This is a genomic window from Myroides pelagicus (assembly GCF_009711055.1).
In the GTDB taxonomy this organism is placed as follows: domain Bacteria; phylum Bacteroidota; class Bacteroidia; order Flavobacteriales; family Flavobacteriaceae; genus Flavobacterium; species Flavobacterium pelagicum.
Window position 1 is genome coordinate 173,015 of the sequence record NZ_WMJY01000001.1, and the last position, 57,671, is coordinate 230,685.

The 57,671-nt window shown below is 36.2% G+C and carries 45 protein-coding genes (1 of these 45 cut by a window edge); 15 read left to right on the forward strand and 30 right to left on the reverse strand.

Annotated features, from left to right (window positions below):
* Positions 1-26: 26 nt before the first annotated feature.
* From GJV77_RS00790 to GJV77_RS00840, 11 genes are all read right to left on the reverse strand, one after another.
* On the reverse strand, positions 27-1,739 hold the full coding sequence (locus GJV77_RS00790) for a sensor histidine kinase (protein ID WP_155034454.1): 1,713 nt from the start codon (positions 1,737-1,739) through the stop codon (positions 27-29).
* On the reverse strand, positions 1,736-2,866 hold the full coding sequence (locus GJV77_RS00795) for a sensor protein KdpD (RefSeq protein WP_155034455.1): 1,131 nt from the start codon (positions 2,864-2,866) through the stop codon (positions 1,736-1,738). The genes GJV77_RS00790 and GJV77_RS00795 overlap by 4 nt, the downstream gene beginning before the upstream one ends.
* Positions 2,867-3,958, reverse strand: a complete 1,092-nt coding sequence (locus GJV77_RS00800) for a porin (protein ID WP_155034456.1) — start codon at positions 3,956-3,958, stop codon at positions 2,867-2,869.
* Position 3,959: 1 nt separating this feature from the next.
* Entirely contained in the window at positions 3,960-4,523 is a 564-nt protein-coding gene (locus GJV77_RS00805) for a potassium-transporting ATPase subunit C (protein ID WP_155034457.1), read from the reverse strand.
* Positions 4,524-4,530: 7 nt separating this feature from the next.
* On the reverse strand, positions 4,531-6,546 hold the full coding sequence (kdpB, locus tag GJV77_RS00810) for a potassium-transporting ATPase subunit KdpB (protein ID WP_155034458.1): 2,016 nt from the start codon (positions 6,544-6,546) through the stop codon (positions 4,531-4,533).
* A 3-nt stretch (positions 6,547-6,549) separates the two neighbouring features.
* Positions 6,550-8,244 (reverse strand): potassium-transporting ATPase subunit KdpA, encoded by a 1,695-nt coding sequence (gene kdpA, locus GJV77_RS00815; protein WP_155034459.1) that lies wholly within the window; start codon positions 8,242-8,244, stop codon positions 6,550-6,552.
* 102 nt (positions 8,245-8,346) lie between these two features.
* Positions 8,347-8,424 (reverse strand): K(+)-transporting ATPase subunit F, encoded by a 78-nt coding sequence (kdpF, locus tag GJV77_RS15050; RefSeq protein WP_155034512.1) that lies wholly within the window; start codon positions 8,422-8,424, stop codon positions 8,347-8,349.
* A 471-nt stretch (positions 8,425-8,895) separates the two neighbouring features.
* Positions 8,896-9,486 carry a SatD family protein gene (locus GJV77_RS00825; RefSeq protein WP_155034460.1) on the reverse strand — a complete coding sequence of 197 codons (591 nt, stop codon included), beginning with the start codon at positions 9,484-9,486 and terminating at the stop codon, positions 8,896-8,898.
* A gap of 135 nt (positions 9,487-9,621) precedes the next feature.
* Positions 9,622-10,332 carry a DUF3307 domain-containing protein gene (locus GJV77_RS00830; RefSeq protein ID WP_155034461.1) on the reverse strand — a complete coding sequence of 237 codons (711 nt, stop codon included), beginning with the start codon at positions 10,330-10,332 and terminating at the stop codon, positions 9,622-9,624.
* The gene (locus GJV77_RS00835; protein ID WP_155034462.1) at positions 10,320-10,925 is read right to left on the reverse strand and encodes a SatD family protein; all 606 of its coding nucleotides are present in this window, start codon (positions 10,923-10,925) and stop codon (positions 10,320-10,322) included. The genes GJV77_RS00830 and GJV77_RS00835 overlap by 13 nt, the downstream gene beginning before the upstream one ends.
* Before the next feature lie 122 nt (positions 10,926-11,047).
* Positions 11,048-12,397, reverse strand: coding sequence for a sigma-54-dependent transcriptional regulator (locus GJV77_RS00840; RefSeq protein ID WP_155034463.1), 1,350 nt, complete (start codon positions 12,395-12,397; stop codon positions 11,048-11,050).
* Between the two features lie 243 nt (positions 12,398-12,640).
* On the opposite strand from GJV77_RS00840, the gene GJV77_RS00845 reads away from it, so the two are divergent.
* Complete coding sequence (locus GJV77_RS00845; RefSeq protein ID WP_155034464.1) at positions 12,641-13,552, forward strand: glycosyltransferase family 2 protein; 912 nt, start codon at positions 12,641-12,643, stop codon at positions 13,550-13,552.
* Between the two features lie 143 nt (positions 13,553-13,695).
* Here GJV77_RS00845 and GJV77_RS00850 read toward each other — a convergent pair whose 3' ends face one another.
* Both GJV77_RS00850 and GJV77_RS00855 read right to left on the reverse strand, forming a co-directional pair.
* Positions 13,696-14,211 (reverse strand): hypothetical protein, encoded by a 516-nt coding sequence (locus GJV77_RS00850; RefSeq protein ID WP_155034465.1) that lies wholly within the window; start codon positions 14,209-14,211, stop codon positions 13,696-13,698.
* Positions 14,212-14,327: 116 nt separating this feature from the next.
* The gene (locus GJV77_RS00855; protein WP_155034466.1) at positions 14,328-14,864 is read right to left on the reverse strand and encodes a hypothetical protein; all 537 of its coding nucleotides are present in this window, start codon (positions 14,862-14,864) and stop codon (positions 14,328-14,330) included.
* 209 nt (positions 14,865-15,073) lie between these two features.
* On the opposite strand from GJV77_RS00855, the gene GJV77_RS00860 reads away from it, so the two are divergent.
* Positions 15,074-15,694, forward strand: a complete 621-nt coding sequence (locus GJV77_RS00860) for a class I SAM-dependent methyltransferase (RefSeq protein WP_155034467.1) — start codon at positions 15,074-15,076, stop codon at positions 15,692-15,694.
* Positions 15,695-15,969: 275 nt separating this feature from the next.
* Here GJV77_RS00860 and GJV77_RS00865 read toward each other — a convergent pair whose 3' ends face one another.
* Both GJV77_RS00865 and GJV77_RS00870 read right to left on the reverse strand, forming a co-directional pair.
* A complete protein-coding gene (locus GJV77_RS00865; RefSeq protein ID WP_155034468.1) occupies positions 15,970-16,368 on the reverse strand; it encodes a DoxX family protein in 399 nt (132 codons plus the stop codon).
* Positions 16,369-16,395: 27 nt separating this feature from the next.
* The gene (locus GJV77_RS00870) at positions 16,396-17,103 is read right to left on the reverse strand and encodes an SDR family oxidoreductase (RefSeq protein WP_155034469.1); all 708 of its coding nucleotides are present in this window, start codon (positions 17,101-17,103) and stop codon (positions 16,396-16,398) included.
* Between the two features lie 191 nt (positions 17,104-17,294).
* On the opposite strand from GJV77_RS00870, the gene GJV77_RS00875 reads away from it, so the two are divergent.
* Complete coding sequence (locus GJV77_RS00875) at positions 17,295-19,484, forward strand: S9 family peptidase (RefSeq protein WP_155034470.1); 2,190 nt, start codon at positions 17,295-17,297, stop codon at positions 19,482-19,484.
* Between the two features lie 79 nt (positions 19,485-19,563).
* Here GJV77_RS00875 and GJV77_RS00880 read toward each other — a convergent pair whose 3' ends face one another.
* The 6 genes from GJV77_RS00880 to GJV77_RS00905 all read right to left on the reverse strand — a co-directional run bounded on the left by GJV77_RS00880 (position 19,564) and on the right by GJV77_RS00905 (position 30,256).
* The gene (locus GJV77_RS00880) at positions 19,564-21,141 is read right to left on the reverse strand and encodes a calcineurin-like phosphoesterase C-terminal domain-containing protein (protein ID WP_155034471.1); all 1,578 of its coding nucleotides are present in this window, start codon (positions 21,139-21,141) and stop codon (positions 19,564-19,566) included.
* A 186-nt stretch (positions 21,142-21,327) separates the two neighbouring features.
* Positions 21,328-23,328: an endonuclease/exonuclease/phosphatase family protein gene (locus GJV77_RS00885; protein ID WP_155034472.1), complete on the reverse strand. Its 2,001-nt coding sequence runs from the start codon at positions 23,326-23,328 to the stop codon at positions 21,328-21,330.
* A 6-nt stretch (positions 23,329-23,334) separates the two neighbouring features.
* Positions 23,335-25,071 carry a RagB/SusD family nutrient uptake outer membrane protein gene (locus GJV77_RS00890; RefSeq protein WP_155034473.1) on the reverse strand — a complete coding sequence of 579 codons (1,737 nt, stop codon included), beginning with the start codon at positions 25,069-25,071 and terminating at the stop codon, positions 23,335-23,337.
* Positions 25,072-25,082: 11 nt separating this feature from the next.
* Positions 25,083-28,568: a TonB-dependent receptor gene (locus GJV77_RS00895; RefSeq protein ID WP_155034474.1), complete on the reverse strand. Its 3,486-nt coding sequence runs from the start codon at positions 28,566-28,568 to the stop codon at positions 25,083-25,085.
* A gap of 132 nt (positions 28,569-28,700) precedes the next feature.
* On the reverse strand, positions 28,701-29,630 hold the full coding sequence (locus GJV77_RS00900) for a FecR family protein (protein WP_155034475.1): 930 nt from the start codon (positions 29,628-29,630) through the stop codon (positions 28,701-28,703).
* A gap of 89 nt (positions 29,631-29,719) precedes the next feature.
* Entirely contained in the window at positions 29,720-30,256 is a 537-nt protein-coding gene (locus GJV77_RS00905) for an RNA polymerase sigma factor (RefSeq protein WP_155034476.1), read from the reverse strand.
* Between the two features lie 331 nt (positions 30,257-30,587).
* Here GJV77_RS00905 and GJV77_RS00910 point away from each other — a divergent pair, with 331 nt between their 5' ends.
* Positions 30,588-31,910, forward strand: coding sequence for a metal-dependent hydrolase family protein (locus GJV77_RS00910; protein ID WP_155034477.1), 1,323 nt, complete (start codon positions 30,588-30,590; stop codon positions 31,908-31,910).
* A 129-nt stretch (positions 31,911-32,039) separates the two neighbouring features.
* Here the strand turns inward: GJV77_RS00910 and GJV77_RS00915 are convergent, their stop codons facing one another.
* Both GJV77_RS00915 and GJV77_RS00920 read right to left on the reverse strand, forming a co-directional pair.
* Entirely contained in the window at positions 32,040-32,711 is a 672-nt protein-coding gene (locus GJV77_RS00915) for a carboxylesterase family protein (protein WP_155034478.1), read from the reverse strand.
* 217 nt (positions 32,712-32,928) lie between these two features.
* Positions 32,929-34,851 carry an LTA synthase family protein gene (locus GJV77_RS00920; RefSeq protein ID WP_155034479.1) on the reverse strand — a complete coding sequence of 641 codons (1,923 nt, stop codon included), beginning with the start codon at positions 34,849-34,851 and terminating at the stop codon, positions 32,929-32,931.
* Positions 34,852-34,973: 122 nt separating this feature from the next.
* Here GJV77_RS00920 and GJV77_RS00925 point away from each other — a divergent pair, with 122 nt between their 5' ends.
* The 7 genes from GJV77_RS00925 (at position 34,974) to GJV77_RS00955 (ending at position 45,679) form a co-directional block, all read left to right on the forward strand.
* Positions 34,974-36,749, forward strand: a complete 1,776-nt coding sequence (locus tag GJV77_RS00925; protein ID WP_155034480.1) for an AMP-dependent synthetase/ligase — start codon at positions 34,974-34,976, stop codon at positions 36,747-36,749.
* 90 nt (positions 36,750-36,839) lie between these two features.
* On the forward strand, positions 36,840-37,277 hold the full coding sequence (locus GJV77_RS00930; protein WP_155034481.1) for a MarR family winged helix-turn-helix transcriptional regulator: 438 nt from the start codon (positions 36,840-36,842) through the stop codon (positions 37,275-37,277).
* A gap of 38 nt (positions 37,278-37,315) precedes the next feature.
* Complete coding sequence (locus GJV77_RS00935; RefSeq protein ID WP_155034482.1) at positions 37,316-39,721, forward strand: 3-hydroxyacyl-CoA dehydrogenase/enoyl-CoA hydratase family protein; 2,406 nt, start codon at positions 37,316-37,318, stop codon at positions 39,719-39,721.
* Positions 39,722-39,752: 31 nt separating this feature from the next.
* The gene (locus tag GJV77_RS00940; protein WP_155034483.1) at positions 39,753-40,934 is read left to right on the forward strand and encodes an acetyl-CoA C-acyltransferase; all 1,182 of its coding nucleotides are present in this window, start codon (positions 39,753-39,755) and stop codon (positions 40,932-40,934) included.
* A 33-nt stretch (positions 40,935-40,967) separates the two neighbouring features.
* Positions 40,968-42,761, forward strand: a complete 1,794-nt coding sequence (locus GJV77_RS00945) for an acyl-CoA dehydrogenase family protein (RefSeq protein WP_155034484.1) — start codon at positions 40,968-40,970, stop codon at positions 42,759-42,761.
* 690 nt (positions 42,762-43,451) lie between these two features.
* On the forward strand, positions 43,452-44,531 hold the full coding sequence (locus GJV77_RS00950; protein WP_155034485.1) for a porin: 1,080 nt from the start codon (positions 43,452-43,454) through the stop codon (positions 44,529-44,531).
* 275 nt (positions 44,532-44,806) lie between these two features.
* Positions 44,807-45,679: a helix-turn-helix domain-containing protein gene (locus GJV77_RS00955; RefSeq protein ID WP_155034486.1), complete on the forward strand. Its 873-nt coding sequence runs from the start codon at positions 44,807-44,809 to the stop codon at positions 45,677-45,679.
* 45 nt (positions 45,680-45,724) lie between these two features.
* On the opposite strand, the gene GJV77_RS00960 is transcribed toward GJV77_RS00955, so the two are convergent.
* The 4 genes from GJV77_RS00960 to GJV77_RS00975 form a co-directional block, all read right to left on the reverse strand.
* Positions 45,725-46,753 (reverse strand): o-succinylbenzoate synthase, encoded by a 1,029-nt coding sequence (locus GJV77_RS00960; RefSeq protein WP_155034487.1) that lies wholly within the window; start codon positions 46,751-46,753, stop codon positions 45,725-45,727.
* 11 nt (positions 46,754-46,764) lie between these two features.
* The gene (locus GJV77_RS00965; RefSeq protein WP_155034488.1) at positions 46,765-47,451 is read right to left on the reverse strand and encodes a metal-dependent hydrolase; all 687 of its coding nucleotides are present in this window, start codon (positions 47,449-47,451) and stop codon (positions 46,765-46,767) included.
* A gap of 13 nt (positions 47,452-47,464) precedes the next feature.
* Entirely contained in the window at positions 47,465-48,376 is a 912-nt protein-coding gene (locus GJV77_RS00970; RefSeq protein ID WP_155034489.1) for a 1,4-dihydroxy-2-naphthoate polyprenyltransferase, read from the reverse strand.
* A gap of 1,166 nt (positions 48,377-49,542) precedes the next feature.
* Positions 49,543-50,382 (reverse strand): 1,4-dihydroxy-2-naphthoyl-CoA synthase, encoded by an 840-nt coding sequence (locus tag GJV77_RS00975; protein WP_155034490.1) that lies wholly within the window; start codon positions 50,380-50,382, stop codon positions 49,543-49,545.
* 70 nt (positions 50,383-50,452) lie between these two features.
* Here GJV77_RS00975 and GJV77_RS00980 point away from each other — a divergent pair, with 70 nt between their 5' ends.
* The 4 genes from GJV77_RS00980 (at position 50,453) to GJV77_RS00995 (ending at position 54,713) form a co-directional block, all read left to right on the forward strand.
* Positions 50,453-51,565, forward strand: a complete 1,113-nt coding sequence (locus tag GJV77_RS00980) for a C1 family peptidase (protein ID WP_155034491.1) — start codon at positions 50,453-50,455, stop codon at positions 51,563-51,565.
* 67 nt (positions 51,566-51,632) lie between these two features.
* On the forward strand, positions 51,633-52,823 hold the full coding sequence (locus tag GJV77_RS00985) for a serine hydrolase domain-containing protein (RefSeq protein ID WP_155034492.1): 1,191 nt from the start codon (positions 51,633-51,635) through the stop codon (positions 52,821-52,823).
* Positions 52,824-52,825: 2 nt separating this feature from the next.
* Complete coding sequence (locus GJV77_RS00990; protein ID WP_155034493.1) at positions 52,826-53,872, forward strand: NAD(P)H-dependent flavin oxidoreductase; 1,047 nt, start codon at positions 52,826-52,828, stop codon at positions 53,870-53,872.
* The gene (locus tag GJV77_RS00995; RefSeq protein WP_155034494.1) at positions 53,862-54,713 is read left to right on the forward strand and encodes a GNAT family N-acetyltransferase; all 852 of its coding nucleotides are present in this window, start codon (positions 53,862-53,864) and stop codon (positions 54,711-54,713) included. Before GJV77_RS00990 ends, GJV77_RS00995 begins: the two co-directional genes overlap by 11 nt.
* Positions 54,714-55,155: 442 nt before the next feature.
* Here GJV77_RS00995 and GJV77_RS01000 read toward each other — a convergent pair whose 3' ends face one another.
* The 3 genes from GJV77_RS01000 to GJV77_RS01010 all read right to left on the reverse strand — a co-directional run.
* Positions 55,156-55,704, reverse strand: a complete 549-nt coding sequence (locus GJV77_RS01000; protein WP_155034495.1) for a GNAT family N-acetyltransferase — start codon at positions 55,702-55,704, stop codon at positions 55,156-55,158.
* A 173-nt stretch (positions 55,705-55,877) separates the two neighbouring features.
* A complete protein-coding gene (ygiD, locus tag GJV77_RS01005) occupies positions 55,878-56,711 on the reverse strand; it encodes a 4,5-DOPA-extradiol-dioxygenase (protein ID WP_155034496.1) in 834 nt (277 codons plus the stop codon).
* 301 nt (positions 56,712-57,012) lie between these two features.
* On the reverse strand, positions 57,013-57,671 hold the 3' portion of the coding sequence (locus GJV77_RS01010; RefSeq protein WP_155034497.1) for a potassium channel family protein. 25 nt of this gene lie beyond the right edge of the window; the window shows 659 of its 684 coding nt (coding positions 26-684); the start codon falls outside the window, past its right edge — the gene reads right to left on this strand; the stop codon is at positions 57,013-57,015.

Below are 57,671 nucleotides of genomic sequence, written 5' to 3' on the forward strand. Positions count from 1 at the left end.
CCTTTTACAAAGTAGGGACTAATGTGCTATTGATGATTAAATGTAAGTACAAACTCGCTACCTACACCATACTCACTATACACGTTAATACTCCCTCTTTGCGCTTCCATTATTTCCTTACTGATTGATAGGCCTAGCCCTGTCCCTTCTTTATGAGTACCTGGTACTCTAAAGTATCGGTCAAATACTCTACCTAAATACTCAGGTGGTATCCCTATTCCCTCGTCTTTAACTTTGATAATGGTTTGATCTTTATTTTGTACCACATTAACTTCAACTACAGAAGCATCGTGAGAGTAGTTAATCGCATTCGCAATTAAATTAGTCAATACCCAGGTAGTCTTTTCTGCATCAATTCGTACAGGTGTAATTAATGAAGGTAAATCAATGTGCAGTTGAATGTTCTTTTGCTCAGCTTGGGTATGGTTGGCTTCTAAAGCATATTGCACAATACTAGCCAATTCACTAGGTTGCATATTCATAGCTATCTTCCCGCTTTCTACTTGAGTAAGGTTCAGCAACTCTGACGTGATTTTCAACAATCGTTTTGCATCGTCTTGAATGCTGTCAATAAGCGTTGTCTGCTCCTGATTAAGCGTACCGATACGTTCATTTTTAAGTAGTTGAAGACTCATCTTCATCGAGGATATTGGTGTTTTGAACTCATGAGATACTGTAGCAATAAAGCGAGTCTTTGCCGCGTCTAATTCCTTAAAGGCAGTAATATTTTTTAATATAATAACGTGTCCCACCAATTCCTTAGCTATTTCACCAGTTGGTGTGATTGATATGTGCAAAAACTGTCTATCAAAGTAGCTCTCTTTTTCCTCGTGAATGACTTTTAGAGGCTCCTTTCCTGTTTGATCCATATCCATCTCTTGTAAGAGCATACGCATCAAATCGTTGTGTAGTGCTATATCCTTACTACTTTTGCCTACCATCTCAGACTCAGACAATCCAAGCACCTTACACGCTTGTTCATTGACAAAGATAACCTGCATGTTTTCGTCAATACCAATCACTACATCACTCATATTATTGATTAGAGCTTCGATTCGCTTCTTCTGTCGCATTAACTTGGCTAAATGACTATTGTTATACTCTTCCAACTTTTGAGCCATTGTATTAAAAGACAAAGCTAAATCACCAAACTCATCATTCTTATCTAAAAATACGCGTTCCTTATAGTTGCTACTTGCGATTTGCCGAATACTCTCTGTCAATTTTTGAATAGGATCCGCAATATTCGAAGGCAAGTTTATCAATAGTCCTAAACCAATCACAAAGCAGGCCGTACCCGCTATAGCAATCCAGATTGTAGCCTGTATCGCAGTATTATTTGCCAACTCACTCTTGAGTTCAATGGCTTTCATATTCATATCCATGACCTCGATCAGCCATTCTCTGATCTGCAATAGGTCTTTGGATTGTTGTCCGTCTTCTTTATACTTGGTGAAATACTTGCGCAGGGTCTGGTTGAGTTGTTCTTCGCCTACTTCAGTAGCATTAGCTTCTTGATTTCTCAATTGTTCTTCAAATTGAATCAGATGACTATCCCCTGGTTTATCCAACGCGCGTAACATACTCTTGGCATACAAGAGCGAATTGTAATTATCGTGTAAAATGTTGCGCGTATCCACCTTTAAAAAATGGATATAGATCAGCCCTACTGCACCCAAAAAGATAATAAGGGAAAAAAGTAGTCCTAAACCTAGGTTTAATTTAGTTTTAATTCTCATTTGGAAAAAATTATAATATCAATAGGCAAAGAAGACAATTTCTTTAGTAACTGCTTAAACAAATTAGTAGCTAAAATAATCTGATAAAGCCTTAACCTTGGTTTACCTAAACAAATTGTTGTTATTTGACGTTGTTCAATTTGGTTGATAATTGCTTTGGAAATATTTACATGTTCTACTTTAACGATTTCAGCACCTAACTCGGTAGCTAATTTAAAATTATTAATTAAATAGCGTTGCTTATCTAAGGCTATTTTATTAGGATGTTCTTTAGGAGTCTCTACGTAGAGGACATACCATTTAGAGTTCAAATAACTAGCTAGTCGGGCAGTTTTTCGAATGACATTTTTAGCATTTTTATCATTTGAGCTAATGCAAGCCATGAACCGACTTGGCTTAGCAGATATTGACAAACTTACCTCAGCAGCTACTTTATTCTCCACATGAGAGGCAACTTCTTTTAAAGCGAGCTCGCGAAGTTGCAAGATATTCGAGGTGGTAAAGAAGTTTTTGAGCGCTATAGGTACCTTCTCCAAAGGGTATATTTTCCCTTCTTTTAGTCGTTCGATCAAGTCATTAGCGGTCAAGTCGATATTAACGACCTCATCTGCCTGTTGAAGGACTTTATCCGGTACGCGCTCGCTTACCCCAATAGAAGTAATCTCTTTAATAGCATCGTTAAGACTTTCAATATGCTGGATATTCAAGGCAGATATCACACTGATACCTGCCTCTAATATCTCCATTACATCTTGCCATCGCTTAGCATTCTTGCTACCAGCAATATTGGAGTGAGCTAATTCGTCAATAATGACTACTTCAGGTCGATCGCTAAGAATGGCTTCTAAGTCCAGTTCTTCTACCATCTTTCCTTTGTAGAAGACCTCCTTTCTCGGTATGATTGGCACCCCTTCTAGTAATGCATGTGTTTCTGGACGCTGATGGGTCTCGATATACCCCAGTTTGACATCTACATGATTGCGCATTAAATCTCTAGCTTCTAATAGCATGCGATAAGTCTTCCCTACCCCAGCGCTCATACCAATATACACCTTAAACTTTCCACGCTTTGAACGGCGGATAAGCTTTAGGAAGTCTTCTGCACTTTGACGACTTTCTCTTTCCATTTACAACTTAATTGATAAACTACTACCTATGAATGTTTGTCCAGTAACTGCTGTTTGATTTCTAGTAAATACAGCATCTTTACTGCTGAGTGTTCTGGCTTCTATACGCCACATCACTTGGTCTGTAATTCGATAATCAATATTTACTGAGTACCCTAAGGTTTGAAACCCATGCGGTGTATCTGTGGCGATAATCACTCCATCTTCATCGTGATAGTACTCTACTCTGCCGGTCACACTCCACTTATTGTCAAACTTGTACTGTCCCATCACAAGTGGTGCATACCAATGACTATAAGACGTTGATGCTTTTGCTTTTTGTTGCAAACCTGTATCGATTCCCGCTAATAGCATCACTCTATCATTAACTTGGTAGGAAGCATACAAATTGTGAAAATAGCGCATTTTTCTCTCCTGATCAGGTGTATCACTACCAATAAAGGAACTGCTATTCACTGTCCATTGGCTAGTAGGTGTATAGGTCACTTGATGACCTATTGCTAGAGTAGAATTACCCGTAGGACGCTCAATGCGCTGCCAACCATTCATCACATTCAAGGCTATCATCCATTGTTGATTTGGCGTATGATAGGAAAGCTTTGCAGCAGAAGAAAAATAAGGAGAGTTCTCTGCCATCATACTGCGAGACATCGTCATTACATCTGCGCCAATATTACTCTCAAAACCGATATGAGAAGGCATAATACCTACATCTAACCACAGCTCTTTATCCGACAATAGCTTTACCCCTACTGATGCTTCATAGATGTTTTTGAGCCCATCAGGTTCATTGACTAGATTAGATTTGACATAACTTCCAGCCATAAATGCAAGATTAGCACGTACACGCTGCTGTTGGTAGTTTAGTTTTACCATGGCAAAGTTTAGATTAACCTCGTTGTGTCGATTAAACGAATATAAAAAGTCATTCAGTTGCCCCGTATTAGTCTGATTAAAGTCGTACATATAGTAAAGTTCCCCATAGGCATGAACATTAATACTGTCGGTCCATTTACTTTGTTTGTCTTGAGCTACAGCAGCAGTCATCGCTGATAAAAAGGCTAAACTAGCCCATAGAATTGTTTGTTTCATTTTACTTTTTTAATGCGTCTAAAGCAATATTTAATTCAATTACTTTTATTTTCTCAGGACCAAAAAGTCCCCATAAAGGCTGTTGGGTTTGCTGCTCAACCAGTTGCTCTAATTGAGCTAAAGGAATACCTGTATGCTCTGCTATACGCGCAATCTGCACGCGTGCAGCATCGACAGATATATGGGGATCCAACCCACTACCACTTGCTGTGATAATATCTACCGGGATATCGTGCTTGTCCACTGTAGGATTTTTCACAAGGAAATCAGCAATACGCTGTTCTACCTCGTCAAGATATTCAGCATTAGTGGTGGCTTTATTACTTCCTCCAGATCCAGCAGCATTGTAATCTACCGCAGATGGACGCGACCAGAAGTAATCATCTTGTGTAAAAGACTGCCCAACATTGACATAGTTCTTTCCATTAGCAGCCTCTACAATAAACCCCTCTCCTTGATTAGGAGAGAATTTGGCTATCCCCCACATCATTAGGGGATAAGCCACACAGAGTAAAACAACCAAACCTGTGGTTAATATAATAGATGGTATTAGATTTGTTTTCATTTGTTAGTTACATAAATAGTGAGACAAAAAGGTCAATTAATTTTATTCCTATAAAGGGTACGACAATACCTCCAAGACCATAGATAAATAAATTTCTACGCAAAAGAGCACTTGCTCCTATCGGCTTATAAGCGACCCCTTTAAGGGCAAGAGGTATAAGAAATGGAATCACAATAGCATTAAAAATAACAGCTGATAGAATAGCACTCTCAGGACTGTGTAAGTTCATGATATTTAAACCTTGCAAGGCAGGAATGGTTGTAATGAATAAAGCAGGAATTATAGCAAAATACTTTGCCACGTCATTAGCAATACTAAAGGTAGTGAGTGTACCACGAGTCATCAAGAGCTGTTTGCCTATTTCTACTACTTCAATTAATTTGGTAGGATCATTGTCCAGATCTACCATATTGCCCGCTTCCTTAGCTGCCTGTGTACCACTATTCATCGCTACACCTACATCAGCCTGTGCTAAAGCAGGCGCATCATTCGTACCATCACCCATCATCGCTACCAATCTACCTTCAGCTTGTTCTGCCTTGATATAGTTCATTTTATCTTCAGGCTTAGCCTCAGCAATAAAATCATCTACCCCCGCCTTGGTGGCGATATACTTGGCTGTCATCGGATTATCACCCGTAACCATTACAGTCTTTATACCCATTTTTCTCAATCGAGCAAAGCGCTCTTGAATACCTGGTTTAATTACATCTTGAAGTTCAATCACTCCTAAGACTTCTTCATTCTGAGAGACAACTAGAGGAGTTCCTCCATTTTCAGCTACTGCCTTTACACACTCCGCTACTTCATCGGGAAAAGAATGTCCAGCTTGAATACATAAATTCTTAATAGCATCTACCGCTCCCTTTCGAATACGTATATCATCATAATCAATACCCGAACTTCTAGTCTGTGCAGTAAAAGATATAAAGCGAGGATTGTCAACCCTATAATCTGCAGGATCAACCTCAGCCAACTCAATGATTGATTTACCTTCTGGAGTATCATCACTTAGAGAGCTCAACACTGCTGCTCTAACAAGCTGTTCTTTGGCTATGCCATGAGCCGCATGAAAATTAGTTGCTTTTCGATTACCTATAGTGATAGTTCCTGTCTTATCTAATAATAATACATCAATATCTCCAGCTGTCTCGACAGCTTTACCACTCTTGGTAATCACATTAGCTCTTAATGCTCTATCCATACCAGCAATCCCAATAGCTGATAATAAACCACCAATAGTCGTAGGAATTAAACACACGTATAAAGAAATCAGAGCTCCAATAGTAATAGCAACATTAGCAAAATCAGCAAATGGTTTAAGGGTAATAATAACCAGAGTAAATACAAGTGTAAACCCCGCTAGAAGAATAGTCAATGCTATTTCATTGGGTGACTTTTGTCGATTAGCACCTTCTACCAAAGCAATCATTTTATCTAAGAAACTCTCCCCAGGTTGTGCAGTTACACGTACCTTGATTTGATCAGAGAGTACTTTCGTTCCACCTGTCACAGAGCTTTTATCACCACCCGCTTCTCGAATCACTGGCGCACTTTCTCCTGTTATAGCGCTTTCATCAATGGTAGCTAAACCTTCTATAATCTCACCATCAGCAGCAATAATATCACCCGCTTTACAAATGAATACCATATCTTTCTCTAAAGCTGAAGAAGATATTTGTCTTCCATTCTCTAAGATTGCCGGAGTCTCTTCTCTAGTTTTTCGCAAGCTATCCGCCTGAGCTTTCCCTCTAGCCTCTGCAATCGCTTCGGCAAAATTAGCAAACAATAATGTAACGAAAAGCAGTAAGAATATAGCGAAATTATAGCCAAAGCTACCTTGACTTTGCTCCCCTAATAGGATCCATATACATACTCCTAACATTATCGCTGTTCCTATCTCAACGGTAAACATCACAGGGTTTCGAAACAGTGTTCTTGGATTTAACTTAACAAAAGCTTGTTTTAAAGCTTTTATAACTACTTCTCTTTGAAAAAGAGTCTTGTTCGTATGAGTTGCCATATTTTATAAACTTATTGTTGTGAAATAATCTGCAATTGGACCAAGTGTCAATACAGGGAAGAAAGCTAATGCTGCTACGATAAGAATTACCGTTAACACAATTGTACCAAAAGTCGTTGTATCTGTTGCTAAAGTTCCAGCACTTTCAGGTACATAGCGCTTATGAGCTAAGAAACCAGCTAAAGCGACCGGTCCTATAATAGGCAAATAACGCCCAAGTAGTAAGACTACACTTGTAGAGAAGTTCCACCAAGGCGTATTGTCTCCTAATCCTTCAAACCCACTACCATTATTGGCTGCCGATGAAGTGTACTCATATAGTATCTCACTAAACCCATGAAAAGATGGATTGTTTAACGTATCTCTTGTCAAATCAGGGAAAGCAGCTCCTAAAGCAGTACCTCCAAGAATTAATAATGGATGAATAAGCGCTACAATCATAGCTATTTTCATCTCCTTTGCCTCTATCTTTTTACCTAATAACTCAGGTGTTCTACCAACCATTAATCCACTGATAAATACAGCTAGTACAATAAACACAAAGAAATTAAGTACTCCTACACCTGCTCCACCATAGAAGGAATTAATCATCATGGCTAAGAGTTCATTCATACCTGACAGCGGTATAGAACTATCGTGCATAGAATTTACTGATCCTGTAGAGATAACTGTAGTAACTATACTCCAGAAGCCAGAAGCTGCAGCACCAAGACGCACTTCTTTTCCTTCCATAGCCCCTAGGGAATTGTCCACCCCCATAGCAGCTATATTTGGATTTCCATTAGTTTCCATCATTACATTAGGTACTGCTAAGCATAGGAAGCCAACTGTCATGGTTAAGAAAATCATCCAAGAAAACTTTCTTCTGTTAATATAAAATCCTAAAGCAAAGACCATAGCTAGTGGGATAATCAACTGAGCGATCATCTCAGTCATATTAGTAAGGTACGTAGGATTCTCTAATGGATGAGCTGAATTAGTACCAAAAAAACCACCTCCATTAGTCCCCAAGTGCTTAATAGCAATAAAAGCTGCTGCTGGACCACGAGATACCTCTACTTGTTCTGCTTCCATAGAAGTAATGGTATCTTTACCTTCAAAGGTCATTGGCGTCCCTTGGAAGATAAGTATAGTAGCTACAATAGCACTTAACGGTAATAAAATACGTGTAATCGACTTGACAAAGTACACATAGAAGTTACCCAAGAGCGTGGTAGTCTTATTTTTAAATGCCTCAAAGACTGCCACTGCTGCGGCCATACCAGTAGCTGCACTGACAAACTGAAGAAACATTAACCATATTTGAGTTAAATACGTTAAGCCTGTTTCTCCTGAATAATGTTGTAAGTTACAGTTGACCAAGAAAGAGATAGCAGTATTAAGTGCTAAATCGGGTGACATATTAGGGTTCTTATCTGGATTAAATGGTAGCGAGCCCTGTGTCATTAGAAGAATAAAGCCTATAACCAGCCATACGGCATTAATAGTCAGTAGTGCTGCTAAGTGTTGCTTCCAATTCATTCCTTGTTCAGGCTGAATCTTACTGCTCTTGTAAAACAGCTTTTCTAATGGGGTGAAGACACCGTCTAATAAAGTCGGTTTACCTGCGTAAACCTTTGCTATATATTTTCCCAAAGGAATTGAAATACCTATTGCCAGTAAAAAGGTGACAACGATTCCGAAGATTTCTGTATTCATTTTATTTATTTAATTAATAGTAGCATCTGATTGATGAGGTAAACAATACTATAAATCATGATAAAGATTATAGTTATCATACCTACTTGTTTACAGATTTGTTTAAAAGTTTTCTGGTTTAAGTAAGACATAACACAGGTAGGCAAATACAGCCAGGGCGATAATTAGTAATAAAATCATAATAAGTCTATTTTTTATAAGTTGTCAAAGAAGCTGATGGCTTTGTAGAACAAGCCAAAGCATACAACACCTAAAAGGATACATGCTAGAATGGTCATAGGTTGTCTTGTTTGAATTAGTTTATATTGTTTTTATTTGCCCAAAAGGCGAAGTGATACTTTGGATAGTCTGGATAACTATGCCTGCTTTGTAAGTGATTTTGTGTTTTCATTTTGTATTATTTTGACTTCCTATATACCAAGGCCATACCATTTTGACCCCTACCTACTCAATCTCCCTATAATCAAATAGATAGACTACAACTACCAATATGCCAAAAAACAAAACCCTATCATTTTGATAGGGTGACATGAGTAGTACCCTATCAAAATGATAGGGTAATTAAAAAAAGACCTAACAAAGACTAGTTGTAGTCTTTGTTAGGTCTTTGGATTCATTTAAGTATAAGTTTGGCTATATGTACAAATACCGCTATACTTTCTCTTTATATACAACCAGTACTTCTGTGATTTGTTCATATGCTCCTCGCTTTAAAGCTTTATTGACGGTAGTATTATCCTTATTGAGTAATTCTGCGATCTGTTTCTGCATTTTATCTTTGTTGAGCAATCTGTAAAAAATAGTCTCTGCTGTGGCAGGTTTCCATTGACTAGCAATAAAATTAACTAAGTTCAACATAGGGTTAAAGTAAAGGTCAAAGTCTTTAGAAGGGGTTTTGATACACAAGGTTTTATTTCTCATTGTTTCAAAAGCCTCTCTTGAATGAGTAAAAGCTTGTCCATTAGATTCTGTAACTAAATCAGAAGTGAAACCAGGTTTACCTAAGCCAATACTCATTCGAACATCTAATCTCTCTATATGCTTAATCAGTGACTTAATTAAAATGACGAGTTCTAATGCTTCTTTTGAAGTGATTTCAACTAAAAAGTAATTCTCCTTGTAGATTGCCCATTTACTAGCATCTGCTAATCTCGATTCAAATAGCATCTGTAGTTTCAATTGCCAGTGTTGAGGTTCTACATTTGTTGAGTTAATTATTTCTCCAGTAATTACAGCAATCATATACAGTGATTTTTATGCGATCTAAGATATGAAAAAGGGATTAATTAAAAAGTGATACGCTTCGGTTGATCCTGAATAATATACATTAGAAGCATCGCTTGTTATAGAGTAATCTGATACTGTTTGCCAGATATTTTAAAGTGAAACAACCCAATTAAACAATAGAGCTATCACAATACCTAACCCGAAACTGATGAGTGTTCCAATTAAAATATACTCAGTTAGCTTGACTTCTTTATTTGCTTTCAGGTCACCAAATCTAAAGATTGACTTAGCTGCTAATAAAAAACCTATACCTTCCCATCGTTGCATCACCACGAATAGAAATATAAACAAACGCTCTAAAATACCAATATACTTCCCTGCATTATCCAAGCCGTTATTGGGTACAGTAAAATTAAGTTGTTCAATAATTTTCTTGATGACAATAGGAGAGACGTAAACTAACATAATTAATGCACTATAGATAGCAATTGCATTCTTACCTGTCACAATACCCCAATCAATCGTATAAGGAAAGTAATAATACACAAAAACTGCAATTGACAAACCGTGTAAGACTTGATCAATTAACAACACTTTAATAGCATTTACCTTCTTTGCTAAATATATTTTAGTGAAAATATCAATCGCTAAATGAGCTAGTCCTAATATCCAAACTCCTACTAGGTATTTGCTCTCAAATCCAGTCACCAACAATAAGAGGAATAAATGAATAGCAGTATGTGTGAATAGAGATACAGACTTAATCCCATGGTCATTAATGTCCTTTACCATTTTATTGGTTTGAAAGACGAAATCACCAAGCAAGTGAGCTAATACAATTTTTATAATTAAGAGAAGCATAGTTTTACTTTATTAGAATATAGGTTTAGAATACTTGTTAATTCATCAAATGCGGCTCTCTTTAACGCTCTACTAAGTGTAGTGCTATTTATCCCCATTTTCTCAGCGATCTCTTTCTGCAATTCACTTTTATAATATAATCCATAGAAAAAGGCTCTAGCTGTCTCTGGCTTCCATTGATCAGCAATAAAACTGACCACCCCTAAGATTGGATTAAAATATTCATCAAAGTCTTTAGAGGGGGTTTTGAGTAATAGTGTTTTATCCTTTAACCCTTCAAATGCTTCACCTGAATTAATATAAGCCTGACCATAAGACTCTGTAATTTTCTCTACCTCGTACTCACTTTCACCTATACCAAGACTCATTCGAACATCTAACTTAGGAACTTGTTTGATCAAGGCTTTAATTAATAGCATCAACTCAAAAGCAGAAGCTATATCTGTCTGTATTTGAAAACTGTCTCCTCTATAGATCTCCCACTTTGTCTGATCCGTAATCGCTTTACTCAAAAAATTTCTAAGTGGCATATGCCACTCATTTGGATCTACACTACGTGAGTTTACAATATCTCCTGTAATAACTGCTATCATCTTGATTATTTTCTTTGACTAAGATATGAAAAAATTGTATCATTTAGTACATTTCTTGAAAATTGTACTATTTAATACAATTCTTAAAAATTGCACTATTTAATGCAACTTAACAAATCTAATTAACCTAATTGATATTCTGTTATTTTACGGTATAGCGTTGTCAATGCAATACCTAGATATTCTGCTGTTTTTGTTTTATTCCCATTAGTAAACTCCAATACCTTTTGAATATGTTGCTTTTCAACTGTTGCCAAGTCCAAAGCCAAACCTTCTTGATTTGTTGGCGCGTATTGCTGTTGAACTTCATAAGGTAGATCACTTACCTCTATAGCCATAGAAGAACATAAAATCAACGCGCGTTCTATCGCATTGCGCAACTCTCTAATATTCCCTGGCCACTGATAGAGTTTTAAAGCCTCTAAGGCTGTTTTTGATATGGTCTTGACCAAACTACTCTGTTGTTTGGCAAACTGTCCTCTAAATCGCTCTGCTAATAGTTCAATGTCTTCCACACGCTCTCTCAGTGCTGGCAATATAATCTCAAAGACTGAAATGCGATAATATAGATCTTCTCTAAAGTGTCCTTGTTTAATCTCTTGGTTAAAGTCTCTATTGGTCGCTGCTATAATGCGTATATCTACTTTTGTCGGTTTAGTCTCCCCTATTTTAAGAAACTCTCCTGTCTCTAGCACACGTAACAACTTTGCTTGTAGCTCAATTGGCATCTCTCCTATCTCATCTAAGAAAAGCGTCCCCTGGTGGGCTTCTTCAAATAGTCCTTTCTTATCCTTAGTGGCATTGGTAAAAGACCCTGCCTTATGTCCAAACAATTCACTTTCCAACAAATCTTTACTAAAGGCAGAACAATTAATTGCCACAAAACTATGGGGTGCTCGTTTACTTGATTGATGTATTGCCTGAGCAAACACCTCCTTTCCAGTCCCTGTCTCACCTGTCAATAAGACTGTTGCACTAGTTGGAGCCACTCGCTTAGCTAGATCAACAGCGATTAAGAATGTTTTGCTCTGTCCTACTACATGATCAAAACCTATAACAGTTGCATCCTCTTGCTTACAATCTTGCTCAAGTGTGCGATTAATCCCCACACGCTCTATAGCGCGGTATAACAATGGTAATATCTTATTGTTATCGTCGCCTTTGGTAATATAATCAAATGCTCCATTCTTTATGGCTTGTACACCATCTGGAATATTTCCATAAGCTGTCAGTAAAATCACTTCCACTGTAGGATATGCCTGCTTGATTTGCTCGACGAATGCTACTCCATTACCATCGGGCAACTTCACATCACAGAGTACTACATCAATAGGTAATTGACTCAACTTCTTTGTAGCTGTCTTTAAATCTTCTGCTTGATGAACCTCAAAGCCTTCTAATTCTATAATTCTGGATAAAAGCTTTCGAAGTTTATCTTCGTCATCAACTACTAATATTTTTTGTAATACCATCTCTACACTTATACTATGAAGCCATAAAGGTATAAAACATTAATAAATACTTTCAAAATTATTCAATCGGAATATAGAGCCAAGACGATACGAGTTATTGCCTAATTTTCACAAAAACAGGAGCCTTACTCTAAGTAAAAAACAACTATTAACATTCCTTTACCAGCTAATTACAGTAAATCACTTTCTTCTTATTTTAAGAATCTTTACTTTTGCCTCTTAATATATACTATTCACTGTTTTATGACTCCACCTTTAATATCTGTAATTGTCCCTGTTTACAACGTTCAAGATTACGTAGCTCAGTGCATTGAGTCGATTATCAATCAATCTTATCAAAACTTAGAAATAATCATTGTAAATGATGGAACAAAAGACAACTCTGCTGATATATGCAGAAAATATGCGGAAAAAGATAGTCGAATAATATTCCTAGAAAAAGAGAATGGAGGATTATCTTCAGCTCGTAATTTTGGTTTAGACCGCGCTACGGGCGATTATATCTCATTTGTTGACTCTGATGACTTTCTATACGAAAAGTACTTTGAAGTATTGCTTTATCATTTAGCAGATGCTGATGTTGTTTTCTGTAATGCGAATTTTTACAAAACAGATGCAGACCTGACTTTCCCATCTAATGAAAGTCTTATTTCTCCGCAGACAGTTGAATTCTCTTCAATAGAACTTTTACAGAAAATCAATACATTTAAAAAACCTCTTGTAGTCGTTGCTTGGGGGAAGCTATACAAAAAAGAAATATGGCAACATTTGAGGTATAGTGAAAGCAAAGTTCACGAAGATGAGTTTATTATTCACTACCTCATTGATAAAGCAAGTAAGATAAAATTCATTGACTTACCTCTTTACTACTACAGACAAAATAGAGAAGGTAGTATCATGAATAGTATATCAGAAAAAAAAGTCAATAACTATTACCAAGCATGTCTTGATAGAGAAGCATTCTTCTTAAAAAAAGGAATGAACAAAGAGGCTGCTAAAATCTATAATAATGGAAAAAGTTACTTGATTCGAAAATCTATAAAATTGAAAGCGCAGAATGAAAACACAACATTTAGTGCTATTTTAAAAGATCCGAAACTCTTCCTATCTTCTAAATTTGAGCTTATTGTCAAAAAACTAATCTATAAGTCCTAATCAGTTTATACATTGACTGAAATCACAAAACGATAGAAAAATACTTATTAGTAATATACTACCGTCAGCTGAAAAATAATATAAGCAATATTCTCAATTGCTACTAACAGAGTCAAAAAGGAATAGAAACTTATAATAAGTTTCTATTCCTTTTCTTCTGTACCCTTCTGTACAAACCACTTGGCGATTGCACTAAAGTTAGTTAGCATTATGTACGCTATTACTAAATTCAAACCTGCCTTTACTAAATCATAATTAGTAAATATACTTATATGACTTTCTGAAGCACTGGCCGAAAAACGCTGTATCACAGCAGTTACAACAAAAGATAAATTATCTAGAAGCAGATAACCTCCCATAATAAATACTCCTATCTTAATCACATCCGTTGAGGTAATACCTTCTAAGGCGATAGTCTGATCGATAAAACCCTTCGACAAATTAAATACGCTCACTAACTTATCTGCATAATACATCAACAATACCCCTATAAGTATAAATAACATATCTTGTCCTACTCCTATATTCATAACCTTCAAATAAGCTTGCTCGCCAAACAAATAAACCAAACCTACATTCAATAGAGACAATAAACTACTCAATACAGTAGAAAACCCAGTTAACTTAATAAACAGTGTAAACAAGTCTTTTATATACATCTTTTCTTATTTTCTATCTAGCTAATTTACAACTTTACACAGCAAAACATACCTCATTGCATATTTATATGTTAAAAGTATGCTTTGAGGTATGTTCCTGCTTTTTAGTATGTTCTTTATTGTTCTAATATCAACTCTACATAGACTGTTCCCTCTGGATAGTTGAAATACTCCACATCTTCAGCTGTGTACGCTCCATGCTCTCTCAATGTAATTGACTTATTAGTAAAAGATTGAATAAAATACCCACGCGGAACAAAAGTATCCTCTGTAGGCCACAGCATAAAAAAGTTCTTTGCATCTATATTGTACTTAGCTTTGACTGTATTGGCGTCACACTCGCCATACTCATTCTTATAATTAAACTTGATCTGTAAATACTCTTCTTCTATATTCCAAGTATCTAATCCACAAGCTGTAGTTGATGCAAAATCATCCGTTTTGATCACCTTTTCATCTTTATCCAAATAGACTTGCTTTGTCCAATTCCACACCCCTATAGCTGCTTCTTTATACTTCTCCTCTGCAATCTGCTCCGTTGGATTTACTGGATCTGTCGTAGGCCCATCTATATTTGTATTGTCATCACTTGAACATGAACCTATGGTCAATCCAAATAATGTAATCAACATTAATACATTTAGTTTTTTCATAATTATATCTACCTTTTTAGTTATCCGTCTAAGATATAACTCTTTACAGGCTACAATTATTAAGTATTCAAACATATAAATCAAAAAATATACACAATACAAATATCTTACTCTAGTCTATCCTGTTTTACAGATACAATGCCTTTTACTCCTTTTATTGCCCTAACTTTCTTTAAAAAAGAACTACATTCGCGCTAAATAATTTAAACATGACTTGTACACTTTGCAACCAAGCCTTACGAGATTTACATACAGACCGTTATTATCATTGTGATTATTGTGGTGCTTATAATATGGATAGCCAATATCGCTTCACTGAAGATAAAGAAAAAGCACATTACCAATGTCATAACAACGATATAAATGATATTGGTTATCAGCAATTCACAGCTCCTGTAACCAATGCTATTTTAGCACATTGCACATCTGATATGCTCGGTTTAGATTATGGTTGTGGCAAGGGACCTGTCATAACTAATCAATTACAAAACGAAGGTTATCACGTAGACTTATATGACCCTTACTTCTACCCCGACACCTCTTACCTTACCAAGCAATATGACTATATATTCAGTTGCGAAGTTTTTGAGCACTTCTACAATCCAGCAGATGAGCTGACAAAGCTCACTAATCTATTAAAACCTGGAGGACTACTCGTGATTAAAACCCACTTATTTGTAGATCAAACACCTTTTGAACAATGGTATTATATCAAAGATGAAACACACGTGTTTATTTATACCTTTCAAACGATTCAGTACATCGCTAAGCAGTTTAGCTATACCATCGAAAAACTAGAAGAGCGCCTAGTGATCCTACGCAAAAAATAAAGGCAGAGCACCATACAATTGCTCCGATTAACAAGCGTTATTCCTCTAATTATTTTTGATTAATCAACAGTAATTCTATTGTTTTAGGTTTTATATAATCAAGTAGTAATCAAGTATTGATAAGGATATGATCGGGACTTTTTGATGCAAAATATCCCGACCATGTCTCGACCATATCCCGACCATATCCCGACCACTCCAAAACTAGCGCATAAAAAAACAGCTAACCTTCTTCAGGTTAACTGTTTCTTTTTATTTGTATTCAACGTATTGGATTAACTAAATAATCCTGATCCGCTATATAGTTTTATTCTACCTGGACCAATAAAGGCAATTGCCAAAGCACTGAACAAAAACAATAAATTCAATTCTCCTGCTAATCCTCCTGTATTTGTCAAATTAAAAATCCCCATTCCCTTCACCAAAAAGATAGACATCACCATCGTTATTGCAATCAGAGTTGCAGATAATCGAGTAGCTATACCGAGGATAACAAATAGCGGAGCAATCACTTCTCCAATAGGTACGCCTAACCACAACCAAGTAGGTAGCCCTTTGGCTGACAACTGATTGATAATGAAATCATGCCCGTGAATTAGTTTATAAATACCGTGAAAAATCATTAGCCCTCCTACGCCTAAACGCAAAAGAAATTTACCGAAATCTGTACTCATGTTCTAAATATAATTTGATTACAATAATTAACTTGTTTTCGTTGGTCTTACTTCAATCTTACTTGGCAATACATTAGGGTTCATACGCAGAATATCGACGATCAACTCCCCAAGGTCATCTGGCTGTATCTTCCAACTATCGCTATCATTAGGCACGTGATTATTGAAGTTTGAAGTTACCGATCCTGGTAAAATAGTCGTTACTTTCACGTCATACTTACGCAGGTCAAGCATCGCAGCTTGTGTAAATCCTACCACCCCAAATTTACTGGCATTGTATCCTGATCCGTTGGCAAAAAAGTTAATTCCCGCTAGACTTGCTATACTGATATAATAGCCTTTATTCGCCTTTAGCTGCTCGACACTCGCTTTAAGGGTATGAAACACTCCCGTCAGATTAGTCTGAATCATTGCATTCCAATCCTCTATGCTAAGCTCTTCAACAGATGCAAATACACCAAGCCCTGCATTAGCAACCACTACATCTACTCGTCCAAATGTACGAACGACTGCCTCTATTGCACGCTGTTCGTCTTCATAGTTACATACATCTGAGGCTACACCAATAATGCGATCAACAGACCCCAGCTCACTTGCGGTTGCCTGTGCATCAGCCAACTTTCGTCCACTAATGGCTACTTTACAGTTATTAGCCAGCAGTACACGTGCGATTCCTTTACCAATACCTTTTGTTCCTCCAGTGATGTACACCACTTTATCTTTAATATCTATCATTTTTCTTATTACTATTTTTGAAAGACTAAGTTAACAATTATTACAGCATTTTACTGAATAACACAACTGTTTTTCATTTTGACTATACCTTTAAAACTTACTTAATTAAGGTTTTGATTATCATTTTTATACCCGCCAAAGGTTGTATCTAGCGTCTAATTAGTTTAAATTCGCCTTTTAAACTATTCATTATGATCAATAAAAGCGCTCTTTTTGTATTGCTATTATCTAGTAATATATTATTCGCCCAGAGAGACCTGACCATGGTAGAAGCAACCAGTGGACAATATACTAGCTTCGCCCCTAAAGCATTAAGCCAACCCAAGTGGAAAAGTGAGAATGCCTTTTCTTTTGTTTCAGTTAATAGAGATAGCCTATTAATTAAAAGCAAAGATACAAAGTGGAAAAACACGAGTGCTTTAACAGCTAAAGAACTAACCTCTAAGCTAAATAAAGCGTTTAAAAATATTGTCTTTGATCTTAAGCGTATTCCTTATGACTTGACGTGGAAAGATGAACATACTATTGAATTCTCTACTTATGACAAGCAAGACAACTTTAAATACAAAATTACCTTTGACTTAAAAGAAGACAAAGTAATTAATCACTTTAAGTACAACACTCTTGCCAGTGAAGAAATCACCTCTAGAAACGACAACTACCTCGCTTGGCTAAAAGACAATAATATTGTCATCACCAGTAACAAAGGAGAGGACATTGTCGTAACAAATGATAAGAATATAGCAGTAATCAACGGTAGCGGTAGTACCCATCGCAATGAGTTTGGTATCGACCAAGGAATGTGGTGGAGTCCTAAACAAGATCAACTACTCTACTATAGAAAAGATGAAAGCACGGTGTCTGATTACCCATTAGTCCAATGGAATCAGCGCGTAGCAGAAAACAAGAACATCAAATATCCCATGGCTGGAATGGCTAATGAACGTGTTTCTCTTGTGATTTATGATGTATTAACTAAAGAAAAAGTCAAACTAGACACTGGTATCGAAGACCAGTTTCTAACCATGGTTACTTGGGATCCTTCAGGGAATTACGTATATGTCGGAGTATTGAACCGTCAGCAAAACCACTTGAAGTTAAACCAATACAACGCAGCTACTGGTGCATTCGAAAAAACGCTGTTTGAAGAGAAAGCAACTACCTACGTAGAGCCTTCTCAAGGATTGGTATTCACACCAAACAAGAATAGCTTTCTACACTTTTCTGAAAAAGAAGGTTATAGACAAATGTATCTATACAATACAGATGGAAAACTAGAACAAAAACTAGGCTTTGAAAACGTTATTGTAGAGAGATTCCTAGGATTTGACAAAGAAGGTAAAAATGCTTTCTATATGGGAGTTACCAATACAGGACTAGATAGACAACTATTCAAAGTAAATCTAAAGAAAGGAAAAACAGAACAGATAACTACTGAATCAGGAACACATAACCTTGTCTTGAACAAAGAAAAAACCTTATTCGTCGATCAATTTAGCAACTTAGACACTCCTAACAAAGTGTCTGTCGAAAGCACAGAAAACAATAAGACTGTTGAATTGTTTGAGGCAAAGAATCCCTATCAAGGAGTAATCGATATGCCTAAGCTAGAGTTAGTAACCCTAACGGCTGCAGACAACAAAACCAAGCTAAACGGACGTATCTTATACCCTACTAACTTTGATGCAACAAAGAAATACCCTGTAATGATTTATGTCTATGGTGGTCCACATGCACAGCTTATCAAAAATAACTGGCTAGGGGGAGCAAACCTTTTCTTCCACTATATGGCTCAAAACGGTTATATTGTATTTACTGTAGATAGTAGAGGTAGTTTCAATCGAGGACGTGATTTCGAACAAGTTATCCACAGACAACTGGGACAAGCAGAGATGGCGGATCAATTAAAAGGAGTAGATTACCTAAAATCACTCAACTTTGTAGATCAAGACAAAATTGGTGTGTATGGATGGAGCTTTGGAGGCTTTATGACAACAACACTCTCTATTCACCATCCTGAAACCTTTAAAGTAGGGGTAGCTGGAGGGCCAGTAATGGACTGGAAGCTATACGAAATCATGTATGGTGAGCGCTATATGGATATGCCAGAAGAAAATGAAGAAGGATATGCTAAAACTAGCTTGCTAAACAAAGCAGACAAACTAGACAACAAGCTCCTAATTATTCATGGAGCACAAGATCCAGTAGTCGTACAACAACACTCTATGGACTTCATTGAAGCGTGTATTAGAGCTAATAAACAAGTCGATTACTTCTTATACCCTTCGCACCAGCACAACGTTAGAGGAAAAGACAGAGTACATCTAAATACAAAGATTGCTAATTACTTCTTTGATTATTTAGCTAAACCGATAAAATAAGTCTTACAGACCAAATGTAAAAAAGCCTGATAGAAATTCTATCAGGCTTTTTTGTACACTTAAATGTATTATGAAAAAATTACTTACTCTTTTCAATTCGATATTGCTTACTTTGTATATGCTCTCTACCAAACATATCGGTTACTCTCACCTCAACAGTGTGTACACCTTTCCCTATTTTGAAAGGAAGCTTAGCACTCCATAAATGCGTTGACTTAGTCGGCCAAGAGGGCTTTCTACCTTTTAATAATTCATCTGTCAAATCAAAGCGCTGTACAGTTGCATAGTGACTTGGATCAATGTTCTCATCTTTCTTCATCGTCTTCCACTCTCCTTTGTCAATTCGATACTCTACCACGTCTTTTTCTGTTCCCATAAAGACATTGGCATATACGCGATAGTTTGAAGCACGCTTATCCCCGATGACCTTAGGCATATACAATTCCATTTTATACGCCTCTTCTCTACCCGATACTTTGTAGTCTAGTTCGTATTGATTTCCTTTTACTACCAAAGTAGCATATCCTCTCGGTGTACCATCACGCATGGTAGAAGCTGGTACCCCTTGCTCATTAAACTCTCCAGAATACCAATCTCCCGAAGTCGTCCCAACGTTGTACTCGTGAATTGGCTTCACCCCAGACCACCCGTGCTCTTTGGTATAAAACTGGTGCATCTGGTAGTGTGTATGAGCAGAAAGTACTAATACATTCTCTCTGCCTTCTAAGATGTCTAATAGCTCTTGTCTAGAAGACTGATCAAAGTGATTTTCTCCTCCAATAAATAGAGGAATATGAAGCGATATAACCACCAATTTATCCTTCGGCACAAAGCTTAAGTCATTCTTCACAAAGTCTAGTTGATCTTGTCTGAAACCTCCTAAATACCCTTTCTTCTTAATAGGATGAGGATATAAGATATCATCTAAGACAATAAAGTGCGCCTCTGCATAGTTAAACGCGTAGTTCGCAGGACCAAAGTTCTTCTCAAAAGTCTCATCAGAATAGATGTCTTCCGTTGCTTCATAGTTCATATCGTGATTACCCATCACATTGTACCAAGGAAGCCCTACTTCCTTCATTATCTCCTTATACGGCTGGTGTAAGTCAAGATCATCTCCTACAAGATCCCCTAAACTAATCCCAAAAGAGATGCCCTCTTTGTTGTTCTTTACTTCATCGACTACAGCCTTTTTGAAGTAATCCAACTCCTCAGTAGTATAGGGCTGTGGATCACCAAACAAAAAAGCCTTAAACGCTGCTGATTCCTCTTGAGGAATTAGAGCAAAGTTGACCTGCTTTGGCAACTTACCCGTTGGAGCTACGCCCTCATACTGAGTCCCTTTTGGAGAGCCTTTAGGTTTGTGAGTTACATAAGTAGCTGGTAAGTTATAGCTATCCATTGCAGTAGTATATTGTCCTGGTTTGATGACAAAGATTTGGTTATCTCCCGTTAGCGGTAGCACATATTTTCCATTTTCGTCAGTCTGCACCACTTCTACTCCATTAGATACGCTTACCCCAGGCAAGACCTTCTCTTTTCTATCCTTCTTTCCATTTTTATTAGCATCTTCAAATACGTAACCCTTTACACTTGTTTGTCCTACTGCTAAGGCTGCAGTAAACAAAAAGGCAACGGTAAATAGTGTTTTTTTCATTTTATAATCGGTTTTATCGTTTATTATATAGTGTCTATTATAGGCGTATACCCCTATAGAAAAAAGTTGATTTAATGATTTGGTAATCTTAAGCTTTCTCTTGTAAATTAAAAGTTAATTAGAGTCGCTTTGTTATACTACTTTTTTGCTCCTAAAGCATTACAGTCCTGTAAGCAAAGCTAAAATCTATAATTCTCTTTTCTCTATATTAAAAGTTGCTACCACTGGCCAATGATCTGATGGCCATAACTTATCATAACTTTTTCTAACAACGCTTGAATGTATTAAAGTAAAGGGGCGGGAATAAAAAATATAATCCACTGTCGTGCTACCCGTACCACTCCATTTATGGAAGGTTTTTAAATTCTCATCTAAAGCATTAAACAATTCCGGCTGCTTTTGTGACTTTAATACATTGATTTCATTTGAATTAGGCTGACCATTGAAATCACCTATACACAAAACAGGCAGTCCTTTACTATTATCTTTAATAATTTGCAATACATATTTAGCTGAACTAATTCTATCTTGAGAAGAAACAGTCGTCCAATGGCTATTTGTGATAAAATATTCTTTGTTTTTGAACTTATCTAAAAGTATAACCCAGGATCCACTTCTATTTTCAGCATAATTCATTTGATAGGTTTGACTGTCTTTGAGCTCAAATCTTGATTTCTTATAAAAGATCACCTTAGGTGAGCCATAAGAATTAGCCTCATCCATATAGTAATCATATCCATTGGCAGCCATTTGCTTTTGTAACCATAACTCAAACCAATTGTCAGAGAATTCCTGTAACCCAACTATATCAACCTTTTGATCTATAATAAGTTGTAATATATAATCCTTTCTTTGTTCCAAAGAATAAGGGTCTGAAGCATCATCATGGCGAATATTAAAACTCATTATACTTAACTGACCTTCTAAGGGTTCTGGTAGTTGCGGATCAACTTGATCATTTAAGGTATACTTTGTTACCCCTTGTGCTGATTCTATATCTGATAAATGAGATTCTCCCGGACAATAACTTAATGGTACTATGGAAGAACTTCTAAGCTCTAACCAGTCTTTAGCATCTGTAGCACCTCCTAGTTTTATAAAGTTCCCAACATCTGAATCTGGTTGAGAAAACAAATGGGTATTAGTTCCTTGTCCAAAAAACGGTTGTTGATTTCCTTGTTTATCTTCAATAGAATAACGATCACTTTGAATAGGAATTCTATACCCCCATTGATTGTTTTGGTCAAATACTCCTTGGATTGTTGTTCCGTAAAACACCGCATCGATAGGTACTGTTTCAGATGTAACCTGGGTTCCTTTAAAAACAGCTATCCCATCAGCTGTATTTTGACCATCTTTAGATAAATTACCTAATAATCCACTGGTCGGATCTCCAAAGCCATCGCCTTGTTCTAATTTATAATCTTTAGTTGCAATCCAGTTTGCCTGACTAATATCTGTACTTTTACCACAGCTTCCATATCCTGATAAAACCTTTGATTTTCCTCCAACATAAAAAAATGTTCCTTTTTTTACACTTCCACTTACTAAATCAAATTTATAGGTAGCCTTACCTCCTTGTGCCCAACCTTTATCAGAAACAATACCATTGTTTGCAACCACTAGACTATAAGGTGTATTATTAAAATCAATGTCTTGTAAAGCTAAAAGCTGAATATACTCATAACCTCCACTGTGATGAACCACTATAGAACCACCTTGATAGGTAGATGTAGTACCATTTGCTGCACCATCACTACCTCTAGGGGCTGCTTGAATCCCGGTTATAATAATGGGACTATTCACCTTTAAATAACTCTCAGGCACTATATCTAAGGTAATTTTAACCTGTTTATCTTGATTTTCAATCTCTAAGTTCGCCTGTTGTTCTTTGTTATCGTGGTGCGCTTTTAACACATACTCACCTTGTTGTAATTCTGTAAATAATGCAACTCCTGTTAAAGAAGTTTCTTCTGATTTTATCTGTTTCCCTTTAGTATCATATAACTTAACTAAAGCCGATTGAATTGGAGCTTGCATTTTATCAACAACCAAAACCGTAGCTGAGTATAAATTAACACTCTCTTTTTCAGGGTTTTTATTTATAAAATCATCTTGATAGCTACATGAACTTGAAAAAACTAATAAGGTAATTAGTTGTATAAATATTTTTAAATAATTTTTCATTTTGATTTACCAGCCTTTATTTTGTGTTAATTGACTATTTAAAACTATTGATTTATAAGGTATTGGATATAGATACTGATGCTCTTGAAACACACGAGTTAGGTTATCCATTAAAATCAATGTTCCAGAATCTCCATTTGAAAGTTTATATTGATTATTGTCAATTATATAATAATAAACTCCCTTTTGAGCATCTGAGGGTACTTTGGATACAAAACAAACATCAGCTTGGCCATCATTATTAATATCCATTAGTATATTTAATCCAGGGACATACATACCATCATAGGTTTTAGTTAATAATTCAGCCGATTTCCATCGTCTTAAGTCATCATAACGAAACCCCTCTAAAACAAGTTCTATAGCGCGTTCTCTTCGTATTTCTAGTAAATTAGCATCAGTTAGTTTAGGATAGAAATTTTGAATCAGATAAGGATCTGCTACAGTTGGCATACCAGTATTTTTTATCCCAGCACGTTGTCTTAATAATTTTATTGTTTTGTCCCAATCCGAAGTAGTGAAATCACCTAACTCAGCCTTAGCCTCTGCGTAATTCAATAAGACCTCCGCATATCTTATAATAGGAAGTGAGTTATTATTCTCTGCCACACCATCTGTTGCTGATGAATCTAAAGTTAACTTCTTGGGTTGATAACCAGTATAGGTGTAAGTAAAATCTGGTGCCGCAAATTGACCATCTCTTTTATAATCTCCCATTCGAATGGTTTGTTCTAGGCGTTGATCTCTATTGGCTACTTCCTCAGAAAAAGCAATTAAACCATAATTGTTTTGATCGGTAAATCTAGAGCCGTCGATATTCAAATAGGTATTCACAAATGATTTTGTCAAATTAGATCTATTGCCATAAGTTGCACTTGTATAATACCAATTTGCATCATGAAACAAGCGATATGCCGCACTTGCATTAGCCGCTAAAATCACCTCCGAAGACTCAGGTTGTTCTTTATTAAATAAATTTCTATAGCTTTGATCTCCACCTGAGGTGTTTAATCTGTATAAGTTAGCTTTAATTAATTCATCAGAACTAATCACTGCTTGTTCAAGCCATTTATCTGCAGTATCAGATAATCCAAGATCTGTGTGGTATTTTCTAAAAGTACCTTCAAACAAACATACTCTTGATTTAAATGCAAGTGCTACTTGTTTAGTTATTCTAGAAGAACTATTATCTTTATTACCTTGAATATTAGCAATGGCATAATCTAAATCCTGTAAAACTTTGTCCATTACCTCCTGTCTTGGATCCCTGGGTTTGTATAATTCTGGGGCATCCACAGCAAGGGTCTTTTCATACCAAGGAACATCTCCAAATCGCTTAACTTTTTCAAAGTAAAACCAGGCTCTAAAAAAACGTGCTAATCCCTGATAATGATCTTTTCTCTCCTGGGAAATAGCAGCATTTTGATAGTGTTCTAAAAAATAGTTGATGTTTCTTAAATCACTCCAACTCCATCCACCACTATCATAAGCCGTATATGTTCCTGTTAAATAGTTATTAATGGTTCGTCCAATTACATAATCTGTCATATTATCCGATCGAACGATATCTTTACCTGATGGTAATATTTTATAAAATGAATTACTATATAACTCTAAGTCTTTTTCTGAAGAAAAAGCCACCTCTGGTGAGAGCTTATCAAAAGGAAGCTGATCTAAATCATTTGAACAAGAGCTCAAAACTAAGATTCCTACTAAAGCCGTTAGTAAAATATTTTTTTTCATAATTTAATTTTTTAAAAAGTAATATCTAATCCTAAGGAGAATGTTTTTAACATTGGATATCTCATCCCATTGCCTCTATTACCAGCCAACTCTGGATCAGAACCATCAATGACCTCTGGATCCATTGTTTTTAACACTCTAAACATTGGAGAATAAGTCCATAGGTTTTGCCCTGTAAAAAAGATTCTTAAACTTTGTATCTTATTCTTTTCCAATAAATGCTTAGGAAAATCATAACCGATGGTTAAATTTTTTAAACGGATGTATGCTGCGTTTTGAATATATTTACTCTGTTGAACGTTTAACTCCCCTCTACTATTTAGGGCAACATAACCTCTCATTCGAGGAAAATAAGCATCTGGGTTTTGCTCTGACCACATCATATTAGACATCTTAGAAGGATGCCAACTATATGGTCTATTATAAGCGCCCCAAAAAAGAGAATTATCCGCCCCTGGCCAGAAGTCTCTTTTTCCTACACCTTGAAAAAAGGCATTAAAAAAGAAATTGTTCCACTCAAAGTCTGCTTTAAAACCAAAATTAAAACGAGGTGTAGAATTACCAATTACTCTTCTATCTCCAGGATTGTTAAGTGTATTATCACCAATATCAATGACCCCATCACCATTTAAATCGGCAAATTTTATATCTCCCGGCATCTTAATATTTGCTGCCGAAACACGGATATAACTCTGATCGGCATGATTATCTATATCAGCTTGATCAATAAAATAGCCAGCATTCTCAAACCCCCAAATCTCACCCACTTGCATACCTTGATAAAAAGTATCTAAGGATTTGGTTGGATTGTTAAATTTGGTTATTGTAGATTTATTATCAGATAAGATGAACTTGAATTTATATTTCAATGGTTTAGAGAAATTTATTTGATCTCTCCACGCTATAGATAATTCCCAGCCTTTTGTTTGTAAATCGGCATAATTTCCCTTAGGCTCTGTAGCTCCGAATACTTCGGGAAGCGGTGTGCCTTGGGTATACATATCAGTTGTAGAACGTTTATACCAATCAAAAGAAGTTACCAACCTACGATTAAACCATTGGGTATCCAAACCAATATTAAATGTAGTAGCCTTTTCCCAAGTAAGTCCATTTGGAATTACATTTGGCTTGTTTGTATATAATGGATTTTTACCATTTAACAACACATTTAATTGATTCACAGACATTGTTTCTAAATATTGATAAGGAGCAATATTTCCATTTCCTAATGAACCATAGGATGCTCTGAATTTTAACTCAGGAATAATATCAGCTAAACGACTATTCTGCCAAAAATTCTCTTGAGAAACTCTATAGCCTACTGAAGCTGAAGGAAAGAACCCCCATTGCTGATTCTCAGGAAACTTTGAAGACCCATCATAGCGACCATTAACTTCTACAAAATATTTCTCCCTATAATTATAGTTAAAGCGGAAGAATGCTCCCAAAGTAGCCCACTGATATCCACCGGCCTTTAAAACGATATTCTCTCCTGTGGCTAATCCGAAATCTGGCAAAAGAGAATTGGTCAAATCATTTCTTTCAAAACTTCTTCTATCTAGGCGTAACTTTTCATAGTTATACCCTATCAATCCTTTTATATTATGACCATTAAACTGTTTTTTATACTCAGTATAAAGATTCATTCCTTTATAGGTTGTCTTTTTCTGGTATTCTTGAAGTTTGTTTTCTCCCCGTTGGGATAACTCTCCTGGCCTTACACTATAAGGTACTGGTGTGTATTGTTTGTTTTCAACTTCATTTAGATTCCTAAAAGTAAAATCGCCATAAAAAGAAAGTTCTTCTTTTATAATATCGGCCTTAAAACTTGTTGTGTTTCTAAGTTGTTGTCTATTGGTATCTGAATAATTTCCTCCTGTAATAAAACTTCCAAATACAATTGCTGCATTATGTGTTAATGTCCCATCTGGATTATACAACATAGCTACAGGAAATGCCTCATCTGAAATTCTACGCCATACAGGTGTATCTGATGGATGATTTAAAATAGGAAAGAAATAATCCATCTCTGCATATTCGAAATTGTTTTCTAGTTTTAACCAATTGGTTAATCTTAAAGCCCCTTTACCTCTTAGGTTATACATTTTAAACTTATCGGGATTGTACCTAAAGACCCCGTCTTGTGAATTGATTCTTCCTGATAAATAATAACTTGCTTTTTCCCCTGACCCACTAGCATTTAAATTATACTCTTGAGCCGTAATCATATCTGCATATAATTCTTTCATCCAATCTGTATTGCCGTAATAAACATATTTTCCTGTGGATGGATCTATTTGAACCTTACTTAAACTCGGATCTTGGTCGTGTTGTTTTAACTCTTGCAAATATTCCATGGAAAAAGGGAATACACTATTTGCCTTAGAAGGATGCATCTTATAATCATTCCACGAATAATAAGACTGATCAAACTGTTCTGCCCACTGATAACCATTAGTTACTAAATCTGGTTTTACAGTGTGATCAAGTATTGAGAAATTGGTTGAGAAATTGATTTTAGACTTCTCATTCTTAGATTCTTTTGTAGTGATAAGAATCACCCCAAAACTTCCTCTTGCACCATAAATAGCTGCTGAGGCAGCGTCTTTTAATACAGAAACACTTTCAATATCATTGGGGTTCAATAAAGAAGGATCTCCCGGTACACCATCTATTAATACAAGAGCACTTCCTCCACCCCCAATTGAGGTAGTACCTCTAACATTATAAGTTGCTGATCTAGTAGGTTTCCCATCACCAATCACTAAATTAAGGTTTCCTATTTCTCCTTGAAGAGCTTTGGCTAGATTTGTTACAGGTCGATCTCTAAAAGTCTCCGCACCTACTTGGTCAACAGCACCTGTGACATTAGCTTTTTTTTGTTTTCCATAACCAACCACTACCACCTCCTCTAGGCTTGTTTGGTCAATCACCATAGTAATTTGCATTGTCTTTGATACCAAGGCTTCAACGGTTTTGTAACCAATAAAAGAAACCTGAAGTTTATCTTTTCCGATTTGTGCTGCTATAGAAAAACTCCCATCAAGATCTGTACTAACTCCTTGATTTGTTCCCTTTAAAATAACAGTTGCTCCAGGAACAGCTATACCATACTGATCTTTAACAACTCCTTTAATTCTCTGCTGACTCTTTGAAGGTAGTTTTACTGAAATAGTAGTTCCAGATACCTGGTAAGTAATTCCATAGTGTTCAACTAAAAGGTTTAAAATAGTGTTTATTTCACTTGAATTAATATTCAAATTAACTCTTTTTTCTAAAGCTGTAACCTGGTCACTATAGATTATTGTATAGGAAGACTGCTTTTTAATTGCATTAAATACATCTACAATTGATGCCTTTTCAAGTTGTAATACAATAGGTGCTATTGCCTTTTGTTGTCCATAAAGCTCATTAAAGCTTAAAAGGTTCAAAAATAGCAAAGCAGTGGCTAAGGAAGCATATAATTTATTCTTCCTTTGTAGTAATTTTAGATACATAATTGTTATCTTTGTTTTTCTAGTTAATTATTCTGCATAAAATGATTAATTATTCATAAACCTGTTCATTGCTCCAACTCTGTACAGGTTTTTTATTTATTTTTTTCTCATATATATTAGATTGGTTACACATTAGTTATTTAAATAAACATGAATTACTCCATCGGGTTCCTGTTTATATGTTATTCCATAGATAAACTGAAGACTCTCTAGAATATCCTCTACTTTATCATAAGTAAAATCACCACTGATTGTTGTTTTAGGAATTTGCTTAGAGGCTAATTTTAAATTAATATCAAATCTTCTATTTAATACCGTTAATACTTCCTCTATTGTCATTTTATCAAATTTTACCTCACCTTTAAACCATTGATTAAATTGACCTGAATCGATGTCGTTTTTTTCAAAAGGATATCCTTTTGAGCTATATAAAACTCTTTGATCTTTCTTTAAAGTAACATGTTCACCGCTAATTTTATCTTCAACTCTTACCTTACCTTGATACACACTGACTTGCACAGTTTCATCAGTACTATCATTAACGTTAAATTTAGTTCCTAGAACGCGTGTTTTTAATTTAGGACTATTCACTAAAAAAGGAGAATCATTCAAAGTGTGCTTAACCTCAAAAAAAGCTTCACCTGTTAGTTTTACTTCCCTATAATCGGAGTCAAACTCTTTTGGATATAATAATTTACTATTTGCGTTTAAATGAACCAAAGTAGAATCACTTAAATAAAACGTTAACTGTTGGCCTCTTTGGGCATACTGTTCAATCCATTGTTGCTTATTGTAAGTGGTAAAAATCGCTAAGGAAATCGATAAAAACACAACAACAGCTGCAGCTATTTTATAGTAATATAGTTTTTGAGACTTTGATCTAGGAAAAATCTTCTTATCAATTTTTTTCTTTATCTGATCACCTATATTTTTTTTAACTTGGTGAGATTGGACTCCTGATTCCTGTAATTTATCAAAATATAACTCAACAAGTTTGTATTGTTGAGGGTCTGCTGTTTGATCCGCATATCTTGATAATATTTTTTTAAAATATTTAACCATCTTTGTCTTTTATCTTTACTATATACTATGATGTATATTAAAAAGTAAAAACCCCTATTAAAGTATAAAGACTTAACGATTAGTTAATATTAAACCAATGAAAGTAAAAAAGAAAAGTGGGTATTTGTAATGTATCGTGTGTTTCCACGTAATAGCTTTAAGGCCTTATTAATTTGATTTTCTACAGTACTTTGTGAAATATTTAATTCAAGAGCTATTTCTTGATAAGACAATTGCTCATAAAAACGTAACTTAAATACAGTCAAACACTTGGCAAGTAAAACACTGCTAGCTGTTTGCTCTATCTCTGATAATAAACGATTTTTAATTTCATCAAATTCAACCTCGTCTAATTCGGGAATAAGAGCGGCAATATTTTCTATCTGAACCTCATTAAAGGTTCGTTTCTTTAAAGCTTTCGCGCATTGGTTTCGTACCGCTTGAAACAAATAAGCTCGAGGCAGTTCAATACTAACCAAATCCATTCGATCCCAATAATCGATAAAAATTTCCTGTATTATATCCTCAGCAATAGCTCTATCCCTAATAATATTATAGGCAAATGCATAAAGCTCAGACCAATGCTTTTGATACAAGTTATCAAAATTTTTCTCTTTACCTGTCATTTTATCGTTTGCTAACTACAAATATTGTTTTACCCAAAGATAACAATCTAGCTAGATGACAATTTTATGATAATGTTAAGTTTTTCTAGCTATATTAAATACCCCTTATAAGTACAAAGAAGTTTTTTAAAATCAATTTCACAACAAATCGGTTTTATTATATTACTATTCTTTTCAACATTATAGAAATCACATTTACAATGATTAATTAGTATAAATTAATAATACTTGGATAATTCTCTTGATAAATACTATAATTTATTAGGCAAAAAGCGCATTTTATAATATATTAGAACCTTTATTATTACATATAAATAAACTTCTATTATACATGAAACTAAAATCAGCACTAGCCCTATTTCTTGTAAGTACCACAATGGTCATGGCACAAACCAAACAAGTTCTTATTGAAAATGTTAGACTATTAGACCACAATACCGCAGCACTTACAGAACCAATGAATGTCCTAGTGACTGGGCAGAAAATTGAAAAGATTAGCGCATCAAAAATTGCCCTTAACAATAATGAAGTAGAAAAAATCAACGGTAAAGGTAAAACCCTTATACCAGGATTAATTGATGCACACGTACACATGGTGTTTGGTGCATTAACGATGCAAGAGATGATGTCTACCACAGCTACACCTGAAAGCTTAATGAAAAACGTAGCTGCTGGATCTCAAAAGATGTTGATGCGAGGCTTTACAAGTGTACGTGATGCTGGAGGACCTATCTTCCCTTTAAAGGCAGCTATTGACGCAGACAAAGTAGTAGGTCCACGTATTTGGCCTTCTGGAGCGACAATCAGTCAAACAGCGGGTCACGGAGACTTTAGAACCCCTGAGGAACGCTCTCGCCGTTTCTTCGGCAAACCATCTCGTGCTGAAGAATTAGGTGCTACCTTTATTGCCGATGGTCGTGATGAGGTATTAACAGCTACACGTGAAAACCTTCGCTTTGGCGCTAGTCAGATTAAAGTAATGGCAGGTGGTGGTACTTCTTCTGCTTATGATCCGATTGATGTGACACAATACACCTTTGACGAAATCAAAGCAGCTGTTGATGCAGCAGAAGACTGGGGTACTTATGTAATGGTGCACGCCTATACTCCTAGAGCGGTACAACGTTCTATCGAGGCGGGTGTCAAGTCGATTGAACACGGACAAATGCTCGATGAAGAAACCTTGCAAATCATGGCTGACAAAGGTATTTGGCTGAGCTTACAAAACTTAATGGACAATAACGATAATATGGATGCTCAACGCAAAGAAAAGCGTAAGCCTGTATTGGAAGGTCAAGCCAAAGTATGGCCATTAGCCAAAGAGCTTGGGGTAAAACTAGCTTGGGGTACTGACTTTTTATTCGAACCTGAATTAAACGATGATCAAAACAGCTATATCCTACGCCTACAGAAGTGGTTTACTAATGCTGAAATCCTTAAAATGGTCACAAAAGATAATGCGGAACTTCTTCAACTATCGGGACTAAGAAGTCCATATCCTGGCAAATTAGGCGTTATTGAAGAACAAGCCTATGCTGACCTTATTTTGGTAGATGGTAACCCTCTAAAAGACTTGTCGTTAATCGCTAAGCCTGAAAAGAAATTCTTAATAATCATGAAAGGTGGTAAAATCTACAAAAACACCCTGAAATAATTAGAATAAAATACTACAATAAAAGCCCATCGAGTGATGGGCTTTTATTGTTATTGCGTTTATATGCTTACCTTTTCTTCTATAAGTGTATTATATATAGCTTAAGTTTTTGTAATTCAAAATCAACAGCTACTCTTTTTGATGTGCTAACAGCCAATGGTATAGTTCGATGTGACGATATAAATCCTCCACACTGCCGTGCGTACCACCTTTCACTACTTCTAACTCTATAGGCGCGCCTATATCACAAGCCTGGATTGCTCTCATGATCTTCTTGGATTCACTTAACGGAACGATAAAGTCTTTGTCTCCATGAATGAGTTTAATAGGTACGGTGGTTGATGCACATGCATCAGCTGATTCTCCACCACCACATAATGCAATAGCTGCCGCGACGCGAGAGGGATATTTACCGACATATTTCATCGTCCCATATCCGCCTAGACTCATTCCTGTCACATAGATACGGCGCTCATCAATATTGTAATTATCGATCATATAACTGACAATTTCATCTATCTTATCGGCATTCCACGGACCTGATGGCAACTGAGGCGCCACTAGATAAGCAGGTATATCTAAACCTTTCTCCACCCCTTTTAAAGGGCCATATCTTTTTACTCTATCGATATTCGTACCCGAAAGGCTCTTGCCATGCAAAAAGATAATCAAGGGATTAACTCCTTCGACTATTTTCGGTTCATTTAACCAAAATGAATAGGTAGTTTTGTCTAGTATAGCTCTGGGTTGAGCTATCGAAAACAAAGGAATCACACAACTCAGTAATATAAGTAATCTCATCGCTTTTTTTATGGATAAAAGTACATCAATTCTCTAAAGTTAAAATATTAAAAAACACGAAACATAAAGTTGTATTTATTCCTTTTCATTCTATGATGTTCTAAATGCATAGATTACAAAACCGATTGGTCAGTATATATCTTAAAAAAAGAGCCATTTCTGCAGAAACAGCCCTTTATGATTAAGCGTATAAAAATACACCTATACAATAGTAATATTACTCCAGCTTCTTCTCTACTACACGATCAAAATAATCTTGTACGATAGCCATACATTTGAGTCCAATCTCCTGCATTTCAGCATTCTTCTCATTGATTAGGTTATTCGTCAATCCCTTATCATTGATATCAAAATACCCTGTGATCTCTTTACCGTTAAATCGACAGATATAATTGCCCTCTTGATAAGTATATTCACTACCAACGTAGTTAACGACAAAAGGCTTGGTAATAGTGTCATTGATTAGGCTTCTTCCCCAACTCCTGAAAGGCTTGTCATAACCAATCAAGTCTAATACTGTCGGGTAAATATCGATCTGCTGAGCCAAACGCTTATCTACACCCTTTAGACGTTCGTCTGCTGTATAAATAATAATAGGTACAGCTGTACGATTAACCAACTTTACGTATTCATCATAAGCCACCTGATTCGTATGATCAGCAGTGATGATAAAAATCGTATTGTCAAACCACGGTTCTTTGCGACTCTCCTCAAAGAAGCGCTTGAAAGCATAATCCGTATAACCAACCGTCTTGTGTATAGGCACGGTACCTACAGGAAACTTACCTTCATATTTGGCAGGAATATTAAATGGCTCATGAGAAGACACCGAGAATAAGGTAGCGAAGAAAGGACCTTCTTTGGTGCTTAGCACTTCTTTCATATACTGAAAGAAAGGCTCGTCCCATATCCCCCAAGTACCATCAAAATCAGCATCATTATTGTACTCAGTCTTTCCGTAGTAATGGTCATACCCCAAGATATTACCAAAACCTAGAAACCCCATCGAACCGTTGGGTGCTCCGTGAAAGAAAGAAGTATCATACCCTTTGGATTTTAACGTAGAAACTAAAGACTCTATCTTTTGTTTAGGGTAAGGCGAAGAAGTAAAAGCATCTTTAAAAGATGGAATACCAGCCACAACAGACGACATACCGTGAATAGACTTATAGCCATTGGCAAAAGCATTGGGATAAATGCGACTGTGCTTCGCCAATGAGTCAATAAACGGGGTATAACTCTGGTACCCCTCAATATTCATATCCTCATTTAAAGCACCAATATATTCACGCCCGTAACTCTCCGTAATGAATAATACAATATTGGGTGTAGATGGAGTATTAACAGTATATTGTTTGACTGGACTGACATATTTATCTTTAGTCGCTTCATCTAGTACAGTCAATTGCTTAAAGCTCGTCTTACCGATGGTACGCAAGACAGAAAACGGAGTATTTAGTACGATATCAGCATGTTCGGGTTTGGTCACATAGCGATTGGCATCAATCATGTTTAACGGACGTGTAGTCTTCTTCAAGTCTCCACGTACACCAGCGACAAACCCTACAACCACTACCACAAATATAGCTATTGATGTTAGCCAATACGGTTTTTTGGCTTCGATGCGTATCGGACGAGTAAACTTAACCCTCTTGTATAAATATACCCAAGCAATACAACACAAAATACACAATAGGAATACATGCCAGTAGTTTATTAGAAAGTTAAAAAACAGAGTTCCTTTGTTTGATTCGTGTTCTAAACTATCAAATACCGCAATCGTAGTACGTGCATAGATAAATCGATAGTAAATCAAGTCAATGAAATTGATAGAAAAACCAATTAAGTTGGGAATAATATAAGTCCAAAACAACAGTTTTTGGTATCCTTTAGTTGTCGTTTTATAAATCGGTAAAATAGAGAGCAAAATAAACAAACTGCTCAGGTAGAAAATAGCTATCCTATCAAAAGTCATACCGTGATAAGCTAAGGTAAGATACTGCCAAAAAGAATCTACATTAAGCAAATCCCCATTATAAATATAAAAAAGTGTGCGTACTATAAAATAAAAAAAGAATGCTAGAAACAATCTATACAAAAGAACCAGCACTTCGTTTAATCGAAAACGATTTGAGATCATAATTATGTAATATTTATTATCGAGAACAAATTTAATTAAAACTTTACATTAATATCTTTTTTAGTACTATATAGTTTTTATTGATTTTTTTTTATACTTTGCATAAGCTAATTATTAAAAATATGATTGATCCTACCAGATTATTCGATATACCTTATTTACAAAGAGATAACTTTCCTTTGGAAGATGCTCTTGTAACAAAAGTAAATGGCGTATGGGAGAAAACTTCTTCAGAAGAATACGTCAACAAGGCGAATGCTATATCAAGAGCCTTACTGAGATTAGGTATAAAAGAAAATGACAAGATTGCGGTGATTTCTAGTCGCAATCAAACCAATTGGAATATATTAGATATCGGTTTGCTTCAGATTGGAGCGCAGAACGTGCCGATCTACCCTACCATATCTGCTGAAGATTACCAATACATCATGAGCCACTCAGAGGCAAAGTATTGTGTGGTCTCCGACCTTGAAGTTTACAATAAGCTAATGTCAGTAAAAGATCAGCTACCCCTGTTGATTGACATTTGCTCCTTTGACGAAATAGAAGGCTGTAAGAACTTCAAAGGCTTACTAGCTCTTGGAGAAGACGACAGTAACCAAGAAGAAGTAGAAAGAATAAAAGATAGTATCACACCAGACCATTTGGCTACCCTAATCTATACCTCAGGGACAACTGGAAGACCAAAAGGAGTCATGCTATCACATAACAATATATTATCCAATGCCTTGGGTAGTAAAGACAGAATTCCTTTCACAAGAGATGAAAGATATAAAGCCTTGAGCTTCCTACCTATCTGTCACGTATTCGAACGTATGTTGATTTACCTATACCAATACAATGCAGTAGCAATCTACTACGCAGAGTCTATTGACAAAATGGGAGACAACCTAAAAGAAGTAAAGCCGAATGTAATGACTGTTGTTCCACGTCTATTAGAGAAAGTGTATGACAAGATATTTACAACAGGATCAGAACTAACAGGACTGAAAAAGCGCATTTTCTTTTGGGCTTTAGAAGTAGGGTTTAATTATGAGCCATACGACAGAGGATTTTTCTACAATATGCAATTGGGGCTAGCGCGCAAGTTAGTCTTCAAAAAATGGGTAGAAGCCTTAGGAGGAAATATGAAAGTAATTGTATCGGGAAGTGCTGCACTACAGCCACGCCTTGCCCGTATCTTTAATGCTGCAGGAATGGCTGTAATGGAAGGATATGGATTAACCGAAACCTCACCGGTAATCTCCGTAAACGATTATCGCAACCGAGGTATGCGTGCAGGTACTGTAGGTAAGCCGATCAGTAATGTAGAAGTAAAAATCGCTGAAGACGGAGAGATCCTTTGTAAAGGACCAAATGTGATGCTAGGTTACTTCAAAGACCCTGAAAAGACAGCATCGGTTATTAAAGACGGTTATTTCCATACAGAAGATATCGGTAGAATAGACGAAGACGGATTCCTACACATTACCGACCGTAAAAAAGAAATGTTTAAGACCTCAGGAGGTAAATACGTGGCACCGCAGATGATCGAAAACATGATGAAGCAATCGCGCTTTATTGAGCAAATCATGGTCATCGGAGAAGGAGAGAAAATGCCAGCGGCCTTTATACAACCAAACTTTGAGTTCTTACATGAATGGGCTAAGAGAAAACACCTAGAGGTAGGTAATACAAATGCTGAATTAGTCAAACACCCTAAAGTAATCGAACGCATCGCACAAGAAGTAGAAGAGATCAATAAAAAGTTTGGTAAATGGGAACAAGTTAAGAAGTTCGAACTAACACCAGAGGTTTGGAGTATTGATGAAGAGCACCTTACCCCTACTTTAAAACTTAAAAGAAAGATCATTTTAGCAAAATACCAAGACCTTTACGAGAAGATATACCGAGGGTAAAATGTTAAAAAGAAAATATAAATTGAAAAAAAGAAAGAATAGTATGCGTGCATACTATTTTTTTTTATATTTGAAAAACACTAAGCTTGTATGAAAAATAAAACAATTGACTATGTATTAAGAGCAACATGGCAAGCTGTATCAAGAATGTACAATGAAGAGGCTTCTAAATATGACGCGACAATGTCACTAGCCTTTGCTCTGTTGAGTATTGATAAAGAAGGGATCCCTTCTACCCTATTAGGACCTAATATGGGAATGGAGGCAACAAGTCTAACACGCACATTAAAGAAAATGGAAGAGTTAGACCTAATCACTAGAGAGAAAAATCCAAATGACGGACGAGGGGTTATAGTTAAACTAACTCCCCTAGGATTAGAAAAAAGAGAGTTGTCAAAACAAAAGGTAAAGCGATTCAACGAACGCGTTGCTGCTAACCTTTCAGAAGAAAAGCTCAAGCACTTCTTCGAAGTAACAGAAACAGTGAATGCACTAGTTACTAATAAGAAGATATTTGACGAAGAGTAATTTGTTAGAATTAAGTATAAACCAAATAATAACTAAATATGAAAAGATTAATTAAAAAAGTGGCAGTAGTAGGATCTGGAGTTATGGGGTCAGCTATTGCATGCCACTTTGCTAATATTGGATTAGAAGTACTACTTCTCGATATTGTTCCTAGAGAATTGACTCCTGAAGAAGAAAAGAAGGGTTTAACACTTGAGAGTAAAGTAGTTCGCAATAAAATAGCGAATACACACTTAACAAATGCATTAAAGTCTAAACCAGCTCCTATCTATTCACAAGCTTTTGCCTCACGCATTACAACAGGGAATATAGAAGATGATTTAGTAAAGATAAAAGACTGTGATTGGGTAATCGAAGTTGTCATAGAAAGACTAGATATCAAGAAATCAGTATTCGAACAAATAGAAAAATACAGAAAACCAGGAACATTGATCACATCAAATACCTCTGGTATTCCAATGAAGTTAATGGTAGAAGAACGTTCAGAAGATTTCCAAAAGCACTTCTGCGGTACACACTTCTTCAACCCTCCAAGATACTTACAATTATTTGAGATTATCCCAGGACCACAAACAGCTCCAGAGGTAATCGAATTCTTCCAAAAGTACAGTAGCCTATACCTAGGAAAAACACCTGTACTATGTAAAGACACACCAGGGTTTATCGGTAACCGTGTAGGAGTTTACTCGATGGCAATGGTAATGCAGTTGGCACAAGAAATCGGATTAACTGTAGAAGAAGCTGATACGCTTACAGGATCTATCTTAGGCCGTCCAAAAACAGGTACCTTTAAGTTAGGAGATCTAGTAGGACTAGACACTGCTATTAATGTAACAAATGGCTTAAAACAAAACTGTCCTAATGATACCATGATTCAACAGATCAAAGACAGTAAACCATTAAACTTCTTATTAGAAAACAAATTCTTAGGTGATAAATCAAGAAAAGGATTCTATTACAAAGAAGTAGATAAAGAAGGTAAGACTAATCGCTATGCATTAGACTTAGAGAAATTAGAATACCGTCCATTAAATCGCGCTAAGATAGCAGTTCTTGAAACTGCAAAGCAAGCTGGTGGTACCAAAGCTAAACTAGCTTTATTACTAGCAGACCAAACAAAAGCAGGTGAATTAATCAGAAAGCACTTTGCTTGTTTATTCGCATACGTTTCTCAACGTGTTCCAGAAATTACAGATACCCTATTCCCTATCGACGACGCTATGCGTACAGGATATGCATGGAAATACGGCCCATTCCAAACTTGGGACTTAGTAGGGCTTGAAAAAGGTATCGCTTTAATCGAAAAAGAAGGCTATACAGTAGCTGACTGGGTTAAAGAATTAGCTGCATCTGGAGCGAAGAGTTTCTATAAAGTAGAAAACGGCAAAAAGCTATTCTATAACCAAAACACTAAAACATTTGAACCTATACCTGGTCAAGATGCCTTCATCATCCTAGACAATATCAGAGCAACCAATAAAGTCTGGGGTAATAGCGAAGCATCGTTAATCGACCTAGGCGACGGTATCGTAAACTTAGAGTTCCACTCTAAAATGAACTCAATTGGTGGTGGTGTACTAGCAGGATTAAACAAAGCAGTAGACATTGCTGAAAAAGACTTCCAAGGATTAGTAATCGGTAACCAAGGAAGTAACTTCTCTGTAGGAGCCAACTTAATGATGATCTTCATGATGGCTGCAGAACAAGATTGGGACGAATTAAACATTGCTATTAAAACATTCCAAGACACTACGATGAAAATGCGTTACTCTGGTATTCCAGTAGTTGCCGCTCCACATGGTATGACTTTCGGAGGTGGTTGTGAAATCAGTTTACACGCAGATAAAGTAGTTGCTGCTGCAGAGACATATATTGGTCTAGTAGAATTTGGAGTAGGACTTATCCCTGGTGGTGGTGGTTCAAAAGAGATGACTGTAAGAGCGGCAGACTTATATCGCAAAAACGATGTGGAGTTAAATACCCTACAAGAGCATTTCTTAACTATCGGTATGGCTAAAGTTGCTACATCTGCACAAGAAGCTTTTGACCTTAATATTTTACAAAAAGGAAAAGATCTAGTTGTTGTAAATAAAGACTTACAACTAGCTCAAGCTAAACGCGAAGCTTTAGTAATGGCTCAAGCAGGCTATACACAACCTGCCAAACGCAAAGACATCAAAGTACTAGGTCGTCAGGCTCTAGGGATGTTCTTAGTAGGAACTGATAGTATGATGGCTGGTAAGTATATCTCAGAACACGATCGCAAAATCGCCAACAAACTAGCTTATGTAATGGCTGGTGGAGATTTATCAGAGCCTACCCTAGTGAGCGAACAATACTTGCTAGATCTAGAGAGAGAGGCTTTCTTATCACTATGTGGAGAACGCAAAACACTGGAGAGAATTCAGTATATGCTGAAAAATGGTAAACCACTAAGAAACTAATCTACAACCAAATTAAAAAAAGACGAAGAATATGAAAACTGCATATATAGTACAAGGATATAGAACAGCTGTGGGAAAAGCTCCTAAAGGAGTCTTCAGATTCAAAAGACCTGATGAGCTTGCCGCTGAAACTATCGAATACTTAATGAGTAAACTACCTGAGTTTGACAAAGCTCGTATCGACGATGTAATGGTAGGTAATGCAATGCCCGAAGCAGAACAAGGACTAAACATGGGACGCCTAATCTCATTAATGGGATTAAAAGTAGACGATGTACCTGGAGTGACCGTTAATAGATACTGTGCCTCTGGTATAGAAACTATCGGGATGGCTGTAGCAAAAATCCAAGCAGGAATGGCAGACTGTATCATCGCTGGTGGAGCAGAAAGCATGAGCTATATCCCTATGGGAGGATATAAACCTACACCTGACTACGGAGTAGCTAAAGCAGGGCATGAAGACTACTACTGGGGAATGGGACTAACAGCAGAAGCTGTAGCTAACCAATTCAACGTGTCTCGTCAGGACCAAGATGAGTTTGCCTATAACTCACATATGAAAGCCTTAAAAGCACAAGCAGAAGGCAAATTTGACAATCAAATTGTTCCAATTACCATTAATGAAGTATTTATTAATGAAAAAGGTAAAAAGGATAATAAATCATATACAGTTACCAAAGATGAAGGCCCTCGAGCAGGTACTTCTGTAGAAGTGCTTAACAAACTAAGACCTGTATTCGCTGCTGATGGATCTGTTACAGCTGGTAACTCATCTCAAATGAGTGACGGAGCAGCTTTCGTAATGGTCATGTCTGAAGAAATGGTCAAAGAGTTAAACATCGAACCTATTGCACGTATGGTTAACTATGCGGCAGCAGGAGTCGAACCACGCATCATGGGGATTGGACCAGTAAAAGCTATTCCAAAAGCGTTAAAACAAGCAGGACTACAATTAAAAGACATCGACTTATTCGAATTAAACGAAGCTTTTGCCTCTCAGTCTTTAGCAGTAATTAGAGAACTAGGTATCAACCCAGATATTGTAAACGTAAATGGAGGAGCAATTGCTCTTGGACACCCATTGGGCTGTACAGGTGCCAAACTATCTGTGCAACTATTTGACGAGATGAAACGCAGAGGATCTAAATACGGTATGGTAACCATGTGTGTGGGTACTGGACAAGGGGCTGCTGGAATCTATGAATTATTATAAAAAACCTATTAACCAAATAAAAAAGAACTTAATATGAGTAAAGATATCACAAGAGGAGGACAATTCTTAGTAAAAGAAACGAAATGCGAAAACGTATTCACTCCAGAAGATTTCACTGAAGAGCAAATCATGATGCGTGATTCTGTAAAAGAATTCATCGACAAAGAAATATGGCCAAACAAAGAGCGCTTTGAGAAAAAAGACTACGCTTTTACAGAAGCTTCTATGCGTAAAGCAGGAGAACTTGGATTATTAGGTGTAGCAGTTCCTGAAGCTTATGGAGGATTGGAAATGGGATTCATCTCTACAATGCTAGTATGTGACTACATCTCTGGAGCTACTGGATCTTTCTCTACTGCCTTTGGTGCTCATACAGGAATTGGTACAATGCCAATTACTTTATACGGAAACGAAGAACAAAAGAAAAAATACGTTCCTAAATTAGCTTCAGGTGAATGGTTTGGCGCTTACTGTTTGACAGAACCAGACGCAGGATCAGATGCTAACTCAGGGAAAACAAAAGCAGTACTATCTGCCGATGGAAGCCACTACACTATCACTGGACAAAAGATGTGGATCTCTAATGCAGGGTTCTGTAACTTATTTATTGTATTCGCTCGTATCGAAGATGATAAAAACATTACAGGTTTTATTGTAGAAAACGATCCAAGTAACGGAATTACATTAGGAGAAGAAGAGCACAAACTAGGTATTAGAGCTTCTTCTACTCGTCAGGTATTCTTTAGCGATACAAAAGTTCCTGTGGAAAATATGCTTTCTGAAAGAGGAAATGGATTTAAGATCGCAATGAATGCACTAAACGTGGGACGTATCAAACTAGCAGCTGCTTGTTTGGACTCTCAACGTCGTCTAATCACCCAATCGGTAAAATATGCTAATGAGCGTATCCAATTCAAAACACCAATCGCTTCTTTCGGTGCTATCCGTACCAAATTAGCAGAGATGGCTACGAATGCTTATGTAGGTGAAGCTGCTTCGTATAGAGCTGCCGCTTCTATTGAAGATCGAATCAACCAACGCATTGCAGAAGGAAACACACATCAAGAAGCAGAATTAAAAGGTGTAGAGGAATTCGCTATCGAGTGTTCTATCCTTAAAGTTGCAGTGTCTGAAGACGTACAGTCATGTGCAGACGAAGGAATCCAAATCTTTGGAGGAATGGGGTTCTCAGAAGACACACCAATGGAAAGCGCATGGAGAGATGCTCGTATCGCTCGTATTTATGAGGGTACCAATGAAATCAACCGCATGCTAGCCGTAGGTATGTTGATCAAGAAAGCAATGAAAGGACACGTAGATCTATTAGGACCAGCTATGAAAGTAGCAGACGAATTAATGAGTATCCCTAGCTTTGACGTACCTGATTACTCTGAACTATTTGCTGAAGAAAAAGAAATGATCAGCAAATTGAAACAAGCTTTCCTTATGGTAGCTGGAAGTGCAGTTCAGAAATTTGGACCAGACTTAGAAAAACACCAAGCCCTATTAATGGCAGCTTCAGACATGATGATTGAAATCTATATGGCAGAGAGTGCAATCCTTAGAACAGAGAAATTAGCGAAGTTAAAAGGAGAAGAGAACATTAAGGAACAAATCGCAATGGCTCAATTATACTTATATCACGCAGTAGATATCATCGGACAAAAAGGAAAAGAAGGTATTGCTTCTTTTGCAGAAGAAGATGAACAACGCGTGATGTTAATGGGACTACGCAGATTTACAAAATATGTTAACCTACCAAACGTAAATGCTCTTAGAGAGACAATTGCCTCTAAATTGGTAGAAGCGAATGAATATGTATTCTAATTAGGATACAAACAATTTGGTTTAGTTTGTTTGAAAAAAACCGTCACTTTTCTTAGGAAAAGGGCGGTTTTTTGTTGTTTAACGATAGCTCTTAAACCTTATACCACTCACGCCATTGCAAATACACAAGATCTCATAAGTACAGACCATCCAGCGGTATGATAAAGAATCCTCACCTCAAGCGCTAACTACCCTGCTACCATCTAACTACTGTGAAATCGCGTATTACCAACACCTACATAAAGTATAATTCTCCCATCACTATCTGACGTAGTGATCACGGTCTATCCTAGTTTATGACTATTTGATTTGCATATCACTAAATACCTAATAAACTATCTAGAAGGTGTTTTTTTACTTTGCTTAAAACGCAGCATTAATCTAGTGTAAAAAATCAATTCAGCCACTACCGAACTATTGATCACCTCCCCCAACAAACTCAGCATTTTGACAGGTATTATAGCCGCCTTTTAGTTAGCTAACTAATCCATTGATTCCTCTCTATTTTCTTGAAACAGACTTATTATTTATAGCCATTTACACCGTTTCGCTTTCACTACCCACAAAAACCATTAACATTTTATTATTAAAAAAAACGGAAAAATACCCCTGTATTCAATAAAAAAAATGAATTAATTATTCCTTTTTTGTTTAGAATTTCGTTATTTTGTATTGAAAAAGAAATTAAAGATGAAAAGAAAATCACTATTGCTTTCCCTATTTACATTAATAGGAGGATTAGCGCATGCCCAAGAGTTCGATCAGGAGAGTATCTTTAAAGCTCCTGCGAGTGAACACATTAATCAATTCGACCTTATGCTAGACACAAGGTATGACTTCAATAATGTCTTCACTCCTACATCTACAGAATTAAGTAAATTTCAGGTGAACCAAACAAGAGTCCGATTGACAACTAAACTCTTTGACAAAGTTAGTTTTGACTTTCGTTACAGTTTTGCCAATAGCGGACAGCCAGATGCCTTAGAGTTTGCTTTTATTGAATACCGTTTCAATAAGCACTGGGCTATCTCTGCGGGTAAATTGTTTACAGCTTGGGGATCTTATGAAATTGACTACAATGGTGCAGAATTGTACAAATATTCTATTGTAGGGAATAATTTAGAGGTATTTACCCCTGGAGTAAACTTTATGTATTATGCAAAAAAACATAAGTTCACCTTCCAAGTTAGTACTCCTAATTCGGACTTTTTTGCCATTCCTGAATACAAAAACAAGAGCTACTACTATATGTTTTTATGGGAAGGAAGCCTATTCAACGACAAGGTTAAAACACGCTATGGCTATTCGCTAATGCAGCACGACGCTTCGAAGTATTACCAATGGGTAACTTTAGGGCATCAAGTTTATGCTGGCAACTGGATATTTGAAGCAGACTATATGCACGGTACCAGACAATATGATTATAGCAAAGATATTCAAATGGACAATATTGGCGCATCAGAAATTAGAGACCACGCCATAACCTTTAGTGCAAAATACAAAATCAATAAAGTTGTTCCTTATGTAAGAGGAATTTACAATATGCGCAAAGACTTAACCAATGACTATGCCTATAATCAGATTGACCTACAAGCAGCAGTAGAATACTATCCATTAGAAGATCAAAAGCTATTTAAAGATTTGCGTTTGTTTGCTGCCTATATCTATCAAGATCAAGACTTCAAAGAAGGCTTAAGCAATCGATCAAACTTACATAAGAATCAGATAGTAGCAGGAGTCAGATGGCTAATGCCTATTGTCAAAAAATAACAACAGAAGGTAAACGATAACGTTTACCTTTTGTTATTTAGAACTTTAAATTCTAAAGTGTAAAAAATGCGATTTATTGATAAATAACATTTTAATAACATTATTATCATTTCTATTCACAATTTTCCTCACAATAGCCAACAACAAATACTTATCCTCATCAAAATAAATATATTTTATTAAATTTTATAATTTTATATATGTTTTTTAAACAAATTGTATTTTTACTTAAATTTATATACTCACAAACACTTACTAACTGAGAATATAAACAAATGAAAAAAATACCTCGATTCAATAGTTGTGATTTATTAAATCAAGAGGACCTAACGCAAGACTTTGTTATTTTTGACCTACAGCAAATTCTTACACAAAGGAATAACATAGCTTCTGTACCTCACAAGCACTTATTTTACCAATTGTTATTTATTACAAAAGGTGAAGGCAAACACTTTATAGACTTTCAAACTTATCATGTAAAAAAAGGAGACTTATTTTTCTTAAATCCAGGACAAGTACATAAATGGGATTTTAATAGTTCGACAAATGGTTTTATTATTAACTTCACAGAAGACTTTATTTCTTCATTCTTATCCGACAACCATTTTTTAGATTTACTACCATTCTTTAGCAATACGTCTAATCAGGATTCTATTTTAAATATAGACAATCACTATTCCACTATTTTAAACATCTTTGACAAGATTAACTTTGAGATCCATCTACAAAAAGACACAGACCTAAACCTTGTCAGAGTATATCTATTAGAATTGTTTTTGTTATGTAAAAAGCATTATTTTCATACGGATAACTTTTCATACAATCAACTACAGCCAAGTAATCTGGTAAAGCAATTTGAGTTTTTAGTAGAAAAGCACTTTTACAAACTGCGTTTTCCAAAAGAATATGCAGAACTATTATGTGTAACACCAAACTACTTAAACTCTATTTGTCAAAAAATACGAGGACAATCCGCTGGAGAATTAATCAGAAGCAGAATACTATTAGAGAGCAAACGATTATTAGTCAACACTGATTTATCAGCTAGTGAAATTGCCTATAAGCTTAGCTTTAAAGATAACTCATACTTTTCGCGCTTTTTTAAAAAGCACACAGGGATAGCACCTGATGAATACCGCAAATCCTAAAAAAAACAAAGGCTGATAAGAAGTACTTACCAGCCTTTGTCTTTCTTATGATTCCCATTGGAGTTTGGGGTTATACCACAGCGCTCCCTCTCTTACCTCTAAAGGAGATTGAAAATTATTCGTGTACAAAGCACCTGTTCCCAATCCTTGAGGCAAAGAAGTTTTTAGAGTATATGTCCATTGAGCAATTGCATTTAAGCCAATGTTACTTTCTAATGCCGATGTAATCCACCAGCCAATATTTCTCTCATTAGCCAATTCGATCCACTCCATACTCCCCTTATAACCTCCCACAAGGCTTGGCTTAAGAATAATATACTGCGGACAAATCAAGTCCAATAAATCCTTTTTCTGTTCATACTCGATTACGCCAATCAACTCTTCATCTAATGCAATAGGCAAAGGCGTAATACGACACAAATCACGCATGTCTCGAGCCTGATGTTGCTTAATAGGCTGTTCAATACTGTGGAGGTCATATTTAGACAAACACTTCAATCTATCCAATGCTTGATCTGGAGAAAAACCTCCATTAGCATCTACTCTCAACTCAATCTCTTGCGAAGAAAAATGCTGACGAATATAATCCAATAAATCAAGTTCATGTTCAAAGTCAATAGCTCCAATCTTTAGCTTCACACAATCAAAGCCTTGTTTTAACTTCTCGTCGATCTGCTGTTTCATATATCCATGCTCCCCCATCCAAATAAGCCCATTGATCGCAATAGACTCCCTGCCTTGAGTAAACGCAGAAGGGAATAACACATAAGGATCCTCAGAGGCTAAAGACAAAAACGCCTGTTCTACACCAAACTGTATAGACGGCCACTCACGTAGTGCCTCCCACAAAACTTCTTTGCCTAAAGCAATGTTTTCAACTACCCAAATAAGCTTTTGCTCATAATCGGGTCTATCATCAAAACTAAGAGAGCGCAGTATCCCACACTCTCCCATTCCTATTTTTCCATTATCTTCGATTTTAAGCAACCAAGTTTCCTTTTGAGTCATTACTCCTCTTGAGGTCCCTGAAGGTCGTTTAAAATCAAGGATATGCTTTTTATAAGATGCTATCATATCATACCCTGCTATAGCGTCAAGCTCTCTCCAATGTTTAGCAACATTAAATCTTTACCTTTCTCAAAGAATTTCTTTTTCGCTTGTTCGTGGTCAATTTCGATATAGCCAAAAGTATCAAAGTGATACCCCATCACCTTATCACAAGCAACAAACTCAGAAGCAATTACAGCCTCGTCTATATCCATCGTAAAGTTACTTCCTATTGGCAAGACAGCTAAATCCAGTTTCGTAAACATCGGAATTAGCTTCATATCCATTGTTAAAGAAGTATCTCCAGCGATATACACATTCTTGTTCTTACTTTCAATAACAAACCCACCAGGTTGACCTCCATAACTACCATCAGGGAATGAACTAGAATGTATAGCAGGCGTATATTTTACCTTACCAAAGTCAAATGCCCAACTACCCCCGTGATTCATTGGGTGAGCCTGAAAACCTTTTGCCTCATAGTGTCCTGCTATCTCTGCATTAGATACAATTACTGCATCTAGGTTATTTTGAGCGATAGTCTCCACATCAGCAATGTGATCCCCATGTGCATGGGTAATCAATATATAATCTACTTTCAGCGCATTAACGTCAATTGCCTTTGTAGCTGGTAATGGATTGCCCGTAATAAAAGGGTCTACTATAATCGAAATATCATCAATGTTTATTCCTAAACACGCATGTCCGTAATACGTTATTTTCATATTGTTTTGTTTTTTAAAAGATTAAAGCTAAAGAAAATAATACAGAAATTAAAAAAGTAGTCATAGCTACCACCTTCATCTGTGTATCTAGCTCTCTAGGCACTGTATTGTTCCTTACAAACAGTAAATGCTTCAATAAGGGAATATAAGCCACTATAAAGAAGAATTTATACCAAACCATGTTAGCATATACTCCATAGACGATAAGCGCTAAAAGCGCAAATAAAACAATGCTGTAGTGATATTGTTTAGCTGCTTCACGCCCCAGTTTTACCGCCAAGGTATTTTTACCAACCAACTTATCAGCATCTAAATCACGCATATTATTAATATTTAATACTGCGATACTCAGATTACCAATAGCCACTGCTGGCAAAATCACCCATAGGTCAAACCACTGACCATAAAGATAGAAACTCCCCAACACACTCACTAGACCGAAAAAGATAAATACAAACAAATCTCCTAATCCCCTATAGCCATAAGCACCCTTGCCCACTGTATACTTGATGGCTGCTACCACACAGCTAATCCCTAATACAAAGAAAAAGATAGAAGTAAAGAAGTTTTCCTGACCAAAGGAAATATAAATCAATAACAAAGCCGATATCAGTGAAAAAACAGCTGTTACAACCATGCCTTTTTTCATTTGTTCAGCTGTTAGTATCCCACTTTGCACAGCTCGCTGGGGTCCTATACGGTTTTCATTATCTGTCCCTTTGACTCCATCACCATAATCATTAGCAAAATTGGAAAGTACTTGTAAGAGTAGAGTAGTCAAAATAGCCAGCGAAAAGATAACTATAAAATTAGGGTTCGCATGAAAAAAGGGATAGGCACAAGCTGACCCTACAATAATACCAGATACAGATAGTGGTAAGGTTCTCAATCTAGCTGCCTGTATCCACGCTTTAGTTTTAGTCATAATAATTAGAAATACTTTACAATTAATTCAAGTATGAACTCTTGAACCTTTGCAAAAATAATGAGAATTTATGACTTCTAAACACCTTTAAAAAGAAAGGATTTACACTAACCTTTTAGTCTTAATACTTCATTAGATCACATCAAAAACAACCTTTCAGCGTATCTATCAATCACTCAAAAAATTGCACTTATCAGACACACCCTCTTACACACCTCAAATCAAAATGAGAACGAGATCCTAGTAAACAAAAGTATTGAACCAGCTAAAGAATATTGCAATAGGAAAATTCAACCAAAAAAAACAACAAAGACAAACCACCCTAAAACCTCACAACTTAGCTCTTGGCTCACAAAGTTATTTTTTTGAGTACAACTATCGAAAACACTCTAAATCAAAAGTGTTAAAAAACAAACTAAACACGACAACTTAAAGTATTACTTTAACACAGTAAAAGCATCAAAAAACACAATTCCAACACAAATAAATTATACTTTTAATTGGCTTTTTAAAACCCATAACAAAATATTATCGATATACATAAATACTTATTTTTCAACAAAATACACAACATAATATAAACTCATGCTTTAATTGAAAATAAAAAACAAACAAACCTGTTTATTCAACTAAAAACCCTTTAAAAACCAAGCTTAAAAAAGCAGATAAAATCACTAACATTCATCAGATAACTTCAGATACAAAACACTTACATTTAATCTTATCTTTTCAAGACAAATTGCTATTAATGAATATACTCCCCCCTTATTTGGACTCACCTACTCCCCAACCTAACTATCATTCGGTCAAAACTTCAAAACAAATAAAACCTAAAGACTATTAAACAACCTATTAAACAGAAAACAGCAACACCTAAACAGCACACTACCCTATATCTCTTAAATTTGCCTTATAAAGACATACTGTTATTTGTGGATGTTTACCACACCAAGACCTACACGACTCTATCTCACAGTTCTTACTTTCGTTATTTTAATTACTCACCCCCTTACTTCATTCACTTAACCTTGTTTACATAACCTTACTTTTTAACACTCTTCAGAACTTCATTAGTCAATCGTTTTTCACCCTCTAAAAACTTGTGTACAAAAAAAGGAGACTACCTATCAGACAGTCTCCTTTGTTATTTTGTTATCTATATTCTATTATGGAATCCACTTCTTAGGGAAGTTTGGTTTTCTCTTTTCTAGAAAAGCATTCCTACCCTCTATCGCTTCGTCAGTCATATAAGCTAGACGAGTAGCCTCACCAGCAAACACTTGTTGACCAACCATACCATCATCAGTTAAGTTCATTGCAAACTTCAACATCTTAATAGACGTTGGACTTTTCTCCAAAACTTCCTGAGCCCACTCATAAGCAGTATCTTCAAGCTCATCGTGTGGGATAACAGCATTAACCATTCCCATTTCAAAAGCTTCCTGAGCGGAATAGTTTCTTCCTAAAAAGAAGATCTCTCTCGCCTTTTTCTGACCAACCATTTTAGCTAAATAAGCTGATCCATATCCACCGTCAAAGCTAGTTACATCTGCATCTGTTTGCTTAAAAATCGCGTGTTCTTTACTCGCTAATGTCATATCACACACTACGTGAAGACTATGACCTCCACCTACAGCCCATCCAGGTACTACAGCGATTACAACTTTTGGCATAAAACGAATCAAACGCTGCACCTCCAAGATATTCAAGCGATGCATCCCATCATCTCCTACATATCCTTGATGCCCTCTAGCCTTCTGGTCTCCACCACTACAAAAAGAATAAATGCCATCTTTTGGAGAAGGACCTTCTGCCGATAATAACACTACTCCTATCGATGTATCTTCTTGTGCATCATAAAAAGCACGATAAAGTTCACTAGTCGTTTTTGGTCTAAATGCGTTGCGAACTTCCGGTCTATTAAAAGCAATTCGAGCTACTCCATTACATTTCTTATAGGTAATGTCTTCAAACTCGATTGCCGTTTCCCATTGTATCTTACTCATATCTTTTTGAATTTAGGGTAAAAATAGTCTATTTTTTACATTATATTGCAAATCCAATACATTATAAAACATGAAAAAACTCTTTTTACCCCTAGCCTTATTTGGTCTTAGCCTGACACTCCAAGCTCAAGAATATGAATTCCAAACAATTAAAGACCTTGACACTACTCCTGTGGTAAGTCAAGGAAAAACAGGAACCTGCTGGAGCTTCAGCACTTCTTCTTTTCTAGAATCTGAAATTATACGTAATACTGGTCAATTCATCGACTTATCTGAAATGTATAACGTACGCCAGGTTTACCCGCTAAAAATAGACAATTATATCACCCGCAATGGCAAAACTCAGTTTGGACAGGGTGGTTTAGCTCACGATGTTATTAACAGCATCCGCCACAATGGAATTGTTCCTATTGAAGTATTCTCTGGAAAACTAGGAAAGGAAGAATACAACCACACCGAACTATTTAAAGTCCTTAAAAGTGTATTAGACGCCTACACTAGTAGCCCTACAATTAGCGCTAATTGGAAACCTATTACTGAAAACATCCTTGACACTTATATCGGCAAGCCCATTACTGAATTTACCTATGAAGGAAAAAAATATACCCCTTTGTCTTTTATGAAGAAAGTAGGTATCAATCCTGACGACTACATCACGATTACCTCTTTTAAAAACCAATACCCATATAAACCTTTTATCTTAAATATTCCTGACAATTTCTCTAATGGTAGTCTGTACAACCTTCCCTTAGAAGAATACATTGCTAATATTGACTATGCACTTGACCAAGGATATACCCTATCGCTTGACTGTGATGTATCTGAGGTTACCTTCTCTGCTAAGCACGGGGTTGCTTTCATTGCTGAGAACAGCGAAGACAACAACAAGGGATTAACACAAATCATCAGTGAAAAACAAATCACAGAACAACTGCGCTTAGAGGAATTCTATAATTATAACACCCAAGATGATCACTTAATGCACATCACAGGTAAAGTTAAAGACCAAAAGGGCAATGTTTACTACAAGGTTAAAAACTCTTGGGGTAATAATAGCGAGCGCATCGGAAATGACGGATACATATACATGAGTGTAGCCTATATGAAACTGAAGTCTATTTCTGTTTTACTAAACAAAAAAGGGCTTCAACCCAACACAGCAAAAAAACTTGCTATTCAATAACAACTTACAACATACAATTCAAGCCAGTTAATCTTTTCCCACGATTAACTGGTTTACTTATTTACAGATGACAAACAAAAACAAACGAACAGCAATTCTATTACTCTGCTTATCCTTATACGCGTGTCAAAACAAAACACAAAAGGATAACACTACAAACGACACTATCACAGCATCTACTAAACTATCAAACAAAAAGAAAACGACTTACCCCGTCAAGTTTGACAAGCTTAGTAAAAAATACACGACAACCAAAGCCAGTGAGGTTAAACAGTTTTATCTAGACAACATCAAGAAAAATGGATACACAGGGAGCCTTTTAGTCGCTCAGAACGGACAGATCCTCTACGAAGACTATTCGGGTTTTGCTAATAAAAAAAATGGTGACGCCATCACAGCAGAGACACCACTACACATAGCTTCTGTAGGCAAAGTTATCACAGCAGTCGCTATTATGCGACTAATCGACCAAGACAAACTACACTTAGATCAAAGCGTATCTCAAATAATCAAAGGATTCCCTCATCCTGAAATTACTATTCAATCCCTCCTATCTCATCGAAGTGGGTTGCGTTACTACGGTTATTATAGCGACATTTGGGATAATACAACCACTATTACCAACAAAGATGTTATAGAAATCATCAAATCTGAAAGAGTTGATCTTGACTTCCGACCAAATAGCCGATTTTCCTATAGCAATACTAATTATGTCGTTTTAGCTAGCATCGCAGAACAGGTAATGAACAAACCATTCAAAGAAGTAGTAGAGGAGTTAATATTTGCCCCGCTTGAGATGAAAGACAGCTTTGTCTTTGACGATATAAGCAAAAAAAACGATGTTACCCAGTCCTATAAAAGTACTTATCAACCGATGCACTGGGATTATATGGACGGGACTTATGGGGATAAAAATATTTATGTTACCCCAAGAGATTTTCTTAAATTTGATACAGCTTTATATTCTGACAAATTTTTAAGTGCTGAGGCAAAAGAAAAGATGTTCAAAGGATATAGTTTTGAATATAAAGGCGTTCGAAATTACGGATTAGGCTTTAGACTCATGGAGATGAACAATGGTGAAACGCTTACCTATCACAACGGTTGGTGGCGTGGCAACACTTCATCGTATATCCGACTAACCAAAGATAAAGTCTGTATTATCTTATTCTCGAACAAATACTCGAAACTAACATATAAGACAGTGGACTTACCTCATTATTTTGGTGACTACCCTGTCGGCAATATAGATCTATAGTTATGAGAAATTTAAAAGACATTTTAGGTATTGAGCACAGCATTGGTCAAGCACCAATGCTAGGTGTAACCACACCAGCGATGGTAGCTGCCATCGCTAACGAAGGAGGCTTAGGTACACTGCCACTTGGCGGATTACCTGTAGAGATGTGTGACAAACTCATCAAGCAAACCAAAGAACTAACCAATAAACCTTTTGCCGTAAATGTCTTTCTCAACCCTCTGGTTACTCAAGATGACTCGCAAATAGATCTTATGCAGCATCTCTTGTCCAAGGTTTGTCTCTCTAATAATATCCCATACACTCAGATTACAGAATTCAAACAAGACACTTATATGCCTCTTGTGGAGCTGGCTATCGCTCACGGTATTAAAGTGATTTGCTTTACTTTTGGTTGTTTTACTCCTCCAGAAATAGAGCGATTACACCAAGAAGGCATTTACTTAATCGGCACAGCGACTACGTTAGAAGAAGCCCAGTATTTAAGTGATCACACTATTGATGCCATCACGTTACAAGGCATAGAAGCCGGTGGACACAGAGGAAGTTTTCTACATGACACAACCGAACAAAACCTTCCCTTAGACCAACTATTCAATCAAGTGATTAACAGTTCGATTGACAAACCACTTATCGTAACAGGAGGCCTTTACAAGGGTAGTCAAGCGAGAAAGTATATTGACAAAGGTGCTGCCTTTGCTACTTTTGGCTCTCTTTTCATCGCTTCTGATGAAAGCAATGCAATGGATTACCAAAAAAATTTATTATCTAAAGGAACACCCGTCAAAACAAAACTTACCAAATCTTTCTCAGGTAAATGGGCACGAGGGATTGACAATAATTTCATGGAGTTAATAGATCAGTCAAACATTAGCATTCCCCCTTATCCAATTCAAAATATTTTAACACAAAACATACGTTTTTTTGCAAAACAAAAAAATATTCCTAATTTTAACTCACTTTGGTGTGGAATTAACTCCCATTTTGCAGCCAAACACAATATAAAACACATATTCAATAAATTGACGAAAGAGTTCTATGAGTACTAATTTCCAATATAGGTTTCTAAACAATGTAAATTTCGACGAACTAGTAGAGGTATTCAACAAAGCGTTCCACGACTATGTAGTACCTATGCAGCTTACTAGAGAAGAACTTGAAAAGAAGATAAAAACAGAAGGTATCCAACTAAGTGATTCAATCGGTGTTTATGCCAATAAAAAACTAGTAGGCTTCATTCTGCACGGAAGAAACAATTATAAATTATACAACGCTGCCACTGGCGTTATTCCTGAATATAGAGGTAATAATCTTACAACAAAAATGTACGAGTATGGCCTACCTATCTTTAGGAGCTTCGATATACGTAAAATATCACTGGAAGTGATTTCTACTAACGATATTGCATTTAAAGCCTATCGAAAAATTGGGTTCAAAAAATGGCGTAGTCTTAACTGTTTAAAGGGAAAAACCAAGTATAAACTATCTCAGAAAGAGCTTCTTAACAACATAGAGATTAAGGACACCTCCTATTACGAATACCTTGTCCACTATGCCGAAAAAGACCTGTTGCCTTCTTGGCAAAACAACGAATTCTGCATATCAAACAATGAACGCAATCTAATACTGAAAAAAGCAGTGCTAGACAATCAACTTATTGGGTACATTATATTTAACCCAGCCAATGGAAAAATACACCAGATTTGGGTAAAAGAACCTTACAGAAGAAAAGGAATTGGCACACTGTTAGTCAGTCATTGTTTACCGGAAAGAAAAGAATTCTATATCACTAATATAGATGCACAAAACTTCGGTCTGAATATGTTCATTAAATCAATTGGAGGTCAAGCATTTTTAGAACAAAATGAAATGGAACTATATCTGAAATAGTTACAATAGATAAAACATCAAATACAAGAGAGGATACTAGTATTAGCTATCCTCTTTTTCATTACCTCACACCTTTATTTTTCAAATAAAAAAATGGATTGCTAATAAATGTAAAAAACACCATCATCTTAGGTGTTATGCCTTCTCATTTTGCCTTATTAATTTTAATCCAAAAGCTATAAAAACTATACTTAACCCTAGTATTTATAAGGCTTCACCTAACACTACTCCGAGTCTTGTTCGGTAAAACCCCCTATTTTAAACACTTCTACCGAAGAACACTCGAAGAAATATCGGATATCACTCAAAAAAACCTTGTATTTACTGAGTAAATAGCTAGTTTGGTAGTTGCCGAACTCACTTTTTACAACAAAATGCTGGTACTATTTTGAGAATAGTAAAAAAGACAACTATATCGTCATTTTCACCTTAAATATTTCTATTAAGATTGAAATTCTTCTACTAATAAACGGTGGAGAATTGAGTCTTCGATCTCGCCATTATTGATGTATTGATTTCGCAACAGCCCTTCTTGGGTGAAGCCAAACTTCTTCACCGTGTTTAATGAAGCAATATTCTCAGGGCTAATGAACGCCTCTACACGAATAAGCTTCATACGATCAAACCCATAGGTCAATACTGCACGCAGTACCTCAGTCATAACTCCTCTCCCTTTCCACTGTTCTTGGTATAGCGCATAGCCAATCTCTGCCCTATGATGATCGACATACCAGGTATGAAACCCACAGTGCCCTATCACATGATCAGTAGCCTTATCTACAATAACAAACATTTTATAAGACTTATTAAAGGTGCGAAAACCTATAGCCCCTTTGGTTCTTTCATAGGTTATCTGATGGTAAGGAATACCTATATAATACGCGATTTCCTGATCTGTAGCCGATTTTAAAAAGGCTTGATAAGCCTCAGCCTCCAATATTCTAAGTTTGAACCTCGAGGTTTCTATATAGTTAAAGGTAAAATTGTTCATCTTTATTAGGTTATTTACTGTGTGCAACCACAGCGAGTAGAGAATAAATAGTTGGTATAAAGTAAAACAAAATTATTATAACCTGAAACCTAAGCCCTCGATATTCTAATCAATCATTCTATTACTTATCAACACAAGAAGATCAGTAAACTTGTAAAAACAGTTATCCTCTTTTAACCAAATAAATAGGAGGACATACTTAGTGACCCTCCTACATACTTATCATTAAAGATATGTAACTGATCCTTCGCACTGGTAGCACCCAAAATATACAACAAGGGGTAATAGTGATCAGGGGTCGGTACAGCATATTGTACAGCTGTTCCTAAGTGCAGATAGTTTTTCAAGGGATTGAAATCGCGGCTCATGACATACTGTTTAATCAACTCATTGCTCTCAATAGCCCAATCAAAACCATAGTTATCTACCCCCATCTGCCCCCAATCAACCATGCGTAAGTTGTGTACAATATTACCACTGCCGACAATCAACACCCCTCTGTCTCTCAATGTCTGCAATTCTCTACCCAGATGATAGTGATAATCTCCTTGTTTGTAATAATCAATACTCAACTGTACTGTCGGTATATCTGCTAGTGGGAACATTCTTCTAAGCACAGACCAACTACCGTGATCAAGTCCCCATTGTTCGGACTCTTCTACTGCTGTGGAAGTAATCATACTTTGAATATCATGGACTAATTTTGGATCGCCTTCTGGTGAATAATCAACATCAAAAAGTGCTTGTGGAAATCCTCTAAAATCGTGAATTGTAGATTGTATTAACCCTGATGTAACTTGTGTTCCCTTTGTCAACCAATGGGCAGAAATTACCAAAATAGCTTTAGGTTTGGGCAAATAAGCACCTAGTTTTTCCCAATATAAAGAAAACTCATTGTCGTCAATTGCATTCATAGGAGAACCATGTCCTACAAATAATACCGGCATTCGTTTTTCTTGTAATGGCAACTCCTTTAGAGATGCTATTGTATGATGAAGTAGTGACATAAGACAATGTATTTATTTTTTGAATAGTAAAGGTATTTCTTCGCGCTAAGATACTGCTTAACCTAGATTAAGAATAGGCTATATTTATCACAAGGATCTATTTCTACTGTCTGTAAGATTAAGCGTTTTATTCAGCTCCATGTTTAGGATACACAATGCTTAGTTATCGATTGGCATCCCTATAACTTTACCACTACATCGCCTATTGCAAACAACATGGCCTAAATAAGGCGTAAGAATTCCCTATCAACTGACCACAAAAAAAAGCAGAACCATTAAATGTTACTGCTTTTCTACTTCGCTATTCTGCTAATATTTTCTTTATATCTCTATTATCTCCGTAAACTACCATGATATCCCCTTTATTCAAAACAGTTTCATAACTAGCTATTCCCTGTACTTCATGAATTTTACGACTCAAACCTAAGATATTCTTTTCTTCCTTAATCTTTAACGTAGTCAAGACAACTAAGTTGAAGTTCGTTCGAAACCCGATCTCCCCTAATGTCCTCCCAGCAAAACGCTCAGACACCGTAATCTCAACTATACTATATCGACCATTGATCTCATAGGAATCGACAACTCCTTTGATACACAGCTTTTTTGCCCAACGCTCTGCAGTTTCTTCTTCTGGATGGACAATCTCATCTACACCGATCGCCTGCAATACATTCTCGTGCAGTGGTGTAATCGCACGACTGATTAATCGCTTAGCATTCAAGTTCTTCAATACTGCAGTAGTCATAATATTAGCCCCTTGATCTTCTCCAATAGCAACTATAACAATATCCGTGTTATTTAAAGGCAATCCAGCCATCATATACTGGTCAGTCGAGTCTAAGCAAATGGTATGTGATATTTTATCCTTATACATATCCACACGACTCATGCTCTTGTCAATTCCGATTACCTCGTTACCTTGTTCTGTTAGTTTTTGTGCTAATGAAGCTCCAAAGTTCC

Bases quoted from the DNA above. Each gene is read 5' to 3' on its own strand.
- GJV77_RS00790 (WP_155034454.1), bottom strand. From the start codon at position 1,739: ATGAGAATTAAAACTAAATTAAACCTAGGTTTAGGACTACTTTTTTCC.
- GJV77_RS00795 (WP_155034455.1), bottom strand. From the start codon at position 2,866: ATGGAAAGAGAAAGTCGTCAAAGTGCAGAAGACTTCCTAAAGCTTATC.
- GJV77_RS00800 (WP_155034456.1), bottom strand. From the start codon at position 3,958: ATGAAACAAACAATTCTATGGGCTAGTTTAGCCTTTTTATCAGCGATG.
- GJV77_RS00805 (WP_155034457.1), bottom strand. From the start codon at position 4,523: ATGAAAACAAATCTAATACCATCTATTATATTAACCACAGGTTTGGTT.
- kdpB (WP_155034458.1), bottom strand. From the start codon at position 6,546: ATGGCAACTCATACGAACAAGACTCTTTTTCAAAGAGAAGTAGTTATA.
- kdpA (WP_155034459.1), bottom strand. From the start codon at position 8,244: ATGAATACAGAAATCTTCGGAATCGTTGTCACCTTTTTACTGGCAATA.
- kdpF (WP_155034512.1), bottom strand. From the start codon at position 8,424: ATGATTTTATTACTAATTATCGCCCTGGCTGTATTTGCCTACCTGTGT.
- GJV77_RS00825 (WP_155034460.1), bottom strand. From the start codon at position 9,486: ATGATTGCTGTAATTACTGGAGAAATAATTAACTCAACAAATGTAGAA.
- GJV77_RS00830 (WP_155034461.1), bottom strand. From the start codon at position 10,332: ATGCTTCTCTTAATTATAAAAATTGTATTAGCTCACTTGCTTGGTGAT.
- GJV77_RS00835 (WP_155034462.1), bottom strand. From the start codon at position 10,925: ATGATAGCAGTTATTACAGGAGATATTGTAAACTCACGTAGTGTAGAT.
- GJV77_RS00840 (WP_155034463.1), bottom strand. From the start codon at position 12,397: ATGGTATTACAAAAAATATTAGTAGTTGATGACGAAGATAAACTTCGA.
- GJV77_RS00845 (WP_155034464.1), top strand. From the start codon at position 12,641: ATGACTCCACCTTTAATATCTGTAATTGTCCCTGTTTACAACGTTCAA.
- GJV77_RS00850 (WP_155034465.1), bottom strand. From the start codon at position 14,211: ATGTATATAAAAGACTTGTTTACACTGTTTATTAAGTTAACTGGGTTT.
- GJV77_RS00855 (WP_155034466.1), bottom strand. From the start codon at position 14,864: ATGAAAAAACTAAATGTATTAATGTTGATTACATTATTTGGATTGACC.
- GJV77_RS00860 (WP_155034467.1), top strand. From the start codon at position 15,074: ATGACTTGTACACTTTGCAACCAAGCCTTACGAGATTTACATACAGAC.
- GJV77_RS00865 (WP_155034468.1), bottom strand. From the start codon at position 16,368: ATGAGTACAGATTTCGGTAAATTTCTTTTGCGTTTAGGCGTAGGAGGG.
- GJV77_RS00870 (WP_155034469.1), bottom strand. From the start codon at position 17,103: ATGATAGATATTAAAGATAAAGTGGTGTACATCACTGGAGGAACAAAA.
- GJV77_RS00875 (WP_155034470.1), top strand. From the start codon at position 17,295: ATGATCAATAAAAGCGCTCTTTTTGTATTGCTATTATCTAGTAATATA.
- GJV77_RS00880 (WP_155034471.1), bottom strand. From the start codon at position 21,141: ATGAAAAAAACACTATTTACCGTTGCCTTTTTGTTTACTGCAGCCTTA.
- GJV77_RS00885 (WP_155034472.1), bottom strand. From the start codon at position 23,328: ATGAAAAATTATTTAAAAATATTTATACAACTAATTACCTTATTAGTT.
- GJV77_RS00890 (WP_155034473.1), bottom strand. From the start codon at position 25,071: ATGAAAAAAAATATTTTACTAACGGCTTTAGTAGGAATCTTAGTTTTG.
- GJV77_RS00895 (WP_155034474.1), bottom strand. From the start codon at position 28,568: ATGTATCTAAAATTACTACAAAGGAAGAATAAATTATATGCTTCCTTA.
- GJV77_RS00900 (WP_155034475.1), bottom strand. From the start codon at position 29,630: ATGGTTAAATATTTTAAAAAAATATTATCAAGATATGCGGATCAAACA.
- GJV77_RS00905 (WP_155034476.1), bottom strand. From the start codon at position 30,256: ATGACAGGTAAAGAGAAAAATTTTGATAACTTGTATCAAAAGCATTGG.
- GJV77_RS00910 (WP_155034477.1), top strand. From the start codon at position 30,588: ATGAAACTAAAATCAGCACTAGCCCTATTTCTTGTAAGTACCACAATG.
- GJV77_RS00915 (WP_155034478.1), bottom strand. From the start codon at position 32,711: ATGAGATTACTTATATTACTGAGTTGTGTGATTCCTTTGTTTTCGATA.
- GJV77_RS00920 (WP_155034479.1), bottom strand. From the start codon at position 34,851: ATGATCTCAAATCGTTTTCGATTAAACGAAGTGCTGGTTCTTTTGTAT.
- GJV77_RS00925 (WP_155034480.1), top strand. From the start codon at position 34,974: ATGATTGATCCTACCAGATTATTCGATATACCTTATTTACAAAGAGAT.
- GJV77_RS00930 (WP_155034481.1), top strand. From the start codon at position 36,840: ATGAAAAATAAAACAATTGACTATGTATTAAGAGCAACATGGCAAGCT.
- GJV77_RS00935 (WP_155034482.1), top strand. From the start codon at position 37,316: ATGAAAAGATTAATTAAAAAAGTGGCAGTAGTAGGATCTGGAGTTATG.
- GJV77_RS00940 (WP_155034483.1), top strand. From the start codon at position 39,753: ATGAAAACTGCATATATAGTACAAGGATATAGAACAGCTGTGGGAAAA.
- GJV77_RS00945 (WP_155034484.1), top strand. From the start codon at position 40,968: ATGAGTAAAGATATCACAAGAGGAGGACAATTCTTAGTAAAAGAAACG.
- GJV77_RS00950 (WP_155034485.1), top strand. From the start codon at position 43,452: ATGAAAAGAAAATCACTATTGCTTTCCCTATTTACATTAATAGGAGGA.
- GJV77_RS00955 (WP_155034486.1), top strand. From the start codon at position 44,807: ATGAAAAAAATACCTCGATTCAATAGTTGTGATTTATTAAATCAAGAG.
- GJV77_RS00960 (WP_155034487.1), bottom strand. From the start codon at position 46,753: ATGATAGCATCTTATAAAAAGCATATCCTTGATTTTAAACGACCTTCA.
- GJV77_RS00965 (WP_155034488.1), bottom strand. From the start codon at position 47,451: ATGAAAATAACGTATTACGGACATGCGTGTTTAGGAATAAACATTGAT.
- GJV77_RS00970 (WP_155034489.1), bottom strand. From the start codon at position 48,376: ATGACTAAAACTAAAGCGTGGATACAGGCAGCTAGATTGAGAACCTTA.
- GJV77_RS00975 (WP_155034490.1), bottom strand. From the start codon at position 50,382: ATGAGTAAGATACAATGGGAAACGGCAATCGAGTTTGAAGACATTACC.
- GJV77_RS00980 (WP_155034491.1), top strand. From the start codon at position 50,453: ATGAAAAAACTCTTTTTACCCCTAGCCTTATTTGGTCTTAGCCTGACA.
- GJV77_RS00985 (WP_155034492.1), top strand. From the start codon at position 51,633: ATGACAAACAAAAACAAACGAACAGCAATTCTATTACTCTGCTTATCC.
- GJV77_RS00990 (WP_155034493.1), top strand. From the start codon at position 52,826: ATGAGAAATTTAAAAGACATTTTAGGTATTGAGCACAGCATTGGTCAA.
- GJV77_RS00995 (WP_155034494.1), top strand. From the start codon at position 53,862: ATGAGTACTAATTTCCAATATAGGTTTCTAAACAATGTAAATTTCGAC.
- GJV77_RS01000 (WP_155034495.1), bottom strand. From the start codon at position 55,704: ATGAACAATTTTACCTTTAACTATATAGAAACCTCGAGGTTCAAACTT.
- ygiD (WP_155034496.1), bottom strand. From the start codon at position 56,711: ATGTCACTACTTCATCATACAATAGCATCTCTAAAGGAGTTGCCATTA.